This window comes from Microlunatus ginsengisoli (assembly GCF_039537205.1).
GTDB lineage: Bacteria > Actinomycetota > Actinomycetes > Propionibacteriales > Propionibacteriaceae > Microlunatus > Microlunatus ginsengisoli.
The window spans coordinates 1-56808 of sequence record NZ_BAABAB010000039.1 but is presented as its reverse complement, the minus strand read 5'-3'; the positions used below and the strand labels follow the sequence as shown (position 1 = coordinate 56808).

At 68.4% G+C, this 56808-nt stretch carries 52 protein-coding genes and 1 pseudogene (1 of these 53 only partly in view); 25 read left to right on the top strand and 28 right to left on the bottom strand.

Annotation, left to right across the window (positions count from 1 at the left end; all coding sequences use genetic code 11):
- Positions 1-54, top strand: the final stretch of a protein-coding gene (locus ABD747_RS21575) for an SH3 domain-containing protein (RefSeq protein WP_344808510.1). The gene continues 2484 nt to the left of window position 1, outside the view; 54 of the gene's 2538 nt are visible here — the last part of the coding sequence; the start codon falls outside the window, past its left edge; it ends in the stop codon at positions 52-54.
- On the top strand, positions 51-959 hold the full coding sequence (locus ABD747_RS21570) for a hypothetical protein (RefSeq protein WP_344808508.1): 909 nt from the start codon (positions 51-53) through the stop codon (positions 957-959). The genes ABD747_RS21575 and ABD747_RS21570 overlap by 4 nt, the downstream gene beginning before the upstream one ends.
- 6 nt (positions 960-965) lie before the next feature.
- On the opposite strand, the gene ABD747_RS21565 is transcribed toward ABD747_RS21570, so the two are convergent.
- The 4 genes from ABD747_RS21565 to ABD747_RS21550 form a co-directional block, all read right to left on the bottom strand.
- Positions 966-3344 (bottom strand): excinuclease ABC subunit UvrA, encoded by a 2379-nt coding sequence (locus ABD747_RS21565; protein ID WP_344808506.1) that lies wholly within the window; start codon positions 3342-3344, stop codon positions 966-968.
- A gap of 156 nt (positions 3345-3500) precedes the next feature.
- Entirely contained in the window at positions 3501-3920 is a 420-nt protein-coding gene (gene vapC / locus ABD747_RS21560; RefSeq protein WP_344808504.1) for a type II toxin-antitoxin system VapC family toxin, read from the bottom strand.
- Positions 3917-4126 carry a type II toxin-antitoxin system VapB family antitoxin gene (locus ABD747_RS21555; RefSeq protein ID WP_344808502.1) on the bottom strand — a complete coding sequence of 70 codons (210 nt, stop codon included), beginning with the start codon at positions 4124-4126 and terminating at the stop codon, positions 3917-3919. Before ABD747_RS21555 ends, vapC begins: the two co-directional genes overlap by 4 nt.
- A gap of 43 nt (positions 4127-4169) precedes the next feature.
- A complete protein-coding gene (locus ABD747_RS21550) occupies positions 4170-4418 on the bottom strand; it encodes a hypothetical protein (RefSeq protein WP_344808500.1) in 249 nt (82 codons plus the stop codon).
- Here ABD747_RS21550 and ABD747_RS21545 point away from each other — a divergent pair.
- Positions 4396-4533 carry a hypothetical protein gene (locus tag ABD747_RS21545; protein WP_344808498.1) on the top strand — a complete coding sequence of 46 codons (138 nt, stop codon included), beginning with the start codon at positions 4396-4398 and terminating at the stop codon, positions 4531-4533. The genes ABD747_RS21550 and ABD747_RS21545 overlap by 23 nt on opposite strands.
- Positions 4534-4575: 42 nt before the next feature.
- Here ABD747_RS21545 and ABD747_RS21540 read toward each other — a convergent pair whose 3' ends face one another.
- Positions 4576-5142 carry a DUF1990 family protein gene (locus tag ABD747_RS21540; protein WP_344808496.1) on the bottom strand — a complete coding sequence of 189 codons (567 nt, stop codon included), beginning with the start codon at positions 5140-5142 and terminating at the stop codon, positions 4576-4578.
- A gap of 95 nt (positions 5143-5237) precedes the next feature.
- On the opposite strand from ABD747_RS21540, the gene mgrA reads away from it, so the two are divergent.
- Complete coding sequence (gene mgrA, locus ABD747_RS21535) at positions 5238-6266, top strand: L-glyceraldehyde 3-phosphate reductase (RefSeq protein WP_344808494.1); 1029 nt, start codon at positions 5238-5240, stop codon at positions 6264-6266.
- A 27-nt stretch (positions 6267-6293) separates the two neighbouring features.
- Here mgrA and ABD747_RS21530 read toward each other — a convergent pair whose 3' ends face one another.
- Together ABD747_RS21530 and yczE are read right to left on the bottom strand one after the other, a co-directional pair.
- Positions 6294-7079 carry a DUF1206 domain-containing protein gene (locus ABD747_RS21530; RefSeq protein WP_344808492.1) on the bottom strand — a complete coding sequence of 262 codons (786 nt, stop codon included), beginning with the start codon at positions 7077-7079 and terminating at the stop codon, positions 6294-6296.
- A complete protein-coding gene (yczE, locus tag ABD747_RS21525; protein WP_344808519.1) occupies positions 7054-7746 on the bottom strand; it encodes a membrane protein YczE in 693 nt (230 codons plus the stop codon). The genes ABD747_RS21530 and yczE overlap by 26 nt, the downstream gene beginning before the upstream one ends.
- A 109-nt stretch (positions 7747-7855) precedes the next feature.
- Between yczE and yczR the strand changes: the two genes are divergently transcribed.
- Positions 7856-9310, top strand: coding sequence for a MocR-like transcription factor YczR (gene yczR, locus ABD747_RS21520; RefSeq protein ID WP_344808490.1), 1455 nt, complete (start codon positions 7856-7858; stop codon positions 9308-9310).
- Positions 9311-9334: 24 nt separating this feature from the next.
- On the opposite strand, the gene ABD747_RS21515 is transcribed toward yczR, so the two are convergent.
- Positions 9335-9919, bottom strand: a complete 585-nt coding sequence (locus ABD747_RS21515) for an HhH-GPD-type base excision DNA repair protein (protein ID WP_344808488.1) — start codon at positions 9917-9919, stop codon at positions 9335-9337.
- Positions 9920-10039: 120 nt separating this feature from the next.
- On the opposite strand from ABD747_RS21515, the gene ABD747_RS21510 reads away from it, so the two are divergent.
- Together ABD747_RS21510 and ABD747_RS21505 are read left to right on the top strand one after the other, a co-directional pair.
- Positions 10040-10468 (top strand): CBS domain-containing protein, encoded by a 429-nt coding sequence (locus tag ABD747_RS21510; protein WP_344808486.1) that lies wholly within the window; start codon positions 10040-10042, stop codon positions 10466-10468.
- Between the two features lie 76 nt (positions 10469-10544).
- Positions 10545-11555, top strand: coding sequence for a LacI family DNA-binding transcriptional regulator (locus ABD747_RS21505; RefSeq protein ID WP_344808517.1), 1011 nt, complete (start codon positions 10545-10547; stop codon positions 11553-11555).
- A 4-nt stretch (positions 11556-11559) separates the two neighbouring features.
- Here the strand turns inward: ABD747_RS21505 and ABD747_RS21500 are convergent, their stop codons facing one another.
- Positions 11560-12282, bottom strand: coding sequence for a VIT1/CCC1 transporter family protein (locus ABD747_RS21500; RefSeq protein WP_344808484.1), 723 nt, complete (start codon positions 12280-12282; stop codon positions 11560-11562).
- 216 nt (positions 12283-12498) lie between these two features.
- Positions 12499-13896, bottom strand: coding sequence for a dihydrolipoyl dehydrogenase (lpdA, locus tag ABD747_RS21495; protein WP_344808482.1), 1398 nt, complete (start codon positions 13894-13896; stop codon positions 12499-12501).
- Positions 13897-13994: 98 nt separating this feature from the next.
- Here lpdA and ABD747_RS21490 point away from each other — a divergent pair, with 98 nt between their 5' ends.
- The 3 genes from ABD747_RS21490 (at position 13995) to ABD747_RS21480 (ending at position 17988) form a co-directional block, all read left to right on the top strand.
- A complete protein-coding gene (locus ABD747_RS21490; protein WP_344808480.1) occupies positions 13995-15563 on the top strand; it encodes a CYTH and CHAD domain-containing protein in 1569 nt (522 codons plus the stop codon).
- Between the two features lie 10 nt (positions 15564-15573).
- Entirely contained in the window at positions 15574-16344 is a 771-nt protein-coding gene (locus ABD747_RS21485) for a ParA family protein (RefSeq protein WP_344808478.1), read from the top strand.
- A 99-nt stretch (positions 16345-16443) separates the two neighbouring features.
- Positions 16444-17988, top strand: coding sequence for a helix-turn-helix domain-containing protein (locus tag ABD747_RS21480; protein ID WP_344808476.1), 1545 nt, complete (start codon positions 16444-16446; stop codon positions 17986-17988).
- 201 nt (positions 17989-18189) lie between these two features.
- Here ABD747_RS21480 and pdxY read toward each other — a convergent pair whose 3' ends face one another.
- Positions 18190-19041, bottom strand: a complete 852-nt coding sequence (gene pdxY / locus ABD747_RS21475) for a pyridoxal kinase PdxY (RefSeq protein WP_344808474.1) — start codon at positions 19039-19041, stop codon at positions 18190-18192.
- A gap of 63 nt (positions 19042-19104) precedes the next feature.
- Between pdxY and ABD747_RS21470 the strand changes: the two genes are divergently transcribed.
- From ABD747_RS21470 to ABD747_RS21445, 6 genes and pseudogenes are all read left to right on the top strand, one after another.
- Positions 19105-19641: a PGPGW domain-containing protein gene (locus ABD747_RS21470; protein WP_344808472.1), complete on the top strand. Its 537-nt coding sequence runs from the start codon at positions 19105-19107 to the stop codon at positions 19639-19641.
- Position 19642: 1 nt separating this feature from the next.
- Positions 19643-20446, top strand: coding sequence for a glycerophosphodiester phosphodiesterase (locus ABD747_RS21465; protein ID WP_344808470.1), 804 nt, complete (start codon positions 19643-19645; stop codon positions 20444-20446).
- Positions 20443-21753, top strand: a complete 1311-nt coding sequence (locus ABD747_RS21460; RefSeq protein ID WP_344808468.1) for an MFS transporter — start codon at positions 20443-20445, stop codon at positions 21751-21753. Before ABD747_RS21465 ends, ABD747_RS21460 begins: the two co-directional genes overlap by 4 nt.
- Before the next feature lie 152 nt (positions 21754-21905).
- Positions 21906-22277, top strand: a complete 372-nt coding sequence (locus ABD747_RS21455; RefSeq protein WP_344808466.1) for an RNA polymerase-binding protein RbpA — start codon at positions 21906-21908, stop codon at positions 22275-22277.
- 528 nt (positions 22278-22805) lie between these two features.
- Positions 22806-24129, top strand: a pseudogene (locus ABD747_RS21450) (ISL3 family transposase).
- Between the two features lie 18 nt (positions 24130-24147).
- The gene (locus ABD747_RS21445; protein WP_344808464.1) at positions 24148-24558 is read left to right on the top strand and encodes a VOC family protein; all 411 of its coding nucleotides are present in this window, start codon (positions 24148-24150) and stop codon (positions 24556-24558) included.
- Positions 24559-24923: 365 nt separating this feature from the next.
- Here ABD747_RS21445 and ABD747_RS21440 read toward each other — a convergent pair whose 3' ends face one another.
- From ABD747_RS21440 to ABD747_RS21420, 5 genes are read right to left on the bottom strand one after another with little or no spacing between them, the layout of a single operon-like run.
- The gene (locus ABD747_RS21440) at positions 24924-25508 is read right to left on the bottom strand and encodes an FxsA family protein (RefSeq protein ID WP_344808462.1); all 585 of its coding nucleotides are present in this window, start codon (positions 25506-25508) and stop codon (positions 24924-24926) included.
- A complete protein-coding gene (locus tag ABD747_RS21435; protein WP_344808460.1) occupies positions 25505-26293 on the bottom strand; it encodes a polyprenol monophosphomannose synthase in 789 nt (262 codons plus the stop codon). The genes ABD747_RS21440 and ABD747_RS21435 overlap by 4 nt, the downstream gene beginning before the upstream one ends.
- The gene (gene lnt / locus ABD747_RS21430; protein ID WP_344808458.1) at positions 26290-27921 is read right to left on the bottom strand and encodes an apolipoprotein N-acyltransferase; all 1632 of its coding nucleotides are present in this window, start codon (positions 27919-27921) and stop codon (positions 26290-26292) included. Before lnt ends, ABD747_RS21435 begins: the two co-directional genes overlap by 4 nt.
- A 21-nt stretch (positions 27922-27942) precedes the next feature.
- Complete coding sequence (locus tag ABD747_RS21425) at positions 27943-29487, bottom strand: amidohydrolase (RefSeq protein ID WP_344808456.1); 1545 nt, start codon at positions 29485-29487, stop codon at positions 27943-27945.
- A 32-nt stretch (positions 29488-29519) separates the two neighbouring features.
- On the bottom strand, positions 29520-29957 hold the full coding sequence (locus ABD747_RS21420; RefSeq protein ID WP_344808515.1) for an Lrp/AsnC family transcriptional regulator: 438 nt from the start codon (positions 29955-29957) through the stop codon (positions 29520-29522).
- A 26-nt stretch (positions 29958-29983) separates the two neighbouring features.
- Between ABD747_RS21420 and ABD747_RS21415 the strand changes: the two genes are divergently transcribed.
- On the top strand, positions 29984-30949 hold the full coding sequence (locus ABD747_RS21415; RefSeq protein ID WP_425562570.1) for a 5'-3' exonuclease: 966 nt from the start codon (positions 29984-29986) through the stop codon (positions 30947-30949).
- On the opposite strand, the gene ABD747_RS21410 is transcribed toward ABD747_RS21415, so the two are convergent.
- Positions 30950-32866 carry a fibronectin type III domain-containing protein gene (locus tag ABD747_RS21410; RefSeq protein ID WP_344808454.1) on the bottom strand — a complete coding sequence of 639 codons (1917 nt, stop codon included), beginning with the start codon at positions 32864-32866 and terminating at the stop codon, positions 30950-30952.
- A gap of 205 nt (positions 32867-33071) precedes the next feature.
- Here ABD747_RS21410 and ABD747_RS21405 point away from each other — a divergent pair, with 205 nt between their 5' ends.
- Positions 33072-34703 carry a fibronectin type III domain-containing protein gene (locus tag ABD747_RS21405; RefSeq protein ID WP_344808452.1) on the top strand — a complete coding sequence of 544 codons (1632 nt, stop codon included), beginning with the start codon at positions 33072-33074 and terminating at the stop codon, positions 34701-34703.
- A gap of 6 nt (positions 34704-34709) precedes the next feature.
- Here the strand turns inward: ABD747_RS21405 and ABD747_RS21400 are convergent, their stop codons facing one another.
- From ABD747_RS21400 to ABD747_RS21390, 3 genes are all read right to left on the bottom strand, one after another.
- Positions 34710-37250 (bottom strand): CDP-glycerol glycerophosphotransferase family protein, encoded by a 2541-nt coding sequence (locus ABD747_RS21400; RefSeq protein WP_344808450.1) that lies wholly within the window; start codon positions 37248-37250, stop codon positions 34710-34712.
- A complete protein-coding gene (locus ABD747_RS21395) occupies positions 37247-38581 on the bottom strand; it encodes a Gfo/Idh/MocA family oxidoreductase (RefSeq protein WP_344808448.1) in 1335 nt (444 codons plus the stop codon). The genes ABD747_RS21400 and ABD747_RS21395 overlap by 4 nt, the downstream gene beginning before the upstream one ends.
- An 82-nt stretch (positions 38582-38663) precedes the next feature.
- On the bottom strand, positions 38664-39479 hold the full coding sequence (locus tag ABD747_RS21390) for a copper resistance CopC family protein (protein ID WP_344808446.1): 816 nt from the start codon (positions 39477-39479) through the stop codon (positions 38664-38666).
- 58 nt (positions 39480-39537) lie between these two features.
- On the opposite strand from ABD747_RS21390, the gene ABD747_RS21385 reads away from it, so the two are divergent.
- From ABD747_RS21385 to ABD747_RS21370, 4 genes are read left to right on the top strand one after another with little or no spacing between them, the layout of a single operon-like run.
- Positions 39538-40974, top strand: coding sequence for a phospholipase D-like domain-containing protein (locus ABD747_RS21385; RefSeq protein WP_344808444.1), 1437 nt, complete (start codon positions 39538-39540; stop codon positions 40972-40974).
- Complete coding sequence (locus ABD747_RS21380; RefSeq protein ID WP_344808442.1) at positions 40971-42380, top strand: bifunctional cytidylyltransferase/SDR family oxidoreductase; 1410 nt, start codon at positions 40971-40973, stop codon at positions 42378-42380. Before ABD747_RS21385 ends, ABD747_RS21380 begins: the two co-directional genes overlap by 4 nt.
- Positions 42381-42387: 7 nt before the next feature.
- Positions 42388-42930 carry an ion channel gene (locus ABD747_RS21375; RefSeq protein WP_344808440.1) on the top strand — a complete coding sequence of 181 codons (543 nt, stop codon included), beginning with the start codon at positions 42388-42390 and terminating at the stop codon, positions 42928-42930.
- Entirely contained in the window at positions 42927-44216 is a 1290-nt protein-coding gene (locus tag ABD747_RS21370; RefSeq protein WP_344808438.1) for an alpha-amylase family protein, read from the top strand. Before ABD747_RS21375 ends, ABD747_RS21370 begins: the two co-directional genes overlap by 4 nt.
- 6 nt (positions 44217-44222) lie before the next feature.
- On the opposite strand, the gene ABD747_RS21365 is transcribed toward ABD747_RS21370, so the two are convergent.
- The 3 genes from ABD747_RS21365 to ABD747_RS21355 are packed head-to-tail and all read right to left on the bottom strand — an operon-like array spanning position 44223 to position 46712.
- Complete coding sequence (locus ABD747_RS21365) at positions 44223-45242, bottom strand: LLM class flavin-dependent oxidoreductase (RefSeq protein WP_344808436.1); 1020 nt, start codon at positions 45240-45242, stop codon at positions 44223-44225.
- Positions 45243-45282: 40 nt separating this feature from the next.
- The gene (locus tag ABD747_RS21360; RefSeq protein ID WP_344808434.1) at positions 45283-45669 is read right to left on the bottom strand and encodes a DUF1304 domain-containing protein; all 387 of its coding nucleotides are present in this window, start codon (positions 45667-45669) and stop codon (positions 45283-45285) included.
- 8 nt (positions 45670-45677) lie between these two features.
- Entirely contained in the window at positions 45678-46712 is a 1035-nt protein-coding gene (locus tag ABD747_RS21355) for an acetylxylan esterase (RefSeq protein ID WP_344808431.1), read from the bottom strand.
- Between the two features lie 57 nt (positions 46713-46769).
- Between ABD747_RS21355 and ABD747_RS21350 the strand changes: the two genes are divergently transcribed.
- Positions 46770-47627: a shikimate dehydrogenase family protein gene (locus tag ABD747_RS21350; protein WP_344808429.1), complete on the top strand. Its 858-nt coding sequence runs from the start codon at positions 46770-46772 to the stop codon at positions 47625-47627.
- Positions 47628-47676: 49 nt separating this feature from the next.
- Here the strand turns inward: ABD747_RS21350 and ABD747_RS21345 are convergent, their stop codons facing one another.
- The 5 genes from ABD747_RS21345 to ABD747_RS21325 form a co-directional block, all read right to left on the bottom strand.
- Entirely contained in the window at positions 47677-48309 is a 633-nt protein-coding gene (locus tag ABD747_RS21345; RefSeq protein WP_344808428.1) for an FMN-dependent NADH-azoreductase, read from the bottom strand.
- A 9-nt stretch (positions 48310-48318) separates the two neighbouring features.
- The gene (locus ABD747_RS21340; RefSeq protein ID WP_344808426.1) at positions 48319-48759 is read right to left on the bottom strand and encodes a hypothetical protein; all 441 of its coding nucleotides are present in this window, start codon (positions 48757-48759) and stop codon (positions 48319-48321) included.
- 59 nt (positions 48760-48818) lie between these two features.
- Complete coding sequence (locus tag ABD747_RS21335; protein WP_344808424.1) at positions 48819-49154, bottom strand: hypothetical protein; 336 nt, start codon at positions 49152-49154, stop codon at positions 48819-48821.
- Positions 49155-49642: 488 nt separating this feature from the next.
- On the bottom strand, positions 49643-50632 hold the full coding sequence (locus tag ABD747_RS21330; protein ID WP_344808422.1) for a response regulator: 990 nt from the start codon (positions 50630-50632) through the stop codon (positions 49643-49645).
- Positions 50629-51528: a LacI family DNA-binding transcriptional regulator gene (locus tag ABD747_RS21325; RefSeq protein WP_344808420.1), complete on the bottom strand. Its 900-nt coding sequence runs from the start codon at positions 51526-51528 to the stop codon at positions 50629-50631. The genes ABD747_RS21330 and ABD747_RS21325 overlap by 4 nt, the downstream gene beginning before the upstream one ends.
- Before the next feature lie 860 nt (positions 51529-52388).
- Here ABD747_RS21325 and ABD747_RS21320 point away from each other — a divergent pair.
- Both ABD747_RS21320 and ABD747_RS21315 read left to right on the top strand, forming a co-directional pair.
- Positions 52389-53600: a hypothetical protein gene (locus ABD747_RS21320; RefSeq protein WP_344808418.1), complete on the top strand. Its 1212-nt coding sequence runs from the start codon at positions 52389-52391 to the stop codon at positions 53598-53600.
- 81 nt (positions 53601-53681) lie between these two features.
- Entirely contained in the window at positions 53682-56552 is a 2871-nt protein-coding gene (locus tag ABD747_RS21315) for an NACHT domain-containing protein (RefSeq protein ID WP_344808416.1), read from the top strand.
- The last annotated feature ends 256 nt before the right edge of the window (positions 56553-56808 follow it).

Here is a 56808-nt window from a genome sequence, read left to right as displayed (position 1 = left end):
GACCGCAACGGCAGGCTCGGTTTCGTCCACCGCACCCTGGTCTCGGCGCCATGACCCCGGTCCCCCGGCTCGGCGACTGGCGCACCCTGACCGGGCCGTCCGGCGCGTGGTTGGCCGTCGCCGGCGACCACGTGGCGGCGGCCGGGCTCGACCGGCTCAGCGTCTGGCGCGACGGCACGCTGCTGCTCACCGCGACGGCCGGTACGTCCGCGCCCGGCCGCCCGCGCTTCGTCGCCGCCGGCGCGGGCGGCACGGCGCAGGTGTACTGGGCAACGACGGTCGTCGATCTGGCCGGCGCCGGGATCCGGCGCCTCGACGACCTGGCTCGGGCGGTGGTGCCGAAGCCGGTCCCGCGCAAACCGGGGCACGCCGCCGGATCGCCGCGGCTGACCGACCTCGCCTGGTCGGCCGACGGATCGACGGTGCTGGTCTCGCGCCAGGAGAGCGGCCCGTCCCGGTCCCTCTCGGCCTCGGCCACCCTCTACCGGTCGACCGGGGAGCCGCTGGCGGAGCTGTGGCGCGGGCAGGAACTTGGGCCCGTCGCCGGTCTGGTCGGGCCGGACTGGGCCGTCGTCGGCGGCCGGCAGCAGCTCGTCTGCTCGTTCGACGGCAGCCGGCTGGCCGTGCTCGACGGGGTGACTCCCCCGCGCCGGATCGACACCGACGAGACGGCCTCGCGGGTGCTGACGGTCGAGGCGCCGATGTTGCGGCTGTGGGACACCACCGGCTGGGAGCTGGTCGCCGCGGCCGAGGGGCCGTGGGTCGACGCCTGCCTCGGCCCCGGCGGCGACTGGGTGCTGGCGCTGGACTACGACGGCCGGCTGCAGGTGCTCGACGCCGCGCTGGAGCCGGTCGACCGCCCGGCAGCCCCGGGGGCGCCGGACGGGATCGCCGCCGGGGACCGGTCGGTGGCCGCGGCGATCGGCGGAACGGTGTGCTCCGCCGCGTTGCTCGGCTGAGGGCCCTCAGCCGACGTACGCCGCCAGGTGCTTCCCGGTCAGGGTCGACTTCGCCGCGATCAGGTCCGCCGGGGTCCCTTCGAAGACCACCCGGCCGCCGTCGTGGCCGGCGCCGGGGCCGAGGTCGATGATCCAGTCGGCGTGCGCCATCACCGCCTGGTGGTGCTCGATCACGATCACCGACTTGCCGGCGTCGACCAGCCGGTCCAGCAGGCCGAGCAGCTGTTCGACGTCGGCCAGGTGCAGGCCGGTGGTCGGCTCGTCCAGGACGTACACCCCGCCCTTGTCCGACATATGGGTCGCCAGCTTCAGCCGCTGCCGCTCACCGCCCGACAGGGTGGTCAACGGCTGACCGAGGCTCACGTAGCCCAGCCCGACGTCGACCAGGTGCTGCGCGATCTTGTGCGCGGCCGGCGTCTTCGCCTCGCCGGAACCGAAGAACTCGGCCGCCTCGAGCGCCGGCATCGCCAGCACCTCGCTGATGTCCTTGCCGCCGAAGGTGTAGTCCAGAACCGTGGCGTCGAAGCGCTTGCCCTCGCAGATCTCGCAGATCGTCTCGACCCCGCGCATGATCGCCAGATCCGTGTAGACGACGCCCGCGCCGTTGCAGTTCGGGCACGCGCCCTCGGAGTTGGCGCTGAACAGCGCCGGCTTCACCCCGTTGGCCTTGGCGAACGCCTTCCGGATCGGGTCCAGCAGCCCGGTGTACGTCGCCGGGTTGCTCCGCCGCGACCCCTTGATCCCGCCCTGGTCGACGGTGATCACGCCCTCGGTGTTGGAGATCGAGCCGTGGATCAGCGAGCTCTTGCCGGACCCGGCCACCCCGGTCACCACCACCAGCACGCCGAGCGGGACGTCGACGTCCACGTCCTGCAGGTTGTTCGTCCGGGCGCCACGGATCTCCATCCGTCCGGACGGCTCGCGGACCTCCGGTTTCAGCGACGCCCGGTCGTCCAGGTGCCGTCCGGTCAGGGTGCCGCTTGTCCGCAGCCCGTCGACGGTCCCCTCGAACACCACCTCTCCCCCGGCGCCACCGGCGCCCGGGCCGAGGTCGACGACATGGTCGCCGATCGCGATCGCCTCCGGCTTGTGCTCCACCACCAGCACCGTGTTGCCCTTGTCCCGCAGCTGTTTCAGCAGGTCGTTCATCCGGGCGATGTCGTGCGGGTGCAGGCCGATGGTCGGCTCGTCGAAGACGTAGGTGATGTCGGTCAGCGACGAGCCGAGGTGGCGGATCATCTTGGTGCGCTGCGACTCGCCGCCCGACAGCGTGCCGGACGGCCGCTCCAGCGACAGGTAGCCGAGCCCGATCTCGACGAAGGAGTCCAGCGTGTCACGCAGCGACGCGAGCAGCGGCCCGACCGACGGCTCGTCCAGCCCGCGTACCCACGTGGCCAGGTCGCTGATCTGCATCGAGCAGGCGTCCGCGATGCTGATCCCGTCGATCTTGGACGAGCGGGCCGCCTCGGTCAGCCGCGTACCACCACAGTCCGGGCAGGTGCCGAACGTGATCGCCCGCTCCACGAAGGCCCGGATGTGCGGCTGCATCGCCTCCACGTCCTTGGACAGCATGGACTTCTGGATCTTCGGGATCAGACCCTCGAAGGTGACGTTGATGCCCTCGACCTTGATCCGGGTCGGCTCGGCGTACAGCAAGGTGTTCAGCTCGCGCTTGGTGTACTTCTTGATCGGCTTGTCCGGATCGAAGAAGCCCGATGCCCGATAGATCCGGCCGTACCAGCCCTCCATGCTGTAGCCGGGAATGATCAGCGCGCCCTCGTTCAGCGACTTGGAGTCGTCGTACAGCGCGGTCAGGTCGAAGTCGCTGACCCGGCCCATGCCCTCGCAGCGCGGACACATGCCGCCGGTGATGCTGAAACTGCGCCGTTCCTTCGTCGTCCGCCCGGCGCGCTCGAGGGTGACCGCGCCGGCGCCGCTGATCGATGCCACGTTGAACGAGAATGCCTGCGAGGAACCGATGTAGGGCTTGCCGAGCCGGCTGAACAGGATCCGCAGCATGGCGTTGGCGTCGGTCGCCGTGCCAACCGTGGAGCGCGGGTTCGCGCCCATCCGTTCCTGGTCGACGATGATCGCCGTGGTCAGCCCCTCCAGCACGTCGACGTCGGGTCGGGCCAGCGTGGGCATGAAGCCCTGGACGAACGTGCTGTAGGTCTCGTTGATCAACCGCTGCGACTCGGCGGCGATGGTGCCGAAGACCAGCGAGCTCTTGCCCGAGCCGGACACGCCGGTGAAGACGGTGAGCTGCCGCTTCGGGATCTCGACACTGACGTCCTTGAGGTTGTTCACCCGCGCACCGAGGACGCGGATCACGTCGCGGTCGCGCTGGGCGCCCGCCGGTGGTGTGCTGGCCGTGCTCGCGGGCATGCTGGTCGTCCTTCGGCTCGTGGTCTGTGCAGCGGCAGTGCCGGATGCCCCGCCGCCGTCCGTCGTTGGTTCCACACCATCGTGACGAAGGTGCGCCGCCTAGTGTGACAAATGCCGCACCGGATAGAGCTGGGTCCGGGCGATCACCCGGCCACGTCAGCCAGCCTGCCCGAGGCGGTACGAGCGCTCATCGATGAGGCCGAGTCGACCTAAGGCTTCGAAATCCTGATCTTTGTGAACGACCAGCGCGCCGTGCCTTGCGGCGATTGCCGCGATCAGGCAGTCGACCATGCTTCGCACGGTCTCGCCGGCACGACGGGCGCCCCGATAGAGCGCGGCCGCCGAGCGGAAATCGAGGTCGGCCGCGACCCGCAGACCGGGAAGTCCGGTGGTGAGACGCTCCATTCTCGCAAGCGTGACGTCGTCGCGGGCGCCGGCCAGCAGTTCCATTGCCACTGGCTCGGTCATCACCAGGTCGTCCGGCGTGTCCGACACCAGCCGTCGGACCGCTGCGGTCGCCGGTGTGGCGTCGCCGCGGAGGTAGTCGACCCATGCTGATGTGTCGATCAGGATCACGTGGCCGGCACCGAGTCCGACCGTAGTTCTGCCAGGTCGCCCTGCCAGCCGGTGCCTTCCAGGCTCAGGAGAAAATCGGCCGTCGCGGACGTGCCCACGAGCCGTCGAAGGGCGAGATCCACTGCCTCGCGTTTGGTCGCAACATCGAAGCGACGCATCACTTCCCGGACCAGTTCCTCGTCGATGTCGATGTTGGTACGAGACATACACCAAAGATACACCAGAATGGTGTACAGCGATCCGCGCCGGTTACCAGTGCTCGAAAGCCGCGACCAGTCGACGGACGTTGCGCTCGAACCGGGCCCCGGGGTCGGGAAAGGCCAGCCGGCCGGCCGCGGTCATCAGCGGGAAGCGCTCGGGGTCCAGCCGTTGCTCGCGCTGACTGAGGCTGTAGCGGTCGTCGGCAAGACTGGTCTGCCGCCCCGCCATCACCGTCAAGGGCTCGGGGGCCGGCTCGGCCAAGCAGAGCCAGCTGATGGCCGAGCTGCCGGTGTTCATGGCCCGGATCGCCGACGGCTCCGTTCGTGTTCCGGTGTCGGCCGTCCCGCTGACGGACGTGGAGAGCGCCTGGCAGGGTGACGAACCCGGCCGGCGGACCGTGCTCACCGCCTGAGCGTGCCTCCCGCCCGAGTTGCGCGGCCGGCCGAGCCGGCGATCAGCCGACCTGGTGGGTGTCCGGCCGGGTGTAGGCGACCATCGCCTCGATGTAGCGCTCGGTGACTCTCTCTTGCACCGCCCGGCCGAGCGATCCGGAGCTTCGGGCCAGCCGGGTTCCGGGCCGGGAGAAGGCGACGATGTCGAACCGCACCCGCTCCGCGTCGTCCATGCTGATCAGAAACGACTCCTCGCCCTGCTCGGGATGACCGGGCAGCGTGCCGTAGGCGAAGCCAGCCCGGCCGGGCTCGTCGACGACGTACACCACCCGGACCGGCGCCTTCAGGGCCAGCGGTCCTACCCCGATCCTGACCAGGGCGACGGTGTCCTCGGCGACCTGCAGGCTGGACGGGATGATCTTGGGCCCGGCCGCGCGGTGGACGTGCCAGCCGAACAGAGCGGTCCGGGCCAGCTCGAAGAACTCCTGTCCCTGGCCGATGTGCAGTTCCCGCCGCATCGGAACGTAGCCCTTCGGCAAGTCGCCCCTGGTGGCGCCGACCTCGTCGTAGCTGAACGGGGCGGCGCGCAGCTCGGCGGCGGCGGATGCGTCGAGCAACTCTGATCTCATGGCTGCACAGTCTGACCGATCGACGGCGCCGATGCACACCGGGCGGTGGGCCACCGGGCGTCGGGGCGCAGCGGCCGGTCGGTAGCCTGCGAGTCATGGTCTATACCGCCGCCGACGAGCGATACGACGTCCAGCCCTACCGCCGGTGCGGCCGCAGCGGGCTGCTGCTGCCCGCCGTCTCGCTCGGCTTCTGGCACAACTTCGGCGACGACAAGCCGCTGGAGACCCAGCGGGCGGTGATGCGGCGGGCCTTCGACCTGGGTGTCACGCACTTCGATCTGGCCAACAACTACGGTCCGCCCTTCGGCGCGGCCGAGAGCAACGTCGGCACGATCCTCGCGCAGGACTTCAAGCCGTACCGCGACGAGCTGGTCATCTCCAGCAAGGCCGGTTGGGACATGTGGCCGGGACCGTACGGCAACCTCGGCTCACGGAAGTACCTGACCGCGAGCCTTGACCAGTCGCTGCGGCGGCTCGGACTCGACTACGTCGACATCTTCTACCACCACCGCCCGGACCCGGACACGCCGTTGGAGGAGACCATGTCCGCGCTGGACGCGGCCGTCCGCGCCGGCAAGGCGTTGTACGTCGGCGTGTCGTCCTACTCCCCCGAGGCGACGGCACAGGCCGCAGCCATCCTGCGCGACCTGGGCACCCCGTTGCTCATCCACCAGCCGTCGTACTCGATGTTCAACCGGTGGATCGAGGGCGGCCTACTGGACGTCCTGGGCGACGAGGGGGTGGGCTGCATCGCCTTCACAGCGCTCGCCCAGGGTCTGCTCACCAACCGCTACCTGAACGGCATCCCGGAGGACTCCCGTGCCGCCCAGGGCAAATCGCTCGACCCCGGCGTGATCAACGACGAGAACCTGGGCAGGATTCGGGCGTTGAACGAGGTCGCGGAGTCACGGGGTCAGACGCTGGCCCAGCTCGCGCTGGCCTGGGTGCTGCGCGACTCCCGGATGACCTCGACCCTGATCGGCGCGAGCAGCGTGCGCCAGCTCGAGGACAACGTCGCGGCGACCAAGAACCTCGGCTTCGGCGACGACGAACTCGCCGCGATCGAGAAGCACGCGGTCGAGTCGGGCGTCGACCTGTGGGCGCAGGCGCGAGACGCTCGCTGAGTCGCGGATGCCGGCGGGCGGTGGCGGTCAGTACTTCGGGTGCCGCGCCCAGAAGAAGCAGTACACCCCGAACGCTGCCAGTCCGGCGGCGACGGCGAACAGCAGGACCGGCCCGAACGGCTGGTCGCGGAGAGCGGTGAGCGCCTGGTCCATCCCGCCGGCCTTCTTGGCGTCGTAGGTGATCGCGGCGACCAGGAACAGCACTCCGATGCCGCCGAGCACGATCCCCTTGGCGATCCAGCCGACGGAGCCGAGAACGCCGACCGGTCGCGGCGCCGAGCCGTCCAGATCCCGTTCGATGAACTTGCGCCGGATGCCCTTGACAACCTGGGAGACACCGACGGCGACGATCGCGATGCCCACCGCGGCGACCAGGAAACGGCCCGCGGGCAGGTGCATCAGCTTCGATGAGGCCGTGTCCTCGGCCGAACCCGACGACGAGCCGCCGGAGCCGATGGCGACCCGGACCGCGATGACACCCAGGGCCGCGTAGACGATCGCCCGACCGATCGACGACGCGCGCCGAGCCAGCCGGCGCTTCGGGTCCGGCGACTCCTGGCCGACGATCGCGACCAGGACCTGCCAGAGCACCAGGCTGAACAGGCCGATCGCCATCACCCAGAGCAGGACCGCGCCGAGCGGCTGCTTCGCCAGCTGTCTCATCGCGCCCTGGCTGGAGGCGTCACCACCGCCGCCGAGCGCCACCTTGCCGGCCAGCCACGCCAGCACGATGTGCACCAGCCCGTAACTGACCAGGCCGATGCCGATCAACACGTGGTACCAACGACTACCCCGGATCTTCTCGCTGTCCATCGTGCAATTCATACCCTGTCGAGGCCGTCCTCACCGCGACGTAGGGCAAGAAGAACTGGACCAGCGGGCCGATCGCCAGGGCATAGACGACGGTGCCGACCCCGACCACGCCGCCGAGCACGAAGCCCACGGCCAGCACGCTGAGCTCCAGGCAGATCCGGACGGTCCGCAGGCTGCGGCCGGTGCGTGCGGCCAGGCCGGTCATCAACCCGTCCCGCGGTCCCGGGCCGAGCTGGGCGCCGATGTAGGCGGCCCCGGCGAGTCCGTTGAGGACGACGGCGGCGATCATCGTCGTGATCCGCGCCCACCACGCTTCGGGCGATGAGAGCAGCGCGAGCCCGGCGTCGGCGGCCAGACCGATCACCACGACATTGGCCACCGTGCCGACCCCCGGCCACTGCCGCAGCGGGATCCAGGCCAGCAGCACGAGAGCACCGACCACCATCACCACCTGGCCGAAAGACAGCGGCAGATAGCGCGCCAGCCCCTGGTGGAAGACGTCCCACGGGTCCAGACCCATGCCGGACCGGATCATCATCGCCATCGACCAGCCATAGAGCACCAGCCCGACCAGCAGCTGCGGGATTCGTCGGCCGAGCCGGCCCGCACGGAGCTGGGCCAGCGGGTCCAGCCGCGGAAGTTCGTACGCGGGCGGTCGGCGGAGCATGGTCACCCGGTTCAGTCTGGCATCGATTGGCCGCGGGCAGCAGAGCCAATTTCACCGGCGTGGACCGATTGGACTGGTCCATGCAGGCCACATATGCCAGACTGGCGCCATGGTGGTTCGCTCGGTCGGCGCCGCTCAGCTCAGCGCCCTGCTTCCGGCGGCCGCATTGGCCTCACCGGCCTATGCCAGTCTCGCAGATCGGCTCCGCCTGCTGGTGGTCGACGGTCGGCTGGTGCCGGATCAGCGCCTGCCGAGCGAACGTGAGCTGGCGCTGCGGTTGTCCCTCAGCCGGACCACCGTCGCCGCCGCCTACGCCCGGCTGCGGGAGGCCGGCTACCTCTGCGCCCGCCGCGGCGCCGGCAACTTCGTCGCACTGCCCCACCGTCGACCGGCGACCGGCTTCCTGCCCGGCGCCTTCCGGACCGGTGAGGACCAGATCGGGTGGAACTGCGCCAGTGGATCGGCCACCCCCGGGCTGGCCACCGCGTACGTCCGCGCGGCCGAGCGGCTGCCGGAGCTGCTCGCGGGCACGGGTTATCTGCCCGACGGGCTGGACGCGCTGCGGGAGCGGCTCGCCGGCTGGTACGTCCGCCGAGGTCTCGACACCGACCCGGCCCAGATCGTCGTCACGACCGGCGCCCTCTCCGCGCTCAGCGTCGTCGTGGCGACGACCTGCACCAGGGGCGATCGGATCCTGATGGAGTCGCCGACCTATACCAACGCCATCGAGGCCGCTCGCCGCGCCGGCGTCCGCCCGGTCGGCTATCCGCTCTCGGCCCACGGCTCGTCGGAGGAGGGCTGGCAACCGTCCGAGCTGGCCCGCACCCTCGATCAGACCGGCGCGACCGCGGCCTATCTCATCCCGGACCACCAGAACCCGACCGGGCTGTCGATGCCGGAGACCCTGCGGCGCGAGCTGGCCGCGTCGTTGCAGCACCGCGAGATCACCGCGATCGTGGACGAGACGCTGGTCGAGCTGCGGCTGGACGGCCCCGCGTACACCCCGGTGGCCGCCCTGCTCCCGGATGCGATCAGCCTCGGCTCGGCCAGCAAGGCGTTTTGGGGCGGCCTGCGGGTCGGCTGGATCCGGGCCCCGCATGCGTTGGTTCCGCGGTTGGTCGAGACCAGGGCGTCGCTCGACCTCGGCACCGCGCCGTTCGAGCAACTGGTGCTGGCCGAGCTGCTGCGGGATCCGGAACCGGCGCTCGCGGCGCAGCGGGACCGGTTGCGCCGGCAGCGCGATCACCTGGCGGATCTGATCGCGGACGCCTTCCCGGACTGGCAGTTCACCCGCCCGGCCGGTGGGCTCAGTCTGTGGGCCCGGCTCCCCGCGCCGCTGTCCAGCCGGCTCGCCGAGGCGGCCGAGGCGCTTGGTGTGATCATCACCCCGGGTCACCGGTTCTTCGTGGAGGGCGGTGGCGAGCGGTATCTGCGGCTGCCGTTCACCCATCCGGTGGACGTACTTGACGACGCGGTGGGCCGGCTCTCGGAGGCCTGGTCGATCGCGCGCTCCGGGCGCCAGACCGGCCGGCGGCCGAGCCGAGCCATCGACCTGAGCGCCTGAGCGCCGGGCCGGACCCCGGCGGGCTCACGAAGGGGCGGCGGCCTTCTTCGCGGCCTTCACCGACTTCTTGGTGTCGCGGACCCGCGCCAGGCTGTCGGCGTCGACGATGTCGGCGACCGAGCGGAACACCCCGGGCTCGCCGAACTGGCCCGCCGCCTCGGCCCAGCCCGGCGGCGTGACACCGCGCTGCTTGCCCAGCACGGCAACGAAGATCGCCGCCTTCTCGGCGCCGAAACCGGGCAGGGTCTGCAGCCGCCTCTTCAGCTCCGTCCCGGATTCGGCGCCGGCCCACACGTTCGAGGCCTGACCGCCGTAGGAGTCGACGAGGACCAGGCACAGCTGGCGGACCCGCTTGGCCATCGACCCCGGGAACCGGTGGATCGCGGGCCGTTGCGAGCACAGGGCGACGAAGTCCTCCTCGCTGCACTCGGCGATCGCCGCCGGATCCAGCCGGCCACCCATCCGTTCGGCGATCACCAGTGGACCGCTGAACGCCTTCTCCATCGGCACCTGCTGATCCAGCAGCATGCCGATCAGCAGCGCGTTGTCGTCGGAGCTGAGCAGGGCGTCGGCGGCTTCGTCGCCGGTGAGCCGGATCGGGGTCGTCATGCCTGCGATTGTGCCGCAGGGCGCCGACGGCCGAGACGCAACCGCAACCATCCGGCGGGACTCGTGGACCTTCACCCGACCCCGCCGCAGCCGCTAGGGTCGGCTGCAGGAGGTCGACCAATGCACATTCGCGACATTCTCACGAACAAGGGCTTCGACGTCATCGTCATCGATCCCTCGGCGACGGTCACCGACCTGGTGGCGATCCTGCGCGAACACAACCTCGGCGCGGTCGTGGTCTCCGGCAACGGGCGCAGCGTCGACGGGATCGTCACCGAACGCGACGTGGTCAGGCGCCTGGCCGACGGTCCGGACTTCTTGTCCGAACCGGTCTCCTCGATCATGACCGCGGTCGTCCACACCTGCACCCTGGACGACTCCGTCCAGTCGCTGATGCAGACCATGACCAACGCGCGGATCCGCCATATCCCCGTTGTCGACGACGACAACCAGCTCGGCGGGATCGTCAGCATCGGCGACGTCGTCAAGTCCCACATCAGCGAGGTGGAGTTCGAGCGCGACCAGCTCGAGGGGTACGTCCACGGCTGAGTGCGCCGATTTTCCGGGCAGTTCCGGCCCCGATATTCTGTGAGAGCGCTCTCATACCGGTTAGCATCGGAGCGTGATGACGCCCGGGACCCCGACCCTGGAGATGGTGGCAGCAGCCGCCGGGGTCAGCCGTGCCACCGTGTCCCGGGTCGTCAACGGGTCGCCGAAGGTCAGCCCGCAGGTCGTCGACGCGGTGAACCGGGCGATCGTGGCGCTCAACTACGTGCCCAACCGGGCCGCCCGGACGCTGGCCAGCCGACAGGCGATGGCGATCGCCCTGCTCGTGCCGGAGGACATCGGCCGGTTCTATGCCGATCCGTACTTCGCGTCGGTGGTGAAGGGCATCACCGAGCGGCTGGAACCGACCGACTACGTCCTCAACCTGCTCGTGTCCAGCTCCGACCCGCGGCACAAGACCCGCCGCTATCTGGCCGGTGGCAGCGTCGACGGCGCGCTGGTGGTGTCGCACCACGCCGGTGACCGGGACCTGATCGAGTTGAGCGACATCGTGCCGACGGTCTTCGGTGGTGATCCGACGACCATGCTCGGCCTGCGCGACCGCTTCTACGTCGACGTGGACAACGTCGGCGGCGCCCGGGCGGCAACCCGTCACCTGATCCGCCTGGGCCGGCGCCGGATCGGCACGGTCACCGGCGCGATGGACATGCACGCGGCCACTCACCGGCTGGCCGGCTGGCGCGATGTGATGTCCGAGGCCGGCCTGGACGACACCGCGGTCGCCCACGGCGACTTCACCAGCTATGGCGGGGCGGACGCGATGCGTGACCTGCTGGCGCGCCGGCCCGACATCGACGCCGTGTTCGTGGCGAACGACCTGATGGCGCGCGGCGCGCTGATCACCCTGGGGGCGGCCGGCCGGCGGGTGCCGGAGGACGTCGCGCTGATCGGCTTCGACGACAGCTTCGCGGCGACCAACGTGTCGCCGGGGCTGACCACGGTCCGGCAGGCGGCCGACACCATGGGCTGGTCGATGGCCGACATGTTGCTCGAGCTGCTGGCCGGCCGGGAACCCGAGACCCGGACCCGGATCTTGCCGACCACGCTGGTGCTGCGCGAGACCGCCTGACCGGCTAGGCGATCCCGGTGGTGTTGAGCAACGTCCCGATGGCGTACGTCGCGGTCAGGGCGAGCGCGCCGCCGACCACCACCCGTACGCTCGCCCGTGCCCGGGAGCTGCCGCCGATGGTCGCGGCCACGGCGCCGGTGATCGCGAGCGCGACCAAGACGGCGACGAAGGTGATCGGGACCCGCCACGCCGGCGGCGGCAGCAAGATCGCCAACATCGGCAGCAGCGCGCCCAGGGTGAACGCCGCGGCGGATGCCACCGCGGCGTGCCACGGATTGACCACGTCGTCGGCGTCGATGTTCAGCTCGACGGACAGGTGGGCGCTCAGCGCGTCGTGCTCGGTCAGCTCGCGGGCGACCAGCCGGGCCGTCTCCGCGCTCAGCCCGCGGGCCTGGTAGAGCCCGGCCAGCTCGTCCAGCTCGGCCACCGGGTCGTCGTGCAGCTCCTTCTTCTCCTTCGCGATCAGCGCCCGCTCGCTGTCTCGCTGGCTGCTCACCGAGACGTACTCCCCCAACGCCATCGAGATCGCCCCGCCGACCAGCCCGGCGACACCGGCGGTCAAGATCGCCGCCGTCGCCGTGGTCGCCCCGGCGACGCCAACCACGATTGCCGCGACGGAGACGATCCCGTCATTCGCCCCCAGCACGCCGGCCCGCAGCCAGTTCAGCCGCTGCGCCAACCCCTCCTGGTGCGGCTCGTCATGCCCGGGTATGTCCACCTCCGCCATACGGATAGGCAATCAAACGAGCCGCCCCATCGCCAGCAAGCGCAGCCTGCCCTTCGACAAGCTCAGGGCACGTGCTCGACCACCACCGACGCTGCGCGCCGGGGAGTGCAGAAGCGTTTCGTGAAACACGTTCTTCCGTTTCACGAAACGCGACGAACGAGCCGGCCTGAAGCGCAGCGGAGCGCGGGAGCGAGGGCTTGCCCGAGCGGAGCAAGACTAGAAGTTGATCATGTGGCCCTCGATGCCGTGGGCCGCCTCCTTCATGGCCTCCGACAAGGTGGGATGGGCGTGGATGTTGCGCGCGACCTCGCCGGCCCGGAGCTCCCACAGCCGGGCGAGGGTGAGTTCGGGCAGCAGCTCGGTCACGTCCGGCCCGATCATGCTGGCACCGAGCAATTCGTCGGTGGCGGCGTCGGCGACGATCTTCACGAAGCCGGTGGCGTCGCCGAGGCCGTGCGCCTTGCCGTTGGCGGTGAACGGGAACTTCGCCGTCTTGACCTCGTACCCCTTGTCCTTGGCCTGTGCCTCGGAGTAGCCGAACGAGCCGATCTGCGGCTGGCAGTACGTCGCCCGCGGCACCATGTCGTAGTCGATCGGCATGGTCTCGGCGCCGGCGATCGTCTCCGCCGCCACGATCCCCTGGGCCTCGGCCAGGTGGGCCAGCATCAGCTTCGCGGTGCAGTCGCCGATGGCGTAGATGCCGGACACGTTGGTCCGCATGTAGTCGTCGATGGCGATCGCGCCGCGCTCGGTCAGCTCGACCCCGGTGTTCTCCAGACCGTAGCCCTGGGTGCGCGGCGCGAACCCGATCGCCTGCAGCACCTTGTCGGCCTCCAGCACCTGGGAGTCCCCGCCCTTCGCGGGTGAGACGGTGACCTTGACCTTGTCGCCGGAGTCGTCGATGGTCTCCACCTTGGTGCCGGTCAGCACCGTCACGCCCAGCTTGCGGTACGCCTTCGACAGCTCGGCGGAGATCTCCGCGTCCTCGAGCGGGACCATCCGGTCCAGGAACTCGACGATGGTGACCTTGACCCCGTAGTTGCTCATCACGTACGCGAACTCGACCCCGATCGCGCCCGCGCCCGCCACGATGATCGACTCGGGCAGGTTGTCGGTCATGATCTGCTCTTCGTAGGTGACCACCCGCTCGCTCAGCGATGTCCCCGGCAGCAGCCGGGTGGTCGCGCCGGCGGCGACGATGCAGTTGTCGAAGGTGACCGTGCCGTTGTTCTTGCCGCCGGACACCTCGATCGTCTTGGCGTCGGTGAAGGTGCCCCAGCCGTCGATCTCGGTGATCTTGTTCTTCTTCATCAGGAAGTGGACGCCCTTGGTCATCCGCTCCGAGACCGCCCGGCTGCGTTTGAACGCGGCGCCGAAGTCGAACGTCACGTCGCCGGAGATGCCGAACGTGTTCGCCTCGACGTTGAAGATGTGGGCCAGCTCCGCGTTGCGCAGCAGGGCCTTGGTGGGGATACAGCCGACGTTCAGACAGACGCCGCCCCAGTACTTCTTCTCGATGATCGCGGTGGACAGGCCGAGCTGGGCCGCCCGGATCGCGGCCACGTAGCCACCGGGTCCGGCACCGAGCACGACGACGTCGTAGTGGTCACTCATGGGGGACACTCTAGGGGACCCCTCACGGGCTCAGAATCACCCCGCGACACCGTCGAACAACCGGTGGTGAGTTGGTGTCCGGCTGGTAACTTCCGGACATGCCCAGCGGGTCAGACAGCCATCCGGTTCCCCTTCTCTCCCAGAGCCAACGGCTGGTGACCGCACCGGTGACCACCGACCCGGAGACACCCCTGCGCGCCGCCCTCGGCGCGGCCTACGACGTGCGGCTGCTGGACCGGACCACGCGCCGGCGGACCCACCTGGACACCCCCGACCAGCGGCTGCGCGAGGCCGGGCTGTCGCTGACCCAGCTGGAGAACGGGGTGCTGGTGGGCCGCCGCGGCAACGACGTCGCGGTCAACCAGGACGCCGGCCCGATCGACTGGCCGGCCCTGGCGACCGAGCTGCCGGACGGTCCGGTCCGCGACCTGGTGGCCGGCGCGGCCTCGATCCGGGCGCTGCTCGCTCTCGCCACGGTGGAGACCCGGTCCACCACGTTCGCGGTGCTGAACTCCGACCACAAGACGGTGGCCCGGGTGGGCTGGACCGAGGGCGAGCTGGTCAGCCCGGCGGCACGCTCGCTCGGGATCAAGGTCGAGGTCGAGCGGCTCCGCGGCTATGCGCCGGAGGCGAAGGACGTGCGTCGCCGGCTGGTGGCCGCCGGCCTGGACGTGGCCGACGGCGAACCGTGGCGGGACGCGGTGCTCACCGCCGCGAACGCCGGCCGGCCGTCCGGCCGGCGGTTCGGCATGCACGCCGACCAGCCCGGGGACCTGGCGGTCGCGGACGCCCTGCTCGGCTACCTGGCCGAGCTGGAGGCGAGCGTGCAGGGAGTCGTCGACGACGTCGACACCGAGTACCTGCACGACTTCCGGGTGGCCGTCCGCCGGACCCGCTCGGTGCTCAAGCTGCTCGGCGATGTGCTGCCGGCGGAGCATGTCGGCTGGGCGGCGGCCGAGTTCCGCTGGCTCGGCGACATCACCACCCCGACCCGCGACCTGGACGTCTATCTGCTCGGCATGGACGGGATGCGAGCCGCGGTCAGCCGGCCGGACGACCTCGACCCGTTCGGGGCATACGTCCGGGCCCGCCGCCAGGAGGCGCAGGCCGAGCTGGCCGACGCCCTCCGATCCCCGCGCTACGCGACCCTGACCCGGCGTTGGCGGGCGGCGCTGGCCGAGGCCATCACCGCGCCGACCAACCGGCCGGAGACCGCGGGCGACCTCGCCCGGACCCGGATCGAGCACACCTTCACCCAGGTGTCGCGGCGGGCCAAGGCGATCAAGACCAGTTCCCCCTCGGCCCAGGTGCACGCGCTGCGGAAGAAGTGCAAGGAGCTGCGCTATCTGATGGAGGTGTTCCGCCCGCTGTGTGATCCGGTCGCCTACAAGCGGGTGATCGCCGACTTCAAGGAGCTGCAGGAGACGCTCGGGGAGTTCCAGGACGGCGAGGTCCAGGCGGCCGGCCTGCGAGACTTCGCAGCCGCCATGATGCGGACCGGCGAGACTCCGGTGGAGACCCTGCTCGCGATGGGTCAGCTGTCGGCCGAGTTCGACGCCCGGCAGCAGCGGGCCCGCTCCGAGCTGGACGCGCACCACGAGAGCTATCTGGGCAAGAAGGCGGCGCGCCACCTGGACACCCTGCTCTCCCCCGGTGTCAGCGCGTGAGGACCGCCGGGTGAAGGTCGTCGCGAGCTACAACCTCAAGGGCGGGGTCGGCAAGACCACGGCAGCGGTCAACATCGCCTATCTGGCGGCGGCGGCCGGCCACCGAACCCTGCTGTGGGATCTCGACCCGCAGGGCGCGGCGACGTACCTGTTCCGGGTCAAGCCGCGGGTGAAGGGCGGCGGGGCGAAGCTGGTCCGCGGCCGGCGACCGATCATCGACGCGGTGAAAGCGACCGACTACGAGCGGCTCGACCTGCTGCCGGCGGATTTCACCTACCGGATGATGGACATCGACCTGAACGAGCGGCCGAAGCCGAACAAGACCCTGCGCCGGCTGCTCAGCCCGCTGAGGCACGAGTACGACCTGGTCGTGCTGGACACCCCGCCCAGCCTGTCGCTTGTCTCGGAGAACGTGCTGCAGGCATCCGACCTGGTGCTGGTCCCGCTGATCCCGACGGTGCTGTCGGTGCGCACGTTCGACCAGCTGGCCGACTTCGTCAGGGACCTGAAGGGACGCAAGCCGAAACTGCGTGGCTACTTCTCGATGCTCGACCGCCGCCGGCGGCTGCACACCGACATCTTGGCCGAGCTCCCGGTGGACCGCAAAGACGTCAGCCGGGTCGCGATCCCGGCCGCCAGCGCGGTCGAGCAGATGTCGGTCCGGCGGATGCCGCTGCTGGCGTTCGCGCCGACGAGTCCTGCCGCGACGGCGTTCGAGGAGTTGTGGTCGGAGGTTGCACGGCAGCTGAAACTGCCCGTGGCGGTGGAGAGCCGGTCGTAACACTCAACCGGCGCCGGTGGGTAAACCTGTGGGCGAACTGGCCTGAAATCGCGACTGTGATGCGTACGACACGCGTTCAATGCCGGGAAAAACTCACATATGAGTTACGGTCGTCTGGTGACTGAAACATCTCTCGGCCAGATCGGCGGACTGATCCGCGACGCCCGCAAGCACCGCGGGCTGACCCAGACCCAGCTTGCCACGGTCCTCGGCACCAGTCAGAGTGCCGTCCACCGGATCGAGGCCGGCAACCAGAATCTCAGTCTCGACATGGTCAACCGGATCGCCGCCGCGCTGGACGCGCCGCTGATCTCCGTCGGTCCGAGCGGCCCGACCCACCTGCGGGTGCGGGGCGGGGCCAAGCTCAACGGCCGGATCGAGGTCCGCAGCTCCAAGAACGCCGCCGTCGCGCTGCTCTGCGCCAGCCTGCTCAACCGGGGACGTACCGTCATCCGCGGGATCGCCAAGATCGAAGAGGTCAACCGGATCCTCGAGGTGCTGACCAGCATCGGCGTCCGGGCCTCCTGGTCCGCCGACGGCAACGACCTCGAGTTGATCCGCCCCGAGCAGCTCGACCTGGACGGGATGGACGTCGATGCGGCCCGCCGGACCCGCAGCGTGATCATGTTCCTCGGCCCGCTGCTGCACTCCTACGAGCAGTTCAAGCTGCCCTACGCCGGCGGCTGCGACCTCGGCGCGCGGACCATCGAGCCGCACCTGCAGGTGCTCCGCCGCTTCGGCCTGGACGTCGTCGCCACCGACGGGTACTACCAGTGCAGCGTCGACGCGTCGGTGGAGCCGACCCGGCCGATCACCCTCACCGAGCGCGGCGACACCGTCACCGAGAACGCGCTGCTGGCGGCCGCGTTGTCGCCCGGTCTGACCGTGATCCGCAACGCCAGCCCGAACTACATGGTCCAGGACCTCTGCGTCTTCCTCACCCATCTCGGGGTCGAGATCGACGGGATCGGCACCACCACGTTGAAGGTACGCGGGGTCGAGCGGATCAACACCGATGTCGAGTTCGCGCCGTCGGAGGACCCGATCGAGGCGATGAGCCTGCTCACCGCGGCCATCGTGACCCGGTCCGAGCTGACCATCGAGCGGGCGCCGATCGAGTTCCTCGAGATCGAGCTGGCGATCCTGCAGGAGATGGGCCTGGACTTCGACCTGACCGACGAGTACGTCGCCGCGAACGGCCACACCCGGCTGGTCGACCTGACCGTCCGCCCGTCGGTGCTGCACGCGCCGATCGACAAGATCCACCCGATGCCGTTCCCGGGCCTGAACATCGACAACCTGCCGTTCTTCGCCGTGATCGCGGCGACCGCGGAGGGCAAGACGATCATCCACGACTGGGTGTACGAGAACCGGGCCATCTATCTGACGGAGCTGAACCGGCTCGGCGCCCGGGTCCAGCTGCTCGATCCGCACCGGGTCATCGTCGAAGGCCCGACCCGCTGGCGCGGCCACCAGGTGATCTGCCCGCCGGCCCTGCGCCCGGCCGTCTGCATCCTGCTCGGCATGCTCGCCGCCAAGGGCACCTCCGAGCTCCGCGACGTGTACGTCATCAACCGCGGCTACGAGGACCTCGCCAACCGGCTCAACGCCCTCGGCGCGAACATCGAGGTGTTCAGAGACTGAGCCTATTGCTCCGCTCGGGCAAGCCCTCGCTCCGCGCTCCGCTGCGCTTCAGGCCGGCTCGTTCGTCGCGTTTGGTGAAACGGAAAGGCGTGTTTCACCAAACGCTCCTGCACTCACCGGCGCGCAGCGTCGGTGGTGGTGATGTCTGTGCCCTGACGGAAGATGTGCCCTGAGCTTGTCGAAGGGCACCACGACTCGAGATCAGGCGAGCCGGGCGACCTCGAAGCGGTGGCTGGGGTGCACGAGCTCGTCCTGGGCGGCGACCAGGGCGAGCTCGGAGCGGCCGAGCTCGTGGGTGGCGGTGAGCAGGCCGTACATGACCGCGGCCGTCTCGCCGAGGGCGGCCGGCACGCCGCGGCCGCGCAGGATGTTGACCAGGAACGTGGCGGCGGTGACGTCGCCGCCGCCGGTGAAGACCTGGCCGATGGCGGGGGTGGTCACCGACCAGGCTCCGTCCTCGCTCACCGCCACCATCGAGATCGACTCGGGATCGGCGATCGCTGCGACGCTGGTGACCAGGACGACCCGCGGACCCCGGGCCCGGAGGGCGCGCGCGGCCGCGACGACGTCGTCCAGGGTCTCCACAGCCCGGCCGGTCAGGAACTCGAGCTCGAACTGGTTGGGGGTGACGATGTCGGCTGCCGGCACGACCAGGTCGCGCATCATGGCCGGGATCTCCGGTTGCACATAGAACCCGCGCCCGACGTCGCCCATCACGGGGTCGCAGCAATAGACCGCGCCCGGGTTGCGGCGCCGCACCAGGGCGACCGCGTCCAGCACCACCTGCCCGATCTGGGCACTGCCCTGGTATCCCGACAGCACCGCGTCACACCGGTCCAGCACCCCGCGGTCGTCGATGCCCTGGACGACCGCGGCGACGTCGGTGGCCGGGATCATCGGGCCGCGCCAGGCGCCGTACCCGGTGTGGTTGGAGAAGTTCACCGTCAGCACCGGCCAGACCTCGACGCCCATCCGCATCAACGGGAAGGTGGCGGCGCTGTTGCCGGCGTGGCCGTAGGCGACCGCGGACTGGATCGAGAGGATGGCCGTCACGGAGAGCCAGTGTGACAGCCGCTCGGGTGGCAGCCTTTGGGCCTCACCCCTAGAGTGTTTTGCATGTCTGCCGGCGCAGAGGACGACGACGCGCGTGCGCTGCGTCCGCCGAGCCCGGCCGGCCGGCCGAACCTCGAGCTGGTGAGCGACCAGGACGCCCATGGCGGCGAGCACCTGCACCATCCGCACCACATCCTGATCGAGCCGGAGGAAGATCGCTGGAAGTGGCGGCGCAAGATCCGTCAAGATCCGCGCAAGCTGTTCTTCTATCGCTGGGTGGTCGGCTTTGCCGGCCTGCTGTTCATCGCGCTGGGCATCGTCACCGGCCCGTTGCCCGGACCCGGCGGCATCCCGCTGGTGTTGCTCGGGCTCGCGATCTGGGCCAGCGAGTTCGAGTGGGCGCACAAGCTGATGCAGTGGTTCAAGGCCCAGCTGCACCGCTACCGAGGGTGGCCGGCCAGGCGCAAGGTCCTGTTCTGGATCTGCTTCTTCGCCTGCTGCGGGCTGCTCGGCTATCTCTATCTATTGCTGATCGGGTTCCCGGCCTGGATGCCGCAGTTCATGCACGATCTGGCCGACCGACTGCCCGGCGTCAACTGAGGTGTCCGGCACCGCCGCACTCCCCTACTTCGGGGGGACGGGCTTCATCGCCTTCGCCCACCGCGGCGGCGCGGAGTACGCGCCGAATCAGGGCCGGGAGAACACGGTCTTCGCGTTCCGGCAGGCCGTCGAGCTGGGCTACCGCTATCTGGAGACCGATGTCCACGCCAGCTCCGACGGCGTGCTGTTCGCCTTTCACGATGCACAGCTGGACCGGGTCAGCGGGCACAGCGGCCGGATCGAGGACCTGACCGCAGCGCAGATCGCCGAGGTCCGGATCGGCGGTCGGGACGCGGTGCCGACGCTGGCCGAGTTGTTCGAGGCGTTTCCCGACGCGCGGTTCAACATCGACGCCAAGGCCGACGCCGCGGTCGAGGAGCTGGTCGCGCAGATCCGCCGGCACGACGCGGGCGACCGGGTCTGCGTCAGCTCGTTCGGCGTCCGCCGGCTGCGCCGGCTGCGCCGGTTGCTCGGACCACAGGTGGCGTCCTCGGTCAGCGCGGTCGGCGTCGCCCTGTTCGCCTTTCTGCCCGGGCTCGCCCGGCTGCTGCCCGTCCCCGGCGACGCGCTGCAGCTGCCGCGGTACCAGCGGATCCTGGGCCTGCGCTTCACCGTCGTCAGGCCGTCGGTGGTCCGGGCCGCCCACGCCAGCGGCAAGCAGGTCCACGTCTGGACGATCGACGACGCCGATGCCATGAATCAGCTGATCGATCTCGGTGTCGACGGGATCTTCACCGATCGGATCGATACCTTGAGAACCGTGCTGCAGCAACGTGGTCTGTGGAGCGAACAGGCAACACCGTGACGGTCGCCGCGAGCGAGCCCACGACGATCAGGAAGCGCCAGGTCTTCGCCTGGAGCCTGTGGGACTGGGGAGCGGCGGCGTACAACGCCGTGATCGTCAGCTTCGTCTTCAGCCCGTACGTCGTTCGCGGCGTGGTCGGAGACGAGAAGCCGGGCGGTCTGTCCGGAAACACCTGGCTGGGCATCTCCAGCGCGACCGCCGGGCTGCTGATCGCGCTGATCGCGCCGGTCACCGGTCAGCGCTCCGACGCCAGCGGGCACCGCAAGCGGAACCTGGCGATCTGGACCGGGCTGACCGTGGCGGTCATGCTCGGGCTGTTCAGCGTCCGCAACGAACCGGCGTACCTCTGGATCGCCCTGGTGCTGCTGGCCGCCGGCGCGGTCTTCAACGAGTTCGCCGGGGTCTCCTACAACGCGATGCTGCAGCAGGTCTCCACCCCCGCGACGATCGGGCGGATCTCTGGCTTCGGTTGGTCGATGGGCTACTTCGGCGGCATCTTCTTGCTGCTGACCTGCTACGTCGGCTTCATCGCGCCCGAGGTGGGCTGGTTCGGGGCGACCGCGGACGGCGGCTTGAAGTATCGGATGGTGGCGGTCTTCTCGGCGGCCTGGTTCGCACTGTTCGCGCTACCGGTGCTGATCGCGGTGCCGGAGAAGCCGCCGGGCCCGAAGCAGCGCCGGGTCGGCTTCTTCGCTTCCTACAAGGTGCTCGCCCGCGACATCCGCGAGCTGTGGCGGGTCGAGCGCAACGCACTCACCTTCCTGATCGCATCCGCGCTCTATCGCGACGGGCTGACCGGCGTCTTCACCTTCGGCGCGATCCTGGCGGTCACGGTCTACGGGATGGCGCAGGACACCGTGCTCATCTTCGGCGTGGTGGCCAACGTCGTCGCGGCCGTCGGCGCGATCACCCTCGGTCGGATCGAGGACTTCGTCGGTCCCAAGCGGATCATCATGATCTCGCTGGTCGGCCTGGTCACCACCGCGCTCATCCTGCTGTTCGCGCACGGGGTGACGATGTTCTGGATCTTCGGGCTGATCCTGTGCCTGTGGGTCGGACCGGCCCAGGCGAGCTCGCGCTCCTTCCTCGCCCGGATGGCGCCGGTCGGCCGGGAGGGTCAGATGTTCGGCCTGTACGCGATGACCGGCCGGGCCGCATCGTTCCTGGCGCCGGGGTTGTTCGCGCTGTTCTCCGGCCTGTTCTCCGACCGGGCCGGCATCATCGGTATCGCGCTGGTGCTGATCGCCGGCGGTGTCGTGCTCTGGTTCGTGAAGCCGCCGCCGGCACACCAGCCGAAGCTTGCCTGAGACGCTGCGCGCCGTTCCTGAGGGCAGGCTTTGAATCCCGACCCGGATGCGGTTGACCTGGTTGGTGCGGAACAATCGGGGTAGTCGCGGAGTTGAACCAGCGGATCTGAACGGTATGAGGCTGTACACCGTCGACATCATGGGAGGTCAACGTGGCGGATAGGTCACTGAAGGGCACCGGGCTGGGAGCCAAGAGCTTCGAGGACGAGGCCGGTGTGGAGTTCGCCGCGCGCCAGGACATCACCTATGACTGCCCTCGCGGGCACAACTTCACGCTGACCTTCTCGGCCGAGGCGGATATCCCGTCGTTGTGGGAATGCCCGCGCTGTGGCGCGGAGTCGCTGCGGGCGAACCACGAGCGGCCCACCGCCAAGGACGAGAAGCCGCCGCGGACCCATTGGGACATGCTGCGCGAGCGCCGCTCGATCGCCGAGCTGGAGGACCTGCTGGCAGAGCGCCTCGGGTTGCTGCGATCCGGAGCCCTCGGCCCGAACTACGGCTCGACCCCGAAGAAGACCGCCTGAGAAGCGTCGGCTCGAGCGCCCACTGACTCGCGGGGCCGCTCTCGGATTGCACTGGTCGGTGATCCGAGAGCGGCCCCGTGGCTGTTCCGTACGCTCCGTACGCCGCGTCGCCGTCCGCAAATCCCGGCCATGGCTGGATCTTTGCTGCATTGCATCTCGACCCGACCCCAGATTCCGGCCATGGCTGGATTTTCGGGGCGTCGAGACCGAATCTGACCCCCAGTCTCCAGCCGCGGCCGGATTTTAGGGGCGGCGGAGCCGGATCGGGCCTGGACTTTCCGGCCATAGCCGGTTTTTGCGTACGCGGATGCTCCAGGCGGACGATCGAAGCGGCTTGACCATTCGCGGACGGGACCGCGCTGCCGGCCCTGACCGACCTGACCCCAGATTCCGGCCATGGCTGGATTTTCGGGGCTCTTCCCAGATGAGGTGTAGCGCTGTGGGTTCGTCGGCGCGTCGTTGAGCGGGTAGGAGTCGAGGCCTCCCGAAGATGGAAGTTCTCACGCTCGCCATCTGGAAGACCTCGACGTGCCCGACGCTACCCCGCCGGTCGGCTTCGGCCGCCCCGACCTGACCACCTTCGCCCGGCTCGACCGGCTCGGCCTCGAAGTCGTTGGACAGCGACTCGAGCCTGACCGTGCGGTCCTCGCGTGCCGGGTCGCCGGACCCGATCAGTGGTGCAGGCGTTGCGGTTGTCAAGGCGCGCCGCGCGACAGCGTGGTCCGAAGACTTGCCCACGAGCCGCTGGGTTGGCGGCCAACGATGCTGGAAGTCGTCGTCCGCCGTTACCGTTGCAGCGAGCGCGGTCACGTGTGGCGCCAGGACACCAGCGCCGCAGCCGAGCCCAGGGCGAAGCTCTCGCGGTCCGGGTTGGCCTGGGCGTTGACGGGCATCGTCGTGCAGCACCTCACGGTCGCCCGGATCGCCGAAGGCCTCGGGGTCGCGTGGGACACCGCGAACAACGCGGTTCTGGCAGAGGGCAAGCGACTGTTGATCAACGAACCGGCCCGGTTCGACGGGGTGAAAGTCATCGGGGTCGACGAGCACGCGTGGCGCCACACCAGGCGCGGCGACAAGTACGTCACCGTGATCATCGATCTCACTCCCGTGCGGGACGGCACCGGACCAGCCCGCCTGTTGGACATGGTCGAGGGCCGTTCCAAGCAGGCGTTCAAGACCTGGCTCAACGAGCGTCCGCAGGCGTGGCGCGACGTCGTGGAGGTGGTCGCGATGGACGGGTTCACCGGCTTCAAGACCGCAGCTGCCGAGGAAGTCCCCGACGCCGTCGCGGTGATGGATCCCTTCCACGTGGTCCGCCTGGCTGGCGACGCACTCGACAAGTGCCGACGACGAGTCCAGCTCGCCATCCACGGCCACCGCGGGTTCAAGGACGACCCGCTCTACAAGTCCCGTCGGACCCTGCACACCGGCACCGGCCTGCTCACCGACAAGCAGATCACCCGGCTCACCGCACTGTTCGCCGACGACGCGCACGTCGAAGTCGAAGCGACCTGGGGCATCTACCAGCGCATGGTCGCCGCCTACCGCGACGAGGACAGGGCGCGTGGCCGAGAGGCGATGGTGACTGATCGAATCGATCAGCACCGGCGTACCGAAGGTGCTCACCGAGGTCATCACCCTTGGCCGGACGCTGAAGAAGCGTGCTGACGACGTGCTCGCCTACTTCGACCGACCCGGCACCAGCAACGGCCCTACCGAGGCGCTCAACGGACGCCTCGAGCACCTCCGCGGGTCCGCACTCGGGTTCCGCAACCTGACCAACTACATCGCCAGATCGCTGCTCGAGACCGGCGGCTTCAGACCCCAACTCCTACACCCTCGATTGGAATGAGCCCTCTATCGTCGGTCCATGACCACTCGACTGAACCCCTACCTCAGCTTCGCGGGTGATGCCTCGGCCGCCCTGGCGTTCTACCAGGACGTCTTCGGCGGCGATCTCACGATCAACCACTTCGGCGACTTCGGCACCGACGACCACGGCATGGGCGACCAGGTCATGCACGGCCAGCTGGAAACAGCGTCTGGCCTCACGCTGATGGCCGCCGACATGCTCCCGGGCGAGACGTTGCGGCCCGGGAACAACCTCGCGGTCAGCCTCGGCGGGGACGACACCGAGGAACTGCGCGGCTACTGGCAGGCGCTGTCGGACGGAGGGACCGTGACGGTCGAGCTGGCCACCCAGCCGTGGGGCGACGAGTTCGGGATGTGCGTCGACCGGTTCGGGACCTCGTGGCTGATCAACATCGCCGGGGGCGGCTGACCTACCCGATCCGCGCTGCGCCCGGTCGGTCAGGCTGTCCGTCGGTACCGCAGGTCGGCGATGCCGCGGCCGGCGGCAGTCCCCTTGCGCTCGAACCTCGTCACCGGCCGCTCGGCCCAGCGATCGACCACGCCCCCTGCGCCTCCCCCCGGGGGGTGCCGGCGGCCCGGCTGCGGGGCTGGCGTGCGGCCTACGACAACGTGCTCGAGACCGGCGGCTTCAGACCCCACCTACACCCTCGATTGGGATGAGCCATTTTCGGGGCGTCGAGACCGGATTTGGCCGAACTTTCCAGCCACAGCCGGATTTTGCGGGCAGGGCGCGACGACAGACGCCGGCTCACGTGCGGCTGGGCGCGGAGAGCCTCAGGAGGGGCGGTCGCCAGGCGGGTCGGCCTCGATCTCGCCCTTGATGACGATCGGCCCGGCGTCGCCGCTCGCAGCGGACGCCCGCGAGTCGGAGGCGTCGTCGACCACCTCACCGGGGACGATGTTGCCCGGATCGGTCTGAGCCCGGATGACGGCGACGTCGACGCCCATGGCGGCGACGCGGCGGGCGACGACGAAGCCCAGCACGCGGCGGGCGTACGGACGGGTGAACGGCAGCAGGAAGACGAAGCCGAAGATGTCGGTGATGAAGCCGGGCAGCATCAGCAGCAGGCCGCCGACGAGGATCAAAGCGGCGTCGGCCAGCTCGCCGGTCGGCATCTTTCCGCTCTCGAACGCGGTGTTCAGAGCCGACCAGGCGCGCCGGCCCTCGCGCTGCATGAGCCAGCCACCGAGCACGGCCTCGCCGACCAGGATCGCGATCGTGGGCAGTACGCCGATGGCCTGCCCGACCTGGACCAACAGCCAGACCTCGGCGATCGGCAGCGCGACGAGCAGGACGATCAGCAGCGGACCGAGCCAGCTCCGCCGCCGCGAGGTCCTGACCGGCGCGCCCTGGCTCACCGCTCGACCACACCCTGACTGGTACGGCCGGGGCGGGCCCGGCCGGCCAGACCCTTCACCTGGTTCGCCCGGTGCGCGATCCCCCACAGCGTGGTCCGGGCCAGGGCCTCGATCACGATCTTCTGGCTCATCTTCGAGTCGCCGTACTGCCGCTCGACGAACGTGATCGGCACCTCGACCACCCGGAAGCCTGCCTTCAGCGCCCGCCAGGCCAGGTCGACCTGGAAGCAGTAGCCGGCGGAGGCCACGTCGTCCAGCCCGAGCCCGAGCAGGGTCTCGCGGCGGAACGCGCGATAGCCACCGGTGGCGTCCTTCAGCGGGATGCCGAGGGCGATCCGGGTCCACAGGTTGCCGCCCCGGGACAGCACCTCGCGCGAGCGCGGCCAGTTCACCACCCGGCCGCCCTGGACCCAGCGCGAGCCGAGGACCAGGTCGGCGTCGGCCAGCGCGGCCAGCAGCTTCGGCAGCTGCTCGGGCTGGTGCGAACCGTCGGCGTCCATCTCGACCAGCACGTCGTAGCCGTGTTCGAGACCCCACTCGAACCCGGCCAGGTAGGCCGCACCGAGGCCCTCCTTACCGAGCCGGTGCATGACGTGCACGTGGTCGTCGGTCTCGGCCAGCGCATCGGCCAACTTGCCGGTGCCGTCCGGGGAGTTGTCGTCGGCGATCAGCACGTGCGCCTCCGGCACGGAGGTGCGGAGGCGGGACGTGATGCTGTCGATGTTCTCGGCCTCGTTGTAGGTCGGGATGATCACCAGCACGGCACCAAGAGGATGTTCGCTCACGACTCGAGTCTCCCAGATCGTGCGTGACGAACAGTTTTCACGGCCGTAGGCGGGCGGCGGACCAGGGCGGCCACGCAGAACAGCAATCCGGCGAGCGCGAGCCCCCGGTCCAGCCAGGGCGCGACGGTCAGCGCCGGGGTGAGCGCCGAGCGGAGCGGCATGGTCACCACGAAAGCATCGTTGGTGAACTCCGCGGTCCGCTTCACTACGGTGCCGTCGCGGTCGATGTAGCCCGAGACGCTGTTGGTGGTGGCCACGGCGATCTCGCGCCGGGCCTCCATCGCCCGCGCCCGGGTGATCGCGAACTGCTGCTCGACCTGGCCGGTGCCGCCGTACGTCGCGTTGTTGCTCTGCACCATCAGCACCTGGGAGCCGGCGACCGCCTGATAGACAGTCTGGTCGTAGGCCAGCTCGAAGCAGATCACGTCACCGACCCGCAGGCTCCGGCCGTTCACGGTGCCCTCCAACACTCCCGGGGTGGTGCCCGGCACCGACTGGGCGCCGACCTCCTTCAGGATGGGCACCAGCGGCAGCAGCTGCTGGCGGAACGGGATCCACTCGCCGAACGGCACCAGGTTGCGCTTGTGATACACCGACGTGACGCCGTACGTCGGGTCCCACCACATCGCCGTGGTCTGCCGCTCGTCGTCGCCCGGGCCCTCGGTCACGGCGCCGACCAGGATCGGCCGTCCGGCGATTTTCGCCGCCGACCAGACCACGCTCCGGGTGACCCCGTCCAGCTGCGGGTCGATGTCGGTGGAGTTCTCCGGCCAGAGGATGAAGTCCGGCGTGGGCACCTGCCCGAGCCGGGCCTTCGCCATCAGGTCGACGGTCTCGGTCAGATGGTTGTTGGTCACCGATCGCGCCCGGCCCAGCGCCTCGATCCCCCGCCCCGGCACGTTGCCCTGGACCACGCCGACGTTCACCGTCCCGGCGGCGGTCGCCGCCGGCTCCGGCTCGTACGACCGCAGCGCCAGACCGCCGAGCAGGAGCAGCACGATCAGGCCGCCGCTGACCAGCGCCCTGGTCCGCCTGGCCACCGTGGTGCTGGGCGACGCCGGCGCGACTGCCCAAGCGATCAGCTGGCCGACCAGGGCGACCAGAAACGACAGCCCGACCACGCCGAGGATCGGCAGGTAGCCGGCCAGCGGCGTATCGACCGCCGCGTACGCGATCCGGGTCCAGCCGAACCCGCCGAACGGCGCCCGGGAGTAGGCGAACTCGACCATCACCCAGCAGCACGCCGCGGCCAGCGGCCACAGCTTCAGCCGCGACACCAGGCTCAGCGACAACCCGAGGAGCCCGAAGAACAAGGCCATGAACACGATCAGCAGCGCCGCGACCCACCAGCCGAGCACGTGCAGCCAGTTCACGCTGACGGTCAACATGGCGAGGCCGAAGGCGTAGCCGAGACCGAAGGAGCGGCGCAACGGCTGCCCGAAGACGGCGAGCGTGAAGGCCGGCAGGCTGATAGCCAGCAACGGCCACAGTCCGTACGGCTGCCAGCTCAGCCCCGTCGCAATGCCGGCCAGCGCCACCGTCAGCAGTCGCAGCCAACCACCACGCCGCGTCGTCGCGAAGGCCGGGCCGGCTGCTTCGTGGTCGGCGACGGCCGCGGCGGATGACACGCCCCGAGAGTACCCAGTCGTTCAGCGCGCGCCGGTGTGGTCGCGATCGGCGACGAGCCGGCCGCCGAGCACGGTCCCCTGCCACTCCGGCAGCGGTACGTCCTCGGCCAGCCGCGGCAGCCCGTCGGCGTCGAGGCTGGCCGGTTCGGCCTGCCAGATCGCCAGATCGGCGCGCTCGCCGACGGCGAGCCGCCCACCGGACCGCCGCGCCGCGGCGTGACCACCGATCGTCGCGGCCGCGAACGCGTCGGCAACGCTCAGCCGCTGGCGGCTCTGGTGGTGCCGCGCGGCGGCCCGGACGGTTTCCCAGCCGGCCAGCGGGGTGACCGGGGTGTCGGAACCGAAGGCCAGCATCACCCGCGCGGCGGCGAAGGACCGGAGCGGGTTCATCAGCCGGGCACGATCCGGCCCGAGTCGCTGCTCGTACAGCTCGCCCGGCGCGCCCCAGGCGGCGTCGAACGCCGGCTGCACGCTGGCCACCACCCCGAAGGTGTCGAGCCTGCCGAGCTCGGCGACATCGACCATCTCCACGTGCTCGAGCCGGTGCCTCGCGGCGACCATGGCCTCCCGGCCGACCACGGCGCCGGCCCGTCCGACCGCCTCGATGGCGGCCGCCACGGCGTCGTCGCCGATGCAGTGGAAGCCGCCCTGGACTCCGGCGCGGGTGCAGGCGATCAGGTGCTCGGTCAGCTGATCGAGGTCGAGATAGCGGACACCGCGGCCGGCCGCATCGGCATACGGCTCGCGCAGCGCGGCCGTCCGCGAGCCGATCGCCCCGTCCACGCACAGATCGCCGGCCAGCCCGACCGCGCCGCTCGCCGCCATCCGGGCGAACGCCTCGTCGGAGGCCGACTCGCCCCAATAGCCGACCACCTCCAGCCCGATCCGCCTTCCCTCGTCACGGACCCGGACGAGGTCCTCGACGGGTCCGAGATGGGGCCCGCCGAGCTCGTGCACGCAGCCCAGGCCCTGCCGCACCGCGGCGTCGACGGCGACCCGGGCGGCCGCGCGCCGCTCCGCGTCGGTGGTCAGCTCGCCGACCGCGGCTCGGGCGGCGTGGTGCGCGTCTCGCCGGAGCAGCCCGTCGGGGCCGAAACCGGGCAGTCCGGCGATCTCCGGACGCGCGTCCAACAAGGACGTCGACACCACCGCCGAGTGCACGTCGACCCGTGCCAGGTAGACGACCCGGCCGCCGGCCGCGCGATCCACCTCGGCTCGGCTCGGCGCGGTGGGGTCCGGCCAGGAGCGCTCGTCCCAACCCTGACCGAGCACGAGCCGGCGCCCGGGTCGCTGCCGGACGTAGGCAGCCAGCCGGTCCAGTACCTCGGTCCGGCTGCCCGCACCGCGCAGATCCAGGCCGTCGGCCACCAGGCCGGTCTGGACCAGGTGGGTATGCGCATCGACGAACGCCGGCGCGATCAGCGCGCCGGCCAGACCGATCTCCTCCGCACCGGAGTAGCGGCTGCGCGCCTCCCCCGCCGTGCCGACGTACCCGACCCGCCCGCCGTCGATCACCAGGGCTTCGGCGGGCGCCGCCCCCGGCCGCGCGATGACCGCATCGACCATTAGCTGTGGTTGCCCGCGACCCAGCCAAGACATCAGATCTGCGGTCGGTCCTCGTATGGGATCGAGAGCACCGTCGTGGTCTGGGTGGAGACCTTGCCGTCGCTGCGGATCCGGGCCAGCAGGGACTCCAGGTGGCTCATGCTCGGCACCTGCACCTTGAGCAGATAGCTGGCGTCGCCGGCCACCGAGTAGCAGGAGATGATCTCCTCGATGTGCTTCAGCCGCTCGGGCGCGTCGTCGGGCTGGCTGGGGTCGAACGGCTTGATCGCCACGAACGCGGTCACCAGCAGCCCGAGCTGGCCGGCGTCCAGCCGGGCGTGGTAGCCCTTGATGAGTCCCCGTTGCTCCAGCCGCCGGACCCGCTGCTGGGCGGCGGAGGTGGACAGGCCCGTCTCCTTGCCGATGTCGGTGTACGACATCCGGCCGTCCCGCGCCAGCAGCGCGAGGATGCGGCGGTCGAGCTTCTCCATGGGGGACATCGTGCCAGTATGCGTCTGTGTCTCCCGATCGGCTGCTGCTCCTTGATACCGCGTCGTTGTACTTTCGTGCCTTTTTCGGCATGCCGGATTCACTTCGTGCGCCCGATGGCACCCCGGTCAACGCAATTCGCGGTCTGCTCGACTACATCGCCAAGCTCACCGACGGCTACCACCCGACCCATCTGGCCTGTTGCTGGGACAACGACTGGCGGCCGGCGTGGCGGGTCGAGCTGGTGCCGAGCTACAAGGCGCACCGCGTCGCCGGCTCCGGCGACACCACCATCAGCGAGATGTCGTCTTCCAAGACCACCTCGGGCGAGACCGCACCGGACGACCTGGCCGTCCAGGTGCCCTACATCCGGGCGGTCCTGGACGCGCTCGGCATCGCCATCGTCGGCAAGAACGGCTACGAGGCCGACGACGTGATCGGCACCCTGGCGAGCACCGCCGCGATGCCGGTGGACATCGTCACCGGGGACCGCGACCTGTTCCAGCTGGTCGACGACGCGCGCGAGGTTCGGGTGCTGTACGTCGCCCGCGGGGTCGGCCGGCACGAACGCGTCGACGACGCGTGGGTGCGCAGCAAGTACGGCGTCCCGGCATCCGGCTACGTCAGCTTCGCCACGCTGCGCGGTGATCCGTCCGACGGCTTGCCCGGGGTAGCAGGAATCGGTGAGAAGACCGCCGCCAGCCTGATCGACAGCTACGGCGACCTGGACGCCATCCTGGCCGCCGCGAGCTCACCGGACACCAAGGTGAGCGCCTCGGTCCGCTCCAAGCTCGGCGCGGCGATCGACTATCTGGCGGTCGCGCCGACGGTCGTCGCGGTCGCCCGCGACCTCGATCTCGGCGTCACGTTCGACGACCTCCGACTGCCGCCCGCCCCGCGCGAGCCCGAACTGTTCGCGGAGCTGACCGAGCTGCTCGGGCTGGGCGGCAGCGCAGACCGGGTGCTGGCTGCGCTGGCGGCGGAGGCCGGCTGATCAGCGGATCGGGGCGGTCTTGGCCGAGGTCAGCGAACTGGTGGAGAAGCCGTAGCGCCGGCCGGTCGCGGTGACCGTGATCCGCTTCCCGCGGTCGGCGGCCGTGAGCTTGTAGCGGGACGAGGTCGCACCCCTGATCGAGCTGCCGTTGCGCTTCCACTGCAAGCTCATGCTCGCCTTGGTGGTCGGGTTGCTGCCGGCCAGCCACGGGGTGACCTTTCCCGTCAGGGTCGAGCCGACCCGGCGGGTGCCGGAGATGGACGGCTTGTAGCGCTTCCGGAACGGGGCGTTGTCGAGCCGGACGTTCACCGCGGTGAAGGGATCGCGGACCGAGGTCGTGGACGCCTTGCCCGGCGGCACCCGGACGCTGGTGATCTTGCCCTTGGTCACCACGATCTCGACGCTGCGGGTCTTGAACCCGTCTCCGGAGTACGCGTAGCGCAGCCAGTGCCGGCCGTCGGGCAGCCCGCGGAGAATGTACTTGCCGTTGGGAGCGCTGGTGCCGACGACCTCCACCTCGCGGGCAGAGGTCATCGCGGTGAGCGCGGTGATGTCGACGTCGCGCACCGCCCGGCCGGAGCGGTCCCGCACGATGCCGGAGACCACGGCACCGGTGTGCAGCTTCACCGTCGGTGCGGTGGTGGCCTTGTCGCGCGCGACATTGACGACCGATGCCTCGGCGGGGATGCGGCCGCCGTCCTTGCCCGAGCGGGCCCAGGCCGACGCGTAGTTGCCCGAACCGGTGTAGGTGATCAGCACCTTGTAGCCGCCGGGGCGGACCGCCATCGAGTAGGCGTTGTCGCTGCCGACGGTGACCTGCTCGACCAGCTCGTTGCCGAGGTAGGCCGACGCGGTCAGGTCGTCACCGGTGACGCCGGTCGTCTTCCCGGAGATGGTGCCTCGGGCGACGATGGTCTTGGCGGTCACGAAGTCGGAGCTGCTGGTGATCCGCTGGTTCTGCCGGCCGATCAGGTACACCTGCGCGTAGTAGGTGGTGTTCGCCACCAGTCCGGTGATCGTCGCTGAGTTGGTGGTGTACGGACCGCGGGTCCTCACGCCCTTGAACCTGGCCAGCGGAACCGACGGCTCGCGGCCCGGGACCGGGTAGATGAACTCGGTCGCGATGCTGACCACGTACTTGGTGCCGGCGGGCAGCGGGTTCAGCGCCGTCCAGGCGAGCTTGACATCCCCGGGTCCCTGGGAGACGACCTTCAGCCCGGACGGCGCCGCGTTGGAGTAGCCGGATGTGACGAACTGGTTCTCCGGCGAGTAGTCGCTGATCCGCTTGGACGTGTTGCCGACGTAGGTCTTGACGTAATAGAGGGTGTTGGCCTTCAGCCCGCTGAGCGAGATCGAGTTGGTCGCGGTGCGATAGAACTTCGGCTTCGCGCTGGGCGAGGTGGCCAGCCGGACGCCGTACTCGGTCGCGTTCGGCACCGCGGCCCAGCTGAGCTTGGCGCTGCGCTTGGTGATCAGCGACGGGGTGGAGTCGCCGGGCGCCCGGAACGGGTAGCTGACGGTAGCGCTGACCGGCTTGGAGTAGGTCTGGCTCAGCACCTTCAGGCTGTCCGGATCGACCACCGCGACCCGGAAGTAGTACTGCTTGCCGGTGCTGAGACCGGACACCACCGCGGAGGTGTCGGTCAACGGATCGGACTTCGTGCTGGCCGGCAGGAACTTCGGCGATCCGAACGAAGCGCTCGTCGAGTACTGGATCCGGTAGCCCTTCGCCCCGGTGACCCCGGACCAGGACACCTTCACCGCTGTCGCGGAGTCCCCCACCTTGCTCACCGTCGGCGGGTCGGGCGGGCTGATCGCCACCGCGGACGGAACCAGGAACGACAGCAGCAGGGCGAGCGCAGCGACCATCATCACCGTGAGTCGCAATGGCCGCGCGGCGCCGCTGATGCTGCTCATGTCTCCCCGGTGGTGAAGCCGACTCTGGGTCCGATGGGTCCCGCGCATCCTAACAACGACTCGACAAAAAACGCCGCATCACGACACCACGCCGGTTTCACAACGATTCGACAGATCAGCGTGTCGATACTTGACTTCTGGGCTTCCGATACTCGAGTGACGGCTGTTACGTTTGGGGCTCGATTGCCATGGAACGGAGCCCCGGATGTCCATCCCGCGCCGCCTCGCCGTCGTTCTCGTCGCTTCCGTCCTCGCCGCCGCCGGGGTCGTCACGGAGGGAAGCCTGACCGCACCGCCCGCCGGAGCAGCCACCGCTGCGCCGAAGCAACTGCATGTGGTGAGCCGCTCGACCTCCGCGGTCGCCGTCTCCTGGTCCGCCATCGCTCGCGCCCCGAAGTACCGGATCCAGCTGTCCCGGTCGGCCTCGATGAAGCATCCGAGCTACCAACGGTTCGCCGGGACCTCGGCCGAGCTGACCGGACTGCGGTCGGGCACCACCTACTACGTCAAGGTGCGCGCGATCACCGCGGCCGGCAAGAACCTGACGCCGTACTCCACAGCCGTCAAGGTCGCGACCCGGTCGAAGAGCAGCAGCTACCGCTACCTCAGCCCGGCCGGGCTGCGTGCTACGTCCGACAGCCCGACCAGCATCACGCTCGGCTGGTCGAGCCGCGGCTCGGGCATCCGCTACCGGGTGCAGTACTCCCGCTCGTCGAGCATGGCGCACCCGACGTACGTCCGCAGCACCCGGCCTTCGGTGTCGATCGAGAAGCTGCGGCCGGGTACGACGTACTGGTTCAAGGTGCGGGTCATCACCAGCGGCGGCACGAATCGCAGCGAGTACTCGCGTGCCGTCAAGGTGTCCACCCGGCCGGCTGCGGCCAGCCGTCCGCTGCGGGTGGGCAGCTACAACATCCGCTGCTCGAACTGCTTCGCCGGCGAGCCGAACGAGCTCACCTGGCAGGGCCGCCGGAACGCCGTGGCGTCGACCATCAAGGGGGCCGATCTCGACGTCGTCGGGCTGCAGGAAGCCGGCCAGGCCTGGCTGAAGGACGCTGCCGGGAAGTCCGTCGACCAATCCCAGTTCGAGGACCTGCTGGCCCGGCTCGGCGGCTCCTGGCGGCTGACCAACACCAAGCGGAATAATTGCGTGAAGGACACCACGCCGACGAAGTGCGTCCATGCCGACAAGGGCGCCTCGAAGGGCACCCGGATCGCCTACGACGCGAGCAAGCTGGAGCTGCTGTCCGCGGGCTCGAAGCGGCTGAGCTACGACAAGGCGGAGTCCTCCGAACGCTTCGTCGCCTGGGCGGTGCTGCGCCAGCGCAGCACCGGTCACAAGTTCTTCTTCGCCGACGCGCACCTGGAACCGGCCGCCGACCCGGCCGGATCGCGGCTGTTCTACGACCTGCGGCGGCGGCAGGCGGCGGACGTGGTGGCCACCGTCAAGGCGCGCAACACGGCACGGCTGCCGGTGATCGTGGTCGGCGACTTCAACTCGCACAAGTGGACCGTGCCCGGCAACGGGCCGTACGACGTCTTCGGCAAGGCCGGCCTGGTCGACCCGCTCGGCAACACCTACGAGTCCACCAAGACCGCGACCGGTGCCACCGTCGGCCGCCGGGTGCGGACCACGCTGAACAGCTTCAACGGGTTCGCCCGGGTCGCGCCGAACCACCCGAGCTGGGTCAACGGGACCTACATCGACTACATCATGACGTCGCGGCTGCCGGTGGCGGAGTGGGAGACGGTCGCCCGGCTGGACAGCGCCGGTCGCTTCGTCGGGGTGATCCCGTCCGACCACAACCTGATCCGGGCCACCGTCTCACTGCGCTGACGCTGTCTACGGGACTGGACGGGTGTAGGCCATCAACCGTTTCACTACGCGCTCACCGGAGTGCCCGTCGTCGCAGTCGTTGAACTGGTCGGTCCAGCGCCGGTACCGCTCGGCGAACCGCTCGGACTGGGTGTCGAGGGATCTGATCGCCGCCGTCACCTCCTCCTGGGTGGACAGCACCGGCCCGGGGGCCAGCTCCGCCAGGTCGAAGTACGTCCCGCGCAGGGTGTCGCGATAGGCCGCCATGTCCGGGGTGAAGAAGATCATCGGCCGGCGGGTCACCGAGTAGTCGAACATCACCGAGGAGTAGTCGGTGATCATCGCGTCCGCGGCCAGGTACAGGTCGGTGATCTCGGGATACGTCGTCACGTCGATCAGCCCCGGCACCTGCACGCTCTCGCCGAACTCCACCGTCCGGGAGTGTCCGCGCAGCAGCAGCACGTAGTCCTCGCCGATGTCGGCGCACAGCCGCTCCAGATCGAGGAAGGCGACCAAGCCCTCGAGGTTCTCCCGCCAGGTCGGGGCATACAGGATGACCGTCTTGCCGGGGTCGATCCCGAGCCGCTCCAGGACGGCGGAACCGTCGGCGTGGGTGAGCGGGTCGTTGCGCGGATAGCCCTCCTCCAGCACCGGCCCGTCCCACGCGTACGCGCTCGCGAAGATCTCCGCGCTGTGGTGGTTCTGGGCCAGCAGCAGGTCCCAGTTCCTGGTCTCGACCAGCAGACCTCGGCGCTTGTCCCACGGCACGTGCGGGCGGTCCAGCCCGATCCGCTTGAACATCGAGCCGTGCCAGGTCTGCAGCACCGTCTGGAACGGCTGCCGCACGAACCGGGTGCGCAGCCAGTCGTTGGCGATCACCCAGCGTGAGGTGGCGCGCGCCTCCCACCACTCCCGGCTGCCCTGGACCACCGCGACCGAGCCCTCCGGCACCGGGACCGACGCGTCCACCACACCCCAGATCCGCTCCAGCTCCGGGTGCAGCTCGGCGATCACGGCGTCCAGCGCGCGCGGGTTGCAGGTGGCGTTGCGGCCGTAGAAACTCTCGAAGTACACCGCGTCGCGCGGCTGCCACTGCGTCGACAGATAGATTCCGTGCAGTCGCTGCTGGTGATAGGGGCCCATCTCGTCCGGACGGCGGGCCGGCTGCACCCGGAACTGGAAGCGCTGCCCCGGCCCGGCCTGAACCCGGAACAAGAAGCCGGGCGCGAGATCGTGCCGCGGCAGGGTCGTGGTCAGCAGCGGGCTGCAGTAGGCCGGGATCCGGCGCCCGGTGGCGCCCGCTTTGCCGGCGGCGCGGATCTCGATCCGGAATCCGCCGACCCGCGGCGGCAGCGGCCGCTGCCCCCAGACCGAGGCGAGCAACGGGACGTACAGCTCGAAGGTGCGGTCCGGGTTGACCGCGATCTTCGCCGGCAGAACCTGTCGGGGGCTCCAGAACTGGGCCGTCCACTCCGCCGCGGCGGGGCCGAACAGCCGGCCGCGCACTCGGAGTGCGGGTTCCGGCTCGCGCTCGTAGCTGTAGTCGTCGACCACGGCTTGGCGCGGCGCGTCCAGCAGCAGCAGCTCGCCGGCCCGGCCCGAGGTGACCAGCAGGCTCGCGTCCGGGTCGTCCGCGACCAGCGTCGCGTCGAGTCCGGACAGCACGGTCAACTCGGCGCCGGCGTCGGTGCGCACCCGGAACCAGCGACGGGCCGGCTGACCGGGGTCGATCAGCTCCGCCGGCCGGGTGGTCGGCAGCTCCCCGGACAGCACCCAGGTGCCATCGTCGGCGGCGCTGCAGTCCAGCGCCGCGACCACCTCCTCGCAGACCATCTCCGCCTGCCGGACCCCGACCCCGCCGGTGTCCACGGCGATCTCGACCCGCCGGCCTTGCACCGCCGTTGCGGTGGCCAACGCCCGGACCCGGGCGCAGACGATCTCCAGACCACCGTCGATCGGGATCCAGCGCGGCAGGATCTGGACGCCGTCGACGGTCCTGGCGAACAGGTGCCCGGCGCAGGCGAGCGGATAGCGGCTGCGGAAGCCGCCCTCGCTGCTCCGGTTCGGACCGGAGACCCGGATCCGGGCCGTCCACGGGGTGGTGACGAAGGTCGCGCTGTTCCGTAGCGGGGCGAGGTCGAAGCGGGCCACGAAGCCGGTGTTGGCGTAGTCGTGGTCGCCGCTGCGGGCTCGGACGTTGGCCTCCGGCTCGGTCAGCGGCGCCACGGTTGCCGCGATCCGCTCCTCCCCGCGCTCCAGCCAGACCTCGATCTGCGGGGGTTCGTCGGGGAAGCCGTAGCCCCGCTCGTACGCCCACCCGGTCAGCTCGAGCACGTCGGCGTCCCGCCAGCGGGCGGTCCACAGCATGGCGACCCAGCCCAGCTGCTTCCCGGTCAGCGCGTTCACCGCGTGCCGGGCCGCATTGCGGGTGGTGGCGTACGTCCAGCGCAGGGCCGGGTTCGAGGAGCGAGCGGCGGTGCTCAGCAGCATCCGTGCCGCGACCGCCGCCGACGAGGCGACCCGGCGCAGCGACGCCGCGGCGTCGGTGACGACGTCCGGTGGTCTCACCGCAGCACCACCGCGTTTCGCCGCGCCTCCTCGATGATGCCGGCGATGGCGGCCGACTCCGCCGCCCGGAGCTTGAACGACTCGGGTGTCTCGTTGCGGATCAGCGAGGCGAACTCCGCGATCTCGTAGCGCAGCCCGTCGCCGTCGAACTTGTAGTAGTACTTCTTGTTGTCCCGCTGGTCCTCGAACCGGGCCTCGAAGTACTCGGTCTTCCACCAGGGCGCGGGAACGTAGATATAGCCCTTCGTGCCGGCGACCACCAGGTCTCCCTCCGCCTTCACCCCGAGCCCGACCCGGGCCGACGCCACGGCGTGCGGGTAGGTCAGGTCGATCCTGGAGAACGTGTCGACCTCGGAGTCGTCCGGCCAGACCGATGTCGTGCGCTGGTCGATGTGGCCGGTGCCGAGCAGCTTGACGACGGCCAGCAGCGGATAGCTCGCCAGTTCGGAGATGCTGCCCCCGTCCGGCGCCTGGATCTCCCGGCCGGTCTCGCCCAGCTTGGTGAACGTGCCGTCCACCGACCGGACCTGGCCGATCGACCCGCTCCGGGCCACCGCGACCATCCGCTGGAACCCGGGCGAGAAGGCGGTCTTGATCGCCTCCAGGAGCACCACCCGGTGCTCGGCTGCGACGGCGTACAGCTCGTCGGCCTCCTTCCGGGTCAGGGTCAGCGGCTTCTCGCACAGCACGTGCTTGCCGGCCTCCATGGCCTCGGTCGCGATCGCCGCGTGGGTGCCGTGCGGCGCGGCGACGTAGACCGCGTCGACCTCCTCCAACAGGTGCGGCAGCGAGTGGCCGACCACCCGCAGCTCGTGGGTGTCGGCGAACCGGCGCGCGTTGCTGGGCGTGGTGGAGTAGACGCCCTCCACCGACACGCCGCTGACGAAACGGGCCTCGGCGACCAGCCGATGCGCGATCCGGCCCGACCCGACCACGCCGAGCTTCAGGATGCCGGTCTCGTCGCGCAACTGCGTGCTGGAGACGCCCTTGGTGCGCTCCAGGTAGACGACCTCGCAGTAGTCGCTGAGGTAGTCGAACCGGCCCAGCCAGTCCGAGCCGATGGCGAAGATGTCCACGTCGTACTTCTGGATGTCGGTGACCTTCTGGCCCTCGTACTCCTCGATGATCACCTCGTCGGCCAGCCCGCTGCGCTCGACGTTGCGGATCCGTTCCATCAGCGACTGCCGGACGTTCAGCTTGCCCCGGGCGTCGTCGAAGTTCTCCGTGGTCACGGCGACGATCAGGTGGTCGCCGAGCGCCTTCGCCCGCTCGAGGAGCCGAACGTGACCCTCGTGGAAGAGGTCGAACGTCCCGTACGTGATCACCCGCATCTGCTGCGCATCCTCTCCCGGTGCCGACGGAGGGGGAGTTTATCGTCCCGTAACCTGCCGGGCGGGAATTCGACACCCGGGATCAGTCGGCCGAGCCCTTTCCGCGACCGCCCTCGCCGCGGCCCCGCAGGCCGAGCGCGACCGCGCCGGCGCCGACCGCGATCAACACCACGGCCCCGCCGACGATCAGCGGCAGCCGGCCCCCGGGGCCGCTGGTGGCCGTCGTCGGCCCGCCCGCCGCGGTCGCCGCCGGCCCGGTCGTCTCGGTGCCGGGGTCCTCGCCGGCTTGGCCTCGGTCCTGCGAGCGGCCGGGCGCGGTGCTCGTCGGGGACGGTCCGGGATCGACGGTCTCGGTCTTGTCGCCCTTCTCCACTTCGACCTCGGGCGGCTCGGAGGAGGCGGTGTCCGGCGGCTCGGTGGTGGCGTTCGGGTCGGTGCCCTTGAGGATGGCCGGCTCGTGCGCGCTGCCGGACCACTTCTTGTCCGCCGGAGTGGAGAAGGATCCGCTGCCGTAGGCGAACTGGAACGCCCCGCCCTCGATCCCGCCGCCGGCGGAATTGACCCGGAAGTGCACGGTGTAGGTGCCCTGCGGGAGCTCGTCGCGGAGCTGGGTGGTGACGTTGGTGCCCTCCACGATCAGCGTCCCGGTGGTCACGTTGTCGCCGTCCGGGCCCTGCACGATCACCTTCGCCGCCGAGTCGTCGATCGGTGCGCTGAACGCGATGGTGACCCAGCCGGGCTGATCGTCCACGGTCTGCTCCGAGCGCGGCTCGCTGGCGACCACGGTCACCGCGCGGGCCCCAGCCGGCTGAGCGGCCAGCATCGAGACGCCGATAGCGAGCGCCAGGGCGACCACGATCCGGGCCCACCGGACGGATCGAACCGCGAGATTGCGCACGCGCCACGCTTCCTTCCGATGTGCGGCCAGGCTTTTCGGATTGTATATTCCCCCCATCATGGGGAGCTTCCGTCGAAGGCAGCGCCGGGTCGGGTCGGGTCGGGTCGGCCTGATCACGCGGCTGATCGCGCTGGTCAGCGCCCTGCTGCTGGCGGGCGTCCTCGCCACCTCCTCGGCCTCGGCGATCACCTTCTCCACCACCGGTTCTGGCGCCATCGCCCCAGTCACCTCGACCAGCTGCCCCACCATCTCCACCCCGGCACCGTTCGAGACCTGGACCAACATCCCCGATCTGGAGAGCCGCGGGTTCTGGGACCCGAACGTGCAACAACCGTGGGACGTGCTGACCAAGACCGCCCAGGTGATCTGCGGGGCCGCCCCGGGCTCCACCATCAAGATCGGGATGTACTTCATCCGGGCGATCGGCACGATGACCTCGACCGGCTACGGAATCCGCCCCGAGACCGATCCGGAGCAGGTCTGGCGGGCGCTGGAGTGGGTCAAGAAGAACCGCAAGGTGACCATCGGCATCGTCCTCGACAACAGCGCCGACATCGCCACCGCGGTCGCGAAGAAGCAGGTCAGCCAGCGGCTGCGCAACATCGGGTCGGTCTACTACTGCAGCTACGGCTGCTTCAACCTCAATGCGGGCTGGGTGCACCCCGACGCGATCAACCACGAGAAGTTCGTCAGCATCACCAACACGACCTGGCCGAACAGCTCGAAGGGCCCGCATCCGGTGGTGCTGTCGATGTCGGCGAATTTCGCCCGCAGCCAGGTCCGGCTGTATCAGCAGGAAATCACCCTGATCTACGACGACAAGACGCTGGCCAAGCTGTTCGACATCCGCTACGACGGCATGGTCAACTGCGCCCGGACCGGCTGCAAGTCCGCCAAGGGCTTCCCCTCGTCGCTGCAGCTGTCGAAGCAGGGCAACATCTGGGTCGACCCGTTCTACCGGCACTACACCGACGCGGGCCGGGGCACCACGGTCTCGTTCGCACCGCAGGCCTCGACGGCCTCCGACTTCTACATCCGCCAGTTCGACGACGTCGACTGCACCGTGGACCGGAAGATCCGGATCGCCATGTTCAAGCTCACCGACGCCCGGGCCCAGCAGATGGTGAGCTCGCTGGTCCGGCTGAAGAAGCGCGGCTGCGACATCCAGATGCTGCTGACCTACCAGGGCGGCCGGTTCACCCTGTCGCCTGCGGTCGCCAAGCTGCTCAGGACGTCGAGGATCCCGGTCCGGTGCACCCAGGTGGCGATGCACACGAAGATGATCCTGATCGGGCCGATGCACAACAACAACGGCCGGGTGCTGATGGGCACCCAGAACATGTCCGTGCCAGGCCTGCGCTACAACGAGGAGCACGTGATCACGCTGGACGTCCGGCGCGCGACCGGCCGATTCGTGGAGCCGATGCGCCGCGTCTACGGGCAGTACCTGTCCGACTGGTACGAGTTCTCCAAGTCGACCCGCTCCTGCACGTGAGCCGGTTGCGTACGGTCGCGGTCGTGCTGGCGGGCGGGACCGGGACCCGGGTGGGTCTCGACATCCCCAAGCAGCTGATCAAGATCTCCGGCAAGCCGATCATCGAGCACACCATCGCGGCCATGCAGGCCTCGCCGCTGGTGGACGAGATCCTGGTGATGATGACGCCCGGCTACCTGGACGAGGTGCGAGCCGTGGTCCGCAAGGGCGGCTACGACAAGGTGACCCAGATCCTGGAGGGTGCCGGCACCCGCAACGACACCACCGCTGCGGCTCTGGCCGCGCTCGGCGAACAGGAGTGCAACGTGCTGTTGCACGACGCCGTGCGCCCGCTCGTGTCCCAGGCGATCATCGAGGCCAACGTGGCCGCGCTGCAGACGCACGAGGCGGTGGACACCGCGATCCCGTCGGCCGACACCGTGATCCAGGTCGACGGCGACCGCGGCAGCATCGCCGACGTCCTCCCCCGGCACCTGTTGCGGCGCGGGCAGACCCCGCAGTCTTTCCGGCTGTCGACCATCCGGGCCGCCTACGCCCAGGCCGCCCTGGACCCGGCGTTCACCGCCACCGACGACTGCACGGTCGTCCTGCGCTATCTCCCCGACGTACCGATCGTGGTGGTGCCGGGCCACGAGCGGAACATGAAGGTGACCGAGCCGATCGACGTCTACATCGCCGACAAGCTGTTCCAGCTCACCTCCGCCGACCCGCGGGTGGCGCTCACCGGCGAGCAGTACCGGGAGCGGCTGGCGGGCAAGACCGTGGTCGTCTTCGGCGGCTCGTACGGGATCGGGGCCGACCTCGCCGCCCTGGCCGAAGCGCACGGGGCCGACGTCTTCACCTTCTCCCGGTCAGCCACCAGGACCCACGTGGAACAGCGCTCCGACGTGGCGGCCGCGGCTGCGGCCGTGCTGGCGAAGACTGGCCGGATCGACTTCGTCGCCAACACCGCCGGGCTGCTGCCGCGCGGTGAGCTGACCGAGACAACCGAGGAGACCGTCTACGCCGCGACCGAGATCAACTATCTCGGGCCGGTGTTCGTCGCGCAGGAGTTCTTCCCGCACCTGGCCCGGACCGGTGGCTCGCTGCTGCTCTACACCTCCTCCTCCTACACCCGGGGCCGCGCGGGGTACTCGTTGTACTCCTCGGCCAAGGCCGCCGTGGTGAACCTGACCCAGGCCCTCGCCGACGAGTGGGCGCCGAGCGGGGTGCGGGTCAACTGCATCAATCCGGAGCGGACCGGCACACCGATGCGGACGAAGGCATTCGGCGACGAACCGCCGGGCACGCTGCTGGCGTCGAAGGAGGTTGCCCGGCAGTCTTTGGACGTGCTCTTGTCCACGATCACCGGTCACATCATCGACATCCGCCGCGAGGAGGGGCCCGCGGCCCTGACCGAGCCGTGATCCGGCGATGGCACGCCGACTGATCGACCTGCCGCCGCGCGAGCGGTGGCGCCGGATCGGACTCGCCATGGCGCGGGTGGTGGCGGTCTGGGCGGTGCTCACCCTTGGCTACTACCTGCTTCCGCTGGAGGACATCAGCGGATCGCACCCGGTCTATCTGGTGGCCTTCGTGCTGGTGCTGTTCGGCGCGGTGTTCGCCTGGACCACCTACCGGGTCTTCACCGCGGACCTGCCACAGCTTCGCGCGGCCGAGGCGGTCGGCTTCACGGTGCCGTTCTTCCTCAGCCTGTTCGCCGTGCTCTATCTGGTGCTGGACAAGCAAGCGGCCGGCTTCTCGGTGCCGCTGGACCGGATCACCTCGCTCTACTTCACCGTCACCGTCTTCGCCACCGTCGGATTCGGCGACATCACGCCTACCACGCACGCCTCCGAGCTGCTGGTCAGCCTGCAGATGGTCCTCGACCTGGTCGTCCTCGGCGTCGTGGTCAAGGTCATCTTCGGCGCGGCTCGCCGGGGGCTCGAATCGTCCGGACAGGAGCCAGCGGAATGAGTGAACCGGACTGGATCGCCCACGCGGTGTTCTGGCAGGTGTATCCGCTCGGCTTCGTCGGCGCCGAGCCGGCGCGGCTACCTGCCGGCGCGGACCCCCGGCACCGGCTCGACGCGATCACGGAGCGGCTGTCCTACACGATCGAGCTCGGCGCGAACGGTGTGCTGCTCGGCCCGATCTTCGAGTCCGAGACCCACGGCTACGACACGGTCGACTATTTTGCGGTCGACCGCCGGCTCGGCACCGCCGAGGACCTCGCCGACCTGATCCGGGCAGCCCACGACCGGGGGCTGCGGGTGCTGCTGGACGGGGTGTTCAACCATGTCGGACGCGGTTTCGACCGGTTCGCGGCGACGGTCGCGCACGGCCCGGGTGCGCCGGAGGAGGACTGGTTCCGGGTGCGCTGGGGCGCCGGTGCCGAACCCGGCGACGTGCCGGCGTACGACGATTTCGAAGGCCACGAGCAGCTGGTCGCGCTGAACCACGACTCCCCCGCCGTGATCGACTTCGTCACCGAGGTGATGTGTCACTGGCTCGAGGCCGGGGTGGACGGCTGGCGGCTGGACGCCGCGTACGCCGTGCCGCTGCCGTTCTGGGCGGAGGTGTCCCGGCGGGTGCGGGAGCGCTTCCCGGACGCCTATCTCGTCGGCGAGGTGATCCATGGCGACTACCGGTCGTTCGTCACCGACGGCGGCCTTGACTCGGTCACCCAGTACGAGCTGTGGAAGGCCGTCCGCAGCTCGATCGCGGAGCGCAACCTCTTCGAGTTGGCGCACGCGCTGGGCCGGCACGACGAGTTCCTCGACACCTTCGTGCCGCTGACCTTCGTCGGGAACCACGACGTGACCCGGATCGCCAGCGCGGTGCCGGCCGAGCACCTGCCGCACGCGCTGGCGGTGCTCTGCTGCGTGGGTGGCACGCCGACCATCTACTACGGCGACGAGCTGGGCTGGGAGGGGGTCAAGGAGGAGCGGTTCGGCGGCGACGACGCGATCCGGACCACGTTCCCCACCGCGGACATCGCTGCCGATCCACGTCAGGCGGCGGTGCTGGACCTGCACCGCGACTTGATCGGCGTCCGCCGCCGGCACCCCTGGCTGCACCGGGCCTCGACCACCGTGCCGCACCTGGCCAACGAGCACGCGGTGCTGGTCAGTGCGCACGACAAGCACTGGCTGGCGCTCGCGTTGAACTTGTCCGACCAGGAGCAGACCATGCCGGTGCCCGGCGACGGGACCGTCACCGTGGCGCCCCACGGCTGGGCGATCGTCGACTCGGACGGCTAGCGGCTGCTACCGCCAGCCGAGGGCCGGAGCCAGTTCGGTGACCACGCTCTCGATCACGTGCGCGTTGTAGTCGACGCCGAGCTGATTCGGCACGGTCAGCAGCAGCGTGTCCGCAGCCGCGACGGCCTCGTCCTCGGCGAGCTCGGCGATCAGCTTGTCCGGCTCACCGGCGTACGTCTTGCCGAAGCGGGCGTTGCCGCCCTCGAGGAAGCCGACCTGGTCGGTGCTGTGGGTGTCCCGCCAGAACAGCCGCCGGTCGAGGTCGCTGACGATCGGGAAGATGCTGCGGCTGACCGACACCCGCGGCTCACGCTCGTGCCCCGCCTCGGTCCAGGCGGACCGGAAGCGTTGGATCTGTTCCGCCTGCAGCTGGTGGAACGGCACGCCGGTGTCCTCGGTCAGCAGGGTCGAGCTCATCAGGTTCATCCCCTGCTGCGCGGTCCACTCGGCGGTCGCCCGGGTGCCGGCGCCCCACCAGATCCGGTCCCGCAGCCCGGGCGAGTGCGGCTCGACCCGGAGCAGTCCCGGCGGGTTCGGAAACATCGGACGCGGGTTCGGCTGCGCGAAACCCTCGCCGCCGAGCACGTCCAGGAAGACTGCGGTGTGCTCGCGGGCCATGTCCGCGTCGGACGTGCCGTCGGCGGGGACGTACCCGAAGTAGCGGTAGCCGTCGATCACCTGCTCGGGCGATCCGCGGCTGATCCCGAGCTGAAGCCGGCGGGCGGAGATCAGGTCGGCGGCGCCGGCGTCTTCGGCCATGTAGAGCGGGTTCTCGTAGCGCATGTCGATCACCGCGGTGCCGAGCTCGATCCGGCTGGTCCTGGCGGCGGCGGCCGCCAGCAACGGGAACGGCGACGCGAGTTGCCGCGCGAAGTGGTGGACCCGGAAGTAGGCCCCGTCCGCACCGACCTCCTCGGCGGCGACCGCCAGCTCGATCGACTGCAGCAAGGCGTCCGAGGCGGTCCGCACCATGGACCCCTCGGCCGGCGTCCAGTGCCCGAAAGACAGGAACCCGATCTTCTTCACGGGGTGTGGAACGTCTCGACGTACGTACGCATTCCGCGGCTCAGACCAGGGCGATCGCCAGGCAGATCACGCCGACCAGCGGAGCGACCAGCTGGATCAAGGCGGCCCGCGCCTTGCTCGGTGAGGAGATCAGCAGGACCAGGCCGGCCAGGGTCATCGAGCCGGCGCCGGCGAACACCAGCGCAGACCCGACCGCGAGGTGACCGGCCACGATCCCGACGATTCCGATCAACGCGACGACGGCGAGGAACAGGTTGTAGAAGCCCTGGTTGAACGCCAGCGGCTTGGTGATCTCCGCCTCCTGCGCCGAGCCGACGCCGAAGATCCGGCGGGTCCTCGGCGTGGTCCAGGTCAGCGACTCGAGCACGAAGATGTAGCAGTGGATCGCGATGGCGATCCCGATCAGGACCAGGGCGAAGACGAGCACGACCGGGCTCAGTCCACCGCGGCGGCGAACAGCGCGCCGAACCAGTCTAGCTGGCGATCGTACTGGTAGGCCTCGCCGCCCTCGTGGTCGTTGTGCGGGTAGACCGCGATCTCCTTCGCCGGCAGCCCGCCGGGTGCGGCCTCACCCCACGCGTTGTAGGCGGCATAGACCGTCGACGGCGGGCAGGTCAGGTCCATCAGCGCGACCGAGAACAGCGCCGGACAGCTCGCCAGCCGGCCGAGGTTGACGCCGTCGTGGTAGCTGAGCGTGCGGTAGGCGGCGTCCGCGTGATCGCGCCAGCCGGCGAGATAGAGCGCGATCTCGCGGTACGGGTGGCTGTCGGTCAGCTCCACCGCGCGCCGGAAATGACAGAGGAAAGGTACGTCGGGCGCCGCGCCGAGCAGGCGGACGCCGGCGAGTTCCGCGCCGGGCAACACGGCGAGCCCGGCCGTCGCGATGGTGATCCCGCCGCCCTGGCTGCCACCGGTCAGGACCACCCGGCTCGGATCGACCTGTGGCAGAAACGCAAGGCACTCCACCAACCGGAGCGCGTCGACGTACACCCGCCGGTAGTAGTAGTCCTCCGGGCGCAGGATGCCACCGGTCATGAAACCGGGGGACTGCGACACTCCGCCGTCGATCGAGCGGTCGTCGCTCCCGGCCGGGCCGCCTTCGCGCCAGCCCTGACCGCGGGTGTCCATCACCAGGGTCGCCCAGCCCGCCTGCGCGAACTCGGTGTTGCTGTGCGGAAACCCCCGGCCGCGGGAGTAGCCGCGGTACTGCACCACGGTCGGCAGCGGCCCGGACGCCCCGGCCGGGACATGCAGCCAGGCCCTCACCGACGTACCGCCGAAGCCGGAGTAGCCGACGTCATAGGTGTCGATCAGGGCCAGCTTGTTGTCCACCAGCTCGGCGCTGAGCTCCAGCTCGTGGGCGCGCGACTCCGCGAGGGTGCGCTGCCAGAACTCGACGAGGTCGTCCGGCCGCTCGATCTCGGGACGGTACGCCTCGAGCTCGGCAAGCGGCAGGTCGAACATGGCCATGGGGCGGTGCTCCGTTCCGGTGCGCGGGAGATCCTGGCTCCACCCTAGGGTGAGCAGGTGACCAGTCTGCTGCCGGCGCTCACCGGCTCCTTCTCCACGCCCGCCGCGGGCAATCCGACCGGTGCGATGGTCGAGGCCGCCTACGTCCATCACGGGATCGACGCCCGCTATCTGAACTGCGACGTGGCGCCGGACGATCTGCCGGCCGCGGTCGCCGGCGCTCGTGCGATGGGCTGGATCGGATTCAACTGCTCGCTCCCCCACAAGGTCGCGGTGATCGAGGAGATCGACGGCCTGGCCCGCTCGGCCGAGCTGATCGGCGCCGTGAACTGCGTCGTCCGCACCGACCAGGGCTGGCTCGGCGAGAACACCGACGGTCAGGGCTTCCTGAGCTCGTTGCGGACGGTCGCCGACCCGGCCGCCCAACGAGTGCTGATCCTGGGCGCCGGCGGTGCCGCGCGGGCGATCGCGGTCGAGCTGGCGCTGGCCGGTGCGGACCGGATCTGGATTGCCAACCGGAGTGTGGGCAAGGCGGAGGAGATCGCGACCCTGGTGGACTCCGCCGACGGCGGAACCACGGCGTACGCGCTGGCCTGGGACGGCGTGCTGACGCCGCCGGACGACGCGACGATCGTGGTGAATGGGACGTCGCTGGGACTGCCCGGATCGGGTCCGGTGCCGGTGTCCTTCGAGGGCGTCGCGCCGGGGCTGGTCGTCTGCGACGTGATCCCCAACCCGCCCGACACCGACCTGCTGCAGCGGGCCCGGGCGGCCGGGGCCACGACCCTCGACGGGCGCGGCATGCTGCTCGACCAGGCGGCGATCAACATCCGGCTCTGGACCGGTGTCGACCCGGACCGGACGGTGATGGGCCGGGCCCTGGATATCGCGATTGCCGGTTGGGAGCACCCCTGAGTCTTGGCCGAGCTCGGGCTGTGCCCAGCTCGGTTCAGCCCAGCTCGGTTCAGCCCAGCTCGGCCACCAGCCGGTCGATTTCGGCCTCGGCGGCCGCCAGGGACGCAGCGCCGTCCGCCGCTCGCGGCGCGAGGTCGGACACCCGGCCGGCCAGGGTGAGTTCGGCCAGCACCGGATAGACCGTCATCTGCATCGAGCCGGCGAACAGCTGGGTCAGCGCCGCCAGCTCGTGGTCGTCCATTCCGGTGCCCGGGCCGTAGGCGAGGCCGCGACCGGAGGCGATCACGATCGGCTTGCCGCCGAGCGGTGCGGGATCGTCCGCCCCGGCGGGCGCGGTCAGGCCGGGGACGTGGATCCAGTCGATCCACGCCTTGAGGGTCGACGGCACGGACCAGTTGTACATCGGGGCGCCGAGCAGCACCACGTCCGCGTTCAGTAGCTCCTCGATCAGTTGGGTCTGGTAAGCCTCGTCGGCCGGCGCGACGCTCTCTGCGGGCAGGCGAAGCGCGGGCGCCCAGTGCAGTGCGTTGGTCGGCAGGTGCGGCGGCTGGTCGACGAACAGGTCGCGGTTGACCACCCGGTGGCCGCGGGTGCGCCAGCCGTCGGCGAAGCGCGCGGTCAGTCGACGGCTGGCCGAGCCGGTCAGGTCGGCTGAGGAGTCGAGCTGCAGCAGTGTGGGCACGCTGGCAGGCTATCGGCCGGCACCAGGTTCCCGGAGATTCGCCCGAACCTCGCGCTGGTCCGCCAGGCGCTCGCGCTCGTCGGCTATCCGGTCGCGTTCGTCGGCCATGCGCTCGCGTTCGTCGGCCACCCGGTCGCGTTCGTCGGCCTGGCCTTCGCGGATCTCCGCATCGATCTCACGTTCGTCGGCGCGGTCATCGCGCAGTCTCTGCTCGTCCTCGCGGCGTCGGTACAGGTTCGCCTGCGCGTCGCGCCGGTCCGCTCCGCGTTCGCGCTCGTCGGCCACCCGGTCGCGCTCGTCGGCCACCCGTTCGCGCTGGTCGGCCTCGCGGTCGCGTTGGTCGGCGACCCGTTCGCGTTCGTCAGCCTGGCCGTCGCGGATCTCGGCATTGATCTCACGCTGGTCGGCACGTACCTCGCGTCGGCTGATCTTCTCGTCAGCGCCGGTCATGCGAGCACTCTGGTGCCGCGACGGTGAGTAGAGATCGCCCTCACGCTCGACGAATCCACCTATGACTCCTGCTCGACGAACACCAAACAATCGCCTCGGCTCGGGCTGCGCCAGAGCTCCCCCACCATCACCGTCGAGACGACTCGATGCCGGCTCAGCCGGTCAGCCTCGCTATGGGTGACCATGGCTCCCAGAATGTCCCGCTCGAAGCGCGCACGCGTCCCTCGCACCGGAGCCGCCTTGGTTCGCTCGACGAGGTACGGCAATCCCATCGCGAAGCGAGCCGCCGCCTCGTCCGGCTCGAGCCAGTCGACCACCCGCTGCCACGTCGATCCCTCCTCGTCGACGAGGTCACCGTTCTCGCTGTACGTCGCGCGCAGGAGCACAGCACCCACTTCGCTTCCACTTGGGATCGGACGGAGACTCCCCCATACCCCCGATGCCCTCCGCCAATCCGACGCAACGGAATACGCGCCCGAGACGCCTCGATCGACCAGCTGCCTCGCGGGTGCACGCTGTCGGCGTCGGCAGCCGACTCGTCGTTCACGCTCAGAATCACGGTCGGGCTGACAGGATTTGAACCTGCGACCCCTTGACCCCCAGATCGGCGGGGTCGGTTGGTGAGCGTGGCTCAAGCGTCGAATGATCGTTCGACACCCGGCCCACCCAGGGCGTCGCGTCCACGGCATCGCGGACGTTGGGCCCAAATTGGTCCCAGATCCGCCACCCGTCCACTGAGCCTGGGCTCTCGGATGCGCTCGCCAACCGAAACCAGGCGGGTCGATGAACCGGTTTAGCTGCACCGAATTCCTCGTGATCGAGTTCGACCACGGCAACGGCCAGCTGGTCCGATGCGAGCCAGCTGCGCGCGGTCTGTCGACTCTTAGTTCGTACGTTCTGCACCTGTATCAACCGCCCGCACAGTTCCGTCGCTCAGCACGTCGACGTGTCTGGTGGCCATTGCTCCAGTTGCTTGAGATAGCATTACCGGCACGATTGCCGTTAGGTTGCAGCATTCACAGGTGCTTAAAAGTGTAACCTTGATTCGATTATAGACGGGCGCGCGTTCGATCCTGCGAGACTTCGTGTGGAGCTGATTGGGGTCACTCGGCTCCGGAGGGAGCTGGTAGGTTCTCTCTTCAGTGACACTAGAAGTCAGCTCCACGGTAGAGGCGCTCTTCACGCGAGCAGAGATCTCACCCTTCAACGCCAAGCTGAGGCTTTGGAGTTCATACGGCTTCAGGCCGAGGTCTGTGGCCAGTTTACTCTGACTTTCGCGTTCTAGAGTTACGCTCTTCTTGAGGGAGTCAGTCCTGGTGACCTTTGTCACTTCTCCGGCTTGAAGCGATGCGATCGTCACCCACTCATTGTCGGCAGTGTAGTTTTCGTCAACGATCTCTATCCTTTGAAGCCTGTAGTTGACCGATCTGCGCCAGGGCGGGATGCCATGTTTTCTGGCAAGCACCGTGACTGGGGAATGTTCAAGTAGAGCTGAGGCAGCCTCTACCTGGTAGCGGTGATATTGAGCGAGTACAACCGCGCCGAGCTGTGCAACATCGCCTTTGCGGAGGTATTCAGCGTAACCTTGCCTGAGCGCCTCGCCCACTTCGGACGCACTTGCAAGACCGGTGAACATGACGGCCCGGACTCGAGAATCTATTTCGCAGATCTGCCGAAACAGATCGGTGCCTTTGGTTGCCCCAATCCTCTGATCCAAAACAGCAACCTTCACCAGATCGGCTCGCACTAAGTCAAGGGCCTCATTAGGGCTCACGGTGAAGGTAACATCGAGCCCGGACTCTCGCCTAACCAATCGTGCATACTCTTCTCCGGCACCGCGATCATCGTCTACGATGAGGACATCGATGCTCATTTGTTTGGCACGTAATTCAGACGGATGATCGCTTCGTTGACCGCGGCAACCACCTGAGGCCTGACGTTTGTCGAGCCATTGATCACGCGGGACACGGTGGCCCGACTGACGCCCGCGGCCGCGGCTACCATCTCTAGCGTGGGCGGCATAGAAGTCGTCATGCCCGAAATGCTAGCGCCAGTGACAGCCTCCTTCGGAAGTCGCACCTCAAATGTGATCCAGCCGTTCTCGCAGGTGTGCCCGATGGCACCTCCACGCGTGTCGAGCAGGCGTCGCACGCCACTGAGGCCAAGGCCCTGATGACCCGACTTCGTGGTCATTCCGCTGGTATATATCGCTCTGTCCAGGCTTTCTCTGAGAGTCTGGTTCGTGATTTCAATAATCGTACTGTTTGTATCTTCGCTGGCTACGACACCTACAGGCCAGCCTTCTTCGGACTCGTCCAAAGCATTCTCCAGAATTGGTAGCAGGGTTGCAAGCAGGAAATGGTTTGTGTAACCCGCGATTGCGTTGGGCAATTCAACCAAGACGTTTGAAGTATCGCTGTAGACTTTGGCGGCCGCCTGAAGCGACTCCCTCAGCGAGCTTGAAGGCCAGGGTCCCAAACGTGCTCGCACCTTGGCGACTTCCGCGTAGGCCGAAAGCAGATCTTTGCAAAGGTCTACGCTCGCGCGAATGCGATCGAGTGAATCCAGGTTCGTCTGCTGATCGGCCCCTGGCGTCATTTCGATGCTACTTGTCAACGATAGTGTGGCCGCTTCAATTTGACTCAATGGAGTGTTGAGCCCGTGCGCGATCTCGCGAATTATCGGACTATTGTCGGCGAAGGCACCAGCAACTTCACTTCGGCGGGCTGCGACTTGAGCGGTTTGCGCGACGGTAGGGTTGCTGACCACGATGGGTCGCTCAGCATCTCGGGCTAGGCGCGCAACGAGCTCTCGAAGTAACGAGTCGTCCGTACTTGGCCGGGAATTTGCGTCGGCGAATTCACGAATCATCTGACTTTGCCGAGAGCCTACTTCTTGGGCCAACTCAATGCTATGTCGTTGAGCGCGAAGCGAAAGGTATGAGGCAACCAATGCTCCGATTAGCGCAGCCGTGGCGGTAACAATACTCGCGACAACTAAGGGCTCCACTCCGCAACCTCTCCACTGTGCCAAGAGCTGAGTGCAGACTAGCGGCTCAACGGGCCTCCGCATGCCAAGTCAGCGTGCATGTGCGGTACTTGATGTGGGGTACCTCAAGTCGAGTGTGCTTCTCCTCAAACTGAGGATGACTGGTACAGACGGCAGTAAACGGGGTTCTGGGACACCGTGCGACGGCGGCTGGCCGTCCTGAATACCGGCACCCCTGACGTGCTTGACCGACGTCGGTAGCACTCAACCCGGGCTCGTGTACGTAGGCCGGTGGACTTGGGACGGTCTGTGTGCGGCCCCGCAAGGCGCACCGGTCGTCTGCGGCGGACCCAACCTGGTCGCAGCTGTAGCCGACACCAAGTCTGAGTCGCAGAGGTTGGGTCACGGGTCGAGGTAGGAGCGTTGCAGCTCCCGATGGTTCGGTCGGACCCACAAGCCGCCGAGAGACTGGAAGTGTCCACCTACGGTCCATGTTCGCCGTACGCCATGACAGCGCTCGGCGTGGCACCTGCGGTCGTCTGCGATTCGCGCTGAGCTGTTCGTGACAGCGCCGTGACAGTGCACCGACCTCGCGTGGATCTGACCCATAGTGCCGACCACCGTCGTGGGAGCATCGAGTCATGTCGTTGGCCGAAATTGACCGAAGTGCCGTTCTGGACGCGATGGCTGAGTTTGACCGGTTGGGCCGCCATCAGTTTCTGGAGACCTACGGATACGGACCGGCACGTGAGTATTTCGTCGTCGAAGGCGGTCGATCCTACGACTCGAAGGCACTGCTGGGTGTGGCACACGGCTACGTCGACGGCCAGGAAGCTTTGCGGCCGTCGGAGTTCAGCGGCGGAGACCGGACTGTGGGTGCGCAGTTGACGCGTCTCGGCTTCCGAGTTGTTCGCGACCCTGACAGTCAGGCGTCTCCCAAGGACTCATCGGGTTGGGATCTCAACGTCGGAGAACAGATCCGTCGAGTCGATCTGCATGCTCAGTATGGCGGTAGCCGGCAAGATGGAGTCAGCCCAAGCGCGCGCACTCCAAATGTGCTCATCTTCACCGATCCGCAGTCTGGCGAGCAGCATGGCTACTTTGACTCCTGGCGAGAGGACGGATTCTTTTACTACACCGGGCGCGGCCAGCGAGGCAATCAGACTTTCACGTCGGGAAATCTTGCGATCCTCAATTACCAGCAAGATGGGCGCGCGCTGAGGCTCTTCGAAGGCGCCCGAGGGATCGTGACCTACGCAGGACGCTTCGAACTGGCAGAGGATCAAGCTTGGGTCGAAGAAATTGCGCCCGAGACCGGAGGCGGACCCAAACGACGGGTGATCGTGTTTCGTCTATCTCCGGTACTCGAGTCAGATCCGGCACCGACCAAGGCTGGCGGTCGAACAGAGGTCGGTAGGCCCTTCAGGCGGCGCGACGACGAGAAGAGCCCCGCACCAGCCCAACCCAGGTCGACCGATCCTGATGTAGTTGGTCGCGGTCTGAATGCACATCGACGTCTAGAGAATCTGCTCGCGGAGAGCGCGAGCGCGAGCGGATTCCAGCCTCTCGACCCATCGGTGGACGACCCTGCATTCGATGTGGCTTGGACACAGGGTGCACGCATGACCGTGTGCGAAGTCAAGAGTATTACCGACGGGAATCAAACAGGCCAGCTCCGCCTAGGTCTCGGGCAAGTACTTGACTACGCGCACACCCTTCGTCGGCGCGGCAGCCAGGTACATCCTGTGCTCTTTATCGAACGGGCTCCAGCTGGCGACCACTGGAGCACTCTGTGTAAGGAGCTCGGTGTTGTGCTGGCGTGGCCGGAAAGTCTGGCCGATGTTTGGCGCTGATTCCGGACACCACGCGCGCCGGGCTCCCCACTGCTGCCACGCGCGTTGAGAGCCGGCAGATGGGACCCTTGCTCAACATACATGGAGGGAAGCAACGTCATGATTGCACTTGAAGGGGCGCTGGGGAAGGCCGCCCTCACTGGCGTTTCGAAGATCGCCGGGATTGGCGCGCCCGCCATAACAAGACGTTGGTCACGACAGCAAGCTGTCAAAAGGCTCAGTGACCGACACAGCCAGAGATCATCGAAGCGCCCCTCGCTAGAAGATCTCGACGGGCCCACTGCCAATGCCATCACTGAACTATTCGAATCTGGAGAAGCGGATGCTTTCGCAATCTCGATTGCAGCCGCGCTCCTATTAAGGGAGTGCGGGACCGATCCAGGGGCACGCCTCCGTGATCTTCGAAACCAATTTGCTGCCGTGGTGAAATTGAGAGGCGCATCAAAGGACTCAAGTAAGATAACAGGCGATGTATTTGACGCTCTGGAAACCTCTGTGGCGAATGAGGTAGGCCGGCTCAAGGACTTGGACGGGGCCGGCCTCCCTCCCGCGGTGAAAAGCACAGTGATCAAGTCCGCCGCGCAATACGCCACGGCCATCGCCCGAAACTCGGCTATACTTCAAGACCTGAGCAGCGTCGCCAGTATCGATCGCTTTAGAAGCGAAATTCGCTCACAAATTGCCGCGGTGCATCGCACCATGCGCCTACCGCATGCTGGGATAACTCGCCAGGTGCCATACGAAGATCTCTTTGTCGAGTCCCGGCTTGACCGAGGGCTCGAAGAATATGTGGACCTTGCGGAACATGCTGATAACGCGCTTAGACTTCTTGTGCTCGGAGATCCGGGCGGAGGGAAGTCCACCCTAGCTTTAAAGCGCACATACGACCTTGCAAGCTCCGGCACCTCCACCTTCGTGCCGTTTCTAATAGTTCTTCGTGATTATGCACCCCATTTGGAGAGGTCCAGAACGAGTATACTCGACTACATTGAAAGCCTTTGCAAGACTCCTTACGGCGTTACGCCAGCCCCTCATGCTGTGGAATACATGCTATTGAATGGACAGGCGGTCGTAATTTTCGACGGGCTGGATGAGTTGTTGGATACATCGGATCGCCGAAGGATAGTCGCCGTCGTCGAGGGGTTCGCCCACCGATATCCAGCTGCGCAAATTCTGGTGACGTCGCGTCGTATCGGATACGAGGAGGCGCCGCTCGATAAGGATCTATTTGGGACGGCACTCTTGCTAGAGTTCGACAACGACCAGGTCGACTCGTATGCCCGTCGTTGGTTCCATTTGGATGAGTCTCACACTCCTGCTCAACAAGAAGCGCTTGCAAGCTCATTTTTGCAAGATAGCCGATTCGTTCGCGACTTGCGTGTGAATCCGCTTCTGCTGAGTCTGATGTGCGGCATTTACAGCAGCGAGCATTATATTCCTCGGAACCGACCCGACGTCTACGAGAAGTGTGCTCTCCTTCTCTTTGATCAATGGGATAAGCAGCGCGGAATTGAACCGCGCTTGTCCTTTGATGCCCACGTGCGCAGCGCAATGCGGGCGTTGGCATTGTGGATGTATCCTAAGCAGCAGAGTCAGAAGGGTCTGCCCAAGGGTGAATTGGTTGGTTTCATCGCCTCGTACCTTTTAAGCAAGCGATTTGATGACGAGGATGAGGCAACGGATGCCGCAATCGATTTCATCGATTTCTGCAAGGGGCGAGCATGGGTTCTGACCGATGTTGGCTCGGAGATATTTGGTTTCACCCACCGAACTTTCTTGGAGTACTTCGCAGCTAGCCAGCTGGTTCGTTTGTCGCCCAGTGCAGACGCGCTATATGAAGAGCTCTTTGAGCGAATCGTGGCTCAGGAATGGGACGTCGTGGCGCAACTTGCGGTGCAGATATTGGGACGGACGGTTGAGGATGGAGCGGACGACTTTCTTCAATTGGTCGTCTCGAACGCGCATCTCAAAGACCAAGTTTCGCGACTCAATGTTGCATCTTTCGCGGCGCGATCTCTTACATTCATTGTTCCCCGGCCACCTGTGCTTCGAGACATAGTTGACCACATTTTCAGCCTATACGTGGAGGAGGGAGTCAACGAAGCTAGATCCTCCGAGGTGCTTGGGCAGCTGACGGGAGCAGCGGCTGAAAACTTGCCCCTCATCGAAAAGTACTTGGCAGATGCAGCCGAACGATCGCTAAGGGCATCGTTTGGGTCCGCATCGCGGGCGCTGTTGGTGCTTTGGTATACTTGGACCTTCCGCTCCTCCGTTGAGGTTGATGACGAGAATCGGCAGTACTGGAAGAAGAACAGGGCCGCACTCCGGGAGCGAGCCAAACCACACATGAAGGAAGTTTATCGGGATCACAGTTGGGTCGCAGTTCGACTGTGGGCTGACGGAGATATCGAGCTCTCCGAGCTGCTTTCGGTTCACGGACTGGTAAGTCTGTACGAGAGGCTGGACGTCTCCGGGTCATCAAGGATTGCGCCGTTTGCGACAACGGTCGTGGGTCATCTACTTTCTGGTAGCGAGGTAGAGCGATTCGACCGGCTGGCCAAGGAGCTAAACGATTCCTTGGTCACACTGCCTACGCCGTGGATATCCGCTCGGCCCGAAGCCTTGGAGCACAGCGCGCGTATAGACTTGGATCCGTCTCCGATTGCGATTGTACCTAGTGACGCCGATATCCCCTCCGATGCAACGCGTTTGGGAGCCGTCATACTGCTCGGTTTGCCATACTTGGAACTACGGGCTCGGGCTAAGGGTGGACACAAGAGGCAGAATCGGCTTCTTGACGCGTGGGGCTTCTTGCTTGCCTTCCGCGGCGGTCAGATTCCGCGGCGCGAAGGGATCCCATTCGTCGAGCGGCTGGGGCTGGAGTCGGCTGCACTTGAGTTTGTGCTGTCTTGGGCCGAACGTCGAGTTTCGGTGCTAGCAGAGCCTAGATAAGGCCGGCAGGCGGTCCGGTTTCTGGGGGCTCTGTACGACTGGTCTGTGCGCGATGCTGGGTCGCAGTGGCTCCTCCGCGAGGACCGGCTCGCAGCGAGCGCTTGCGCGAGCGAGGACACGGATCCTCGCGCGGCGGCGAAGCCGCCGCCTTGAACGAGTATGGAAAGTTCTCACGGGGCATGACGGGGGGGCATGTCCGACTCCGCTTGATGGTTGACATCTTGGCTTCATTTGATGCTTGACAGTCCGCTGAGGG

Excerpts from the sequence above, each read along its gene's own strand:
- yczR (WP_344808490.1), top strand. The coding sequence starts at position 7,856 with ATGGTGGTTCGCTCGGTCGGCGCCGCTCAGCTCAGCGCCCTGCTTCCG.
- ABD747_RS21530 (WP_344808492.1), bottom strand. The coding sequence starts at position 7,079 with ATGGACAGCGAGAAGATCCGGGGTAGTCGTTGGTACCACGTGTTGATC.
- ABD747_RS21510 (WP_344808486.1), top strand. The coding sequence starts at position 10,040 with ATGCACATTCGCGACATTCTCACGAACAAGGGCTTCGACGTCATCGTC.
- ABD747_RS21320 (WP_344808418.1), top strand. The coding sequence starts at position 52,389 with ATGTCGTTGGCCGAAATTGACCGAAGTGCCGTTCTGGACGCGATGGCT.
- ABD747_RS21410 (WP_344808454.1), bottom strand. The coding sequence starts at position 32,866 with ATGAGCAGCATCAGCGGCGCCGCGCGGCCATTGCGACTCACGGTGATG.
- ABD747_RS21315 (WP_344808416.1), top strand. The coding sequence starts at position 53,682 with ATGGAGGGAAGCAACGTCATGATTGCACTTGAAGGGGCGCTGGGGAAG.
- ABD747_RS21395 (WP_344808448.1), bottom strand. The coding sequence starts at position 38,581 with ATGCGGGTGATCACGTACGGGACGTTCGACCTCTTCCACGAGGGTCAC.
- mgrA (WP_344808494.1), top strand. The coding sequence starts at position 5,238 with ATGGTCTATACCGCCGCCGACGAGCGATACGACGTCCAGCCCTACCGC.
- ABD747_RS21555 (WP_344808502.1), bottom strand. The coding sequence starts at position 4,126 with ATGTCTCGTACCAACATCGACATCGACGAGGAACTGGTCCGGGAAGTG.
- ABD747_RS21405 (WP_344808452.1), top strand. The coding sequence starts at position 33,072 with ATGTCCATCCCGCGCCGCCTCGCCGTCGTTCTCGTCGCTTCCGTCCTC.
- ABD747_RS21355 (WP_344808431.1), bottom strand. The coding sequence starts at position 46,712 with ATGGCCATGTTCGACCTGCCGCTTGCCGAGCTCGAGGCGTACCGTCCC.
- ABD747_RS21425 (WP_344808456.1), bottom strand. The coding sequence starts at position 29,487 with ATGGTCGATGCGGTCATCGCGCGGCCGGGGGCGGCGCCCGCCGAAGCC.
- ABD747_RS21480 (WP_344808476.1), top strand. The coding sequence starts at position 16,444 with ATGAGTTACGGTCGTCTGGTGACTGAAACATCTCTCGGCCAGATCGGC.
- ABD747_RS21470 (WP_344808472.1), top strand. The coding sequence starts at position 19,105 with ATGTCTGCCGGCGCAGAGGACGACGACGCGCGTGCGCTGCGTCCGCCG.
- yczE (WP_344808519.1), bottom strand. The coding sequence starts at position 7,746 with ATGCTCCGCCGACCGCCCGCGTACGAACTTCCGCGGCTGGACCCGCTG.
- ABD747_RS21370 (WP_344808438.1), top strand. The coding sequence starts at position 42,927 with ATGAGTGAACCGGACTGGATCGCCCACGCGGTGTTCTGGCAGGTGTAT.
- ABD747_RS21500 (WP_344808484.1), bottom strand. The coding sequence starts at position 12,282 with ATGGCGGAGGTGGACATACCCGGGCATGACGAGCCGCACCAGGAGGGG.
- ABD747_RS21340 (WP_344808426.1), bottom strand. The coding sequence starts at position 48,759 with ATGACCGGCGCTGACGAGAAGATCAGCCGACGCGAGGTACGTGCCGAC.
- ABD747_RS21550 (WP_344808500.1), bottom strand. The coding sequence starts at position 4,418 with ATGAACACCGGCAGCTCGGCCATCAGCTGGCTCTGCTTGGCCGAGCCG.
- ABD747_RS21445 (WP_344808464.1), top strand. The coding sequence starts at position 24,148 with ATGACCACTCGACTGAACCCCTACCTCAGCTTCGCGGGTGATGCCTCG.
- lpdA (WP_344808482.1), bottom strand. The coding sequence starts at position 13,896 with ATGAGTGACCACTACGACGTCGTCGTGCTCGGTGCCGGACCCGGTGGC.
- ABD747_RS21565 (WP_344808506.1), bottom strand. The coding sequence starts at position 3,344 with ATGCCCGCGAGCACGGCCAGCACACCACCGGCGGGCGCCCAGCGCGAC.
- ABD747_RS21490 (WP_344808480.1), top strand. The coding sequence starts at position 13,995 with ATGCCCAGCGGGTCAGACAGCCATCCGGTTCCCCTTCTCTCCCAGAGC.
- ABD747_RS21505 (WP_344808517.1), top strand. The coding sequence starts at position 10,545 with ATGACGCCCGGGACCCCGACCCTGGAGATGGTGGCAGCAGCCGCCGGG.
- ABD747_RS21420 (WP_344808515.1), bottom strand. The coding sequence starts at position 29,957 with ATGGAGAAGCTCGACCGCCGCATCCTCGCGCTGCTGGCGCGGGACGGC.
- ABD747_RS21570 (WP_344808508.1), top strand. The coding sequence starts at position 51 with ATGACCCCGGTCCCCCGGCTCGGCGACTGGCGCACCCTGACCGGGCCG.
- ABD747_RS21330 (WP_344808422.1), bottom strand. The coding sequence starts at position 50,632 with ATGAGCATCGATGTCCTCATCGTAGACGATGATCGCGGTGCCGGAGAA.
- ABD747_RS21385 (WP_344808444.1), top strand. The coding sequence starts at position 39,538 with ATGGGGAGCTTCCGTCGAAGGCAGCGCCGGGTCGGGTCGGGTCGGGTC.
- ABD747_RS21545 (WP_344808498.1), top strand. The coding sequence starts at position 4,396 with ATGGCCGAGCTGCCGGTGTTCATGGCCCGGATCGCCGACGGCTCCGTT.
- ABD747_RS21515 (WP_344808488.1), bottom strand. The coding sequence starts at position 9,919 with ATGACGACCCCGATCCGGCTCACCGGCGACGAAGCCGCCGACGCCCTG.
- ABD747_RS21540 (WP_344808496.1), bottom strand. The coding sequence starts at position 5,142 with ATGAGATCAGAGTTGCTCGACGCATCCGCCGCCGCCGAGCTGCGCGCC.
- ABD747_RS21375 (WP_344808440.1), top strand. The coding sequence starts at position 42,388 with ATGGCACGCCGACTGATCGACCTGCCGCCGCGCGAGCGGTGGCGCCGG.